Source organism: Rhodococcus sp. 66b, assembly GCF_002076325.1.
Taxonomy (GTDB): domain Bacteria; phylum Actinomycetota; class Actinomycetes; order Mycobacteriales; family Mycobacteriaceae; genus Rhodococcus_F; species Rhodococcus_F erythropolis.
On sequence record NZ_MUZB01000005.1, the window covers coordinates 170,623 to 227,450 of the forward strand.

Sequence of the window (56,828 nt, forward strand, 5' to 3'; positions counted from 1 at the left end):
CCGGGGGGCAGACCGGCTTCGGCCCAGAGTTCGGCGAGCCAGATCGCCGCGGTGGGGTCCTTCTCCGAGGGTTTGAGAATCACGGTGTTCCCGGCGGCGATGGCGACCGGGAAGAACCACATCGGGACCATCGCGGGAAAGTTGAAGGGGGAGATGATGCCTACGGGGCCGAGGGGTTGGCGGATGGAGTAGACGTCGACCTTGGTCGATGCATTCTCGGTGTATCCGCCCTTGAGGAGATGCGGTATTCCGCAGGCGAATTCGACTACTTCTTGTCCGCGGCTGATTTCGCCGAGGGCGTCGGAGAGAACCTTGCCGTGCTCGGCTGTGATGATCTCGGCGAGTTCACCTTTGCGAGCGTTGAGGAGTTCGCGGAAGCTGAACAGTATCTGTGTGCGCCGGGCCAGGGAGGTGTCACGCCAGGCGGGGAAGGCCGCCGCAGCAGCGTCGATGACGGTGCGAGCGTCCTCGAGGTTCGCCAGGGCGAGTCGGCCGGTGATCTGTCCGGTGGCGGGGTTGGTGACGGGGGCGGTGTTCTCGGATGTTCCGGCGAACGACTTGCCGTCCAACCAGTGCGCGATGACACGAGTATCAGTGCTGGTCATGGTATTTCCTAGTGGTCTGGTGGCTCAGGAGTTCGGGGAGGTGCACTTGGCGACATAGTCGTTCATCGTCTCGCGCTGGTACCGGGAAACCTCGTGTGCGTTTTCGTTCTCGGCGAAGACGCTCGACACCATCACGGTGTTGTCACGATCGTAGAAGCCGAGTTTGCCGAGGCCGCCGAAGAATTCGTCCCAGTTGACGTCTCCGTCCCCGATTTTGAGGTGTTGATGCACTCGAACGGCATTGCCTGGCGGATTGGTGATGTAGCGAAGTCCGTGGGAACGGTGATGATCCATGGTGTCTGCCACATGTACGAGACGGACCATGTCGCCGGCGGCCTCCATGATGGCGGGAAGGTCCCCACCCATGTGGAATTGGTGGCACGCCACGATCACCATGCCGAGGTTCTTGGAATTCACGCCACGGATCGTGCGGATCGCGGCAAGTCCGTCTTCGACAAAATCGTCCGGGTGCGGGTCGATCAGGACGTCGATCCCCTCGCGTTCGATGATCGGAAGCAGTTCCTCCATCGAACGATAGAACGCACGCTCGGACTCTTCGGCTTTCTCGGGGCGGCCGGAGAATTCGGTGTTCATGACGTTGACACCGAGATCGACCGTGATCTGGATGGCCCGCTTCCAGTAACGCACTGCTGCTTCGCGAGCGTCCTCGTCCGGGCCGGACCACCGAAGGACCGGGAGCACCGACGCGATGCCGACTCCCGCACTCGCGCAGGCCTTCCGGAACTCGGTGACGAGCGCGTCGTCGGCTTTCGGGTGATTGAAGAACGGGATCATGTCGACGTGCGGTGTGAGCTGCAGGTACTCGTACCCGAGATCGGCAACAACTCGGGGAAGCTCCAGCAGCGAGTAATCGTGATGGAACGGGGTGGGATCGAGTGCGACCTTCATCGCTACGCCCCGGCCACAGAGTCGCGCGCAACCATGTCCACGACGACGCGCTGACCCGTCTCCAGAGACTTCACGCCAGCGGCGCAGACAGCGGCCGCGGCGTACCCGTCCCAGGCACCAGGTCCGTCGATGTAGTTGCCGGTGCCGGCGCCCGTCTTCACTGCCTTGATCCACCGGGCGAACTCGGTGTCGTATGCCTGCCCGAAGCGTTCGCGGAATCCTGGGGTGATCTGCCCACCCCAGTTGCCGGGCTTGGTCTTTCGGATCAGTCCCACGTCGAGTCCGATCATCGCGCTTCCGAGTTCGCCGACAACTTCGGTGCGCACTTCGTAGGCAACTCCGGTGGTGACAAACACCTCGGCGTCGACGTGTCTACCGGACTCGGTCTCGAATATCGCGATCTGTGGGTCTTGAATGCCTTCGGGAGCAAGCGAATTCGCAGACGGCCGAATTATCTGCACCGAAGTGATCTCTTCGTCGAGCAGGAATCGCGTCACGTCGACCTCGTGGACGAGTGAGTCCTTGACGATCATCGCGCTGTCGAAGCCGTTCGGAACCGCAGGATTGCGGTGCGCGCAGTGCACAACGAGAGGGCGACCGAGATCGCCGCTGTCGATCAAATCCTTGAGCTGGGTGAATTCGTGGTCGAACCGGCGCATGAAACCGACCTGGATCAGTTTCTTTCCCAGCGCTGCTTCGGCTTTGACGATCGCCAGCGAACTGTCCGCGTCGGTGGTCAGCGGCTTCTCGCAGAGAACCGGCTTGCCTGCTTCGAGGCAGGCAAGTACCTGCTTCTCATGGGTCGGGCCCGGGGTTGCGAGCACAACGGCGTCGACGTCCTCGGCTGCGATGGCATCGAACGGATCGACGACGACGCGTGACCCCGGCGTCAATGCTGCGATTTCCTCGGCGCGGGCAAGAGAGTAGTCGTTGACGACAGTGACTCGGGCACCGCCGATTTTGTTGGTGATGCGGTCGACGTGATCGGCCCCCATGATGCCGACGCCGAGCACTGCGATCCGGAGATCCTGGTTGTCAGACATGCGGTGGTACTCCTCGGTTGTGTTGCTCAGCTGAAACGGACGGCGGGAACGCCACAGGTGGACAGGTATTTCTGAGTGCGCTGTGCGATGGGCAGCGGTGTGTCGGGATGGCAGGGATACATGTCCTGCTCGACGATCGCGAACACGTCGATGCCGAGCTTCTCGATGGCCTCCAGAAGCGGCGGCATGTCCGGTATTCCGCGCGGTGGTTCGATCATCGCGCCGAGTTTGACGGCTTCGCCGAACGGCAGGTCCTCCGCCTCCACCTTGGCGACGATCGCCGGATCCACCTGCTTGAGGTGCAGGTACCCGATGCGCTCCGGATGCTTGTTGATGATGGCGAGATTGTCGCCGCCGCAGTAGCTGATGTGGCCGGTATCGAGGCACAGGTTCACGAAACGCTCGTCTGTACCTTCGAGGAACTTGTAGACGTTGTCCTCGATGTCGACATGGCTGTCGGCATGAGGGTGGTACTGCGCCATGACGCCGTACTCCTCGAGCATCGCCTTGCCGAGAGCGTTCATGCCGTCGGTCTTCTTGCGCCACTGCTCGGGAGTCAGATTGCGATCCTCGAGTACCACTCCGGTGGAAGGATCGCGCCACATCTCGGGGATGACCACTACGTGCTTGCCGCCGACGGCTGCGGTCAACTTGGCGACGTCCTTGATCTGATTCCAGACGGCATCCCAGGAATCGTCCTGGTGCAGGTGTTCGAAAACGGTACCGGCCGAAAGCTTGAGGCCGCGTGCTCCGAGTTCGTCAGTCAGCTTGGCTGGTTCGGTCGGAAGGTATCCGAAGGGGCCGAGTTCGATCCATTCGTATCCCGACGCGGACACCTCGTCGAGGAATCGTGTGTACGGGGTCTGCTGAGGGTCGTCCGGAAACCACACACCCCAGGAGTCGGGGGCTGATCCGACGCGAATCGCGCTCATGTCTAGATTCCTTTCGCGGGCAAGCTTTTTGGGGTGTGGTTGTGCGGAATTTTCATTCGGATGGACGGAGGTACGGTCGCTGGATCTTCTTCCAGGACTCGTAGGTTGTTCGGGCGTTCTTGGTCGATTCCAGTTCGGAAGTAGCTGATACCGGTACGTCCCACCAGGATTCGCTGTCCGGGGCGCCGATCAGCGGATCGGTTTCGACGTGGATGACCGTGCTGGTGACGCTTGCTTTGGCGACTTTGATCGCGTCGGCGAACTCGGCGGCGGTGTTGGCGCGGATGACGTCGACACCGAGGCTGGCGGCGTTCGCGGCCAGATCGACCGGGAGAACACCTCCGTCGAGACGTCCGTCATTCGAGCGGTAGCGGTACTGCGTGCCGAAGCGCTGGGAACCCAGCGACTCGGATAGCGAACCGATGGAGGCAAATCCGTGATTCTGCACCAGGACGACGATGACCTTGAGGCGTTCCTGTACGGCGGTGACCAATTCGGTGGCCATCATCAGATAGGAACCGTCGCCGACCATCACGAACACGTCGCGATCGGGGCACGCCATGCGGACGCCTAGACCGCCGGCAACTTCGTATCCCATGCACGAGTACCCGTATTCGACGTGATACCCCTTGGGATCACGGGTTCGCCACAGCTTGTGGAGGTCACCCGGCATGGACCCGGCAGCGCACACCACGACGTCACGTGGATCGGACAGAGTGTTGACCAGGCCGATGACCTGATTCTGATTCAGTGACCCGTCGGCAGCGGGTTCGGCTGGGTTGTAGACGGATTCGACGATCGCATCCCAATCGCGAGCGAGTTCACCGATCCTGGACGCGTATTCGTCGTCCACCCGGTAGTCGTTCAGTGCAAGTGCCAGCGCGGCGAGTGCCTCACGTGCGTCGGCGACCACGCTGACTCCGCCCTGCTTCACGGAGTCCAGTGAAGCGACGTTGATGTTGACGAAGCGAACGTCGGGATTGGTGAATGCGGTGCGGGACGCGCTCGTGAAATCGCTGTACCGCGTGCCGATACCGATGACGACGTCCGCCTCGGTAGCCAGTACGTTTGCAGCCGTAGTGCCGGTGGACCCCACCGCCCCGACGGATTGTGGATGGTCGTAGACCAATGAACCCTTGCCGGCCTGGCTCTGCCCCACGGGGATTCCGGTCTGCGCGCAGAACGCTGCCAGAGAGTCGGTGGCCTGGCTGTAGATCACTCCGCCGCCGGCGACGATCAGTGGCTTGCGAGCCGAGCGGATGATCGCGGCGGCGCGTTCGATCACCGATCGTTCGGGGAGCGGGCGGGCCACGTGCCACACCCGTTCGGCGAAGAAGGACTCGGGCCAGTCGAAAGCCTCGGCCTGCACGTCCTGCGGGATGGCGATGGTCACTGCGCCGGTCTCGACGGGATCAGTGAGAACGCGCATCCCGGCGAGCAGAGCGCTCGGCAACTGCTCCGGGCGCCATACCCGATCGAAGTATCGTGAGACCGGTTTGAAAGCGTCGTTGACTGTGACGTCGCCGCTCGACGGGAGTTCGAGTTCCTGTAAGACGGGGGCACTGGCGCGGGTCGCGAAAGTGTCTGCGGGAAGCAGTAATACAGGTAGACGGTTGATGGTGGCCAGTGCCGCGCCGGTGATCATATTGGTGGCACCGGGGCCGACGCTGGACGAGACTGCCCACGTCTGCAGGCGGTCCTTCATGCGGGCGTGCGCGACAGCCGAATGCACCATCGCCTGTTCATTGCGGCCGAGCACGTAGGGGAGTGTCGGCTCACGGCCGGCATCGAGATCCTGGATCTCGGCCTGCAAGAGTGCCTGCCCCAGTCCGGCGACGTTGCCGTGCCCGAAGATTCCGAAGCAGCCGGCGAACAGCTTGGTGCGCTGGCCGTCGCGTTCGGTGTACTGGTTGGCGAGGAAGCGGACGACAGCTTGAGAAACGGTGAGGTATACGGTCGGCTCGTCGCGAGGTAGACGATTGCCGGTTGCGTTGTTGGTGGGTGCCACAGCTTTCACTTCCGTCAGTTGTGGGACTGCAACGGCAGTCGAGGGTCGATGTCCTGGTGATCCCAGCTTCCACGTAGCCAGGTGTGTTGCGGATCGTCACAGATGTTCCACGCCCGGATCTCGCCCGAACCTGCCATGACATTGAGGTAGTACATGTGGTGGCCCGGCGCTGCGATGGACGGGCCGTGATAGCCGTGCGGCACGAGGACGACGTCGCCCGAGCGGACTTCCTCGAGCACCTCGATAGGTCTCTCGGCGGTTCCGTACACGCGGTGGTAGCCGAACCCTTCGGTCCCGGTGGGGCTTCGGTCGATCTCGAAGTAGTAGATCTCTTCCAGGGCCGATTCGACGTCGCTGTTCTCGTCGTGCTTGTGGCTGGGATACGACGACCAGTTCCCGCCGGGGGTGATGACCTCACACGCGATGATTGAGTCTGCCTCGAAAGTGTCTGCGGTGGCGAAGTTGTGAACCTGTCGGCTGCAGTTACCGGCGCCGCGGAGTTCGACGGCAACTCCTGATGCGGGACCGTAGCGATGGGGGAGCTTTGCGCCGGCGCGCGCTCCGCACAGGGCGAAGCGGCCTCCACCTGCGCTGGCCACTGTGTAGTCGGAATCGCGTCCTATGTAGGCGAAGTCGCTCGGTCCGTCGAAGACCGACGCGCGGCCGGTCAGGGCGATCTCCGTCCCCTCGGCAACTATCACGGCCGAACCCGACAGTGGAACGACGACTATCTCGTTCTCGCCGGACTGCAAGCGGACGCTCGCGCCAGGGGCGAGTTCGAGTGTCCACAAGCTGGATTCGGTCCAACCCGCGGACTCCGGCGTGACCACTGTCGCGAAATCACCGTCGGCGGACGATCCGGCGGGGACGTAGTACTTGCTGAACATCTTGCTCCTGCCAGGTCGGTTCTAGTGGACGAGCTTGACTGCGGTGTCGACGGCCGCGGTCACGTCGCCGTCCGGTGGGTAGAGCAGCGCGCGCCCGACTATCAATCCGCGCACGGACGGCAGCTGAAGGGCAGCGTCCCACTTTGCGTACGTTTCTTCCGGCGCGATCTGCGGATCGCCGCCCAGGAGGAGCGTCGGGAGGGTGGTCGCATCCATGACGCGTTCCATCTCGTCGACGACCGGCAGTTTCATCCACGTATACGCCGAGGTGGAGCCGAGACCTTGGGAGATGTGGATGGACTTGATGACGGCGTCGGGGCTGAGATCGTTGACCACCTTGCCGTTGACGCGACTGGAGAGGAACGGCTCGAGCATCGCGATCAGTCCGGCCGCGGCCAGTTCGTCAACGGCCTCGGCACATGCCGTCATGGTGGGCAGGGTGCCCGCGTCGTCGAGGGCGATGCGCAGCAGCATCTTTCCGCCGTTCATTCCGAACTTCGCGGTGCCCGCCGCGGTATATCCGGTCATGCGGTCGTCGAGTTCGAAGCTCGCGCCCGCCAGGCCGCCGCGGTTCATCGACGAGAAGACGACCTTGTCCTCGAGGGCCCCGAGGAGGAGCAGATCGTCGAGAATGTCCGCGGTACCGAGAACGCCGTCGACTCCGGGATTGTCGAGCGCCGTGCGTAATCTGTCGAGCAGATCGGTACGACTGTTCATCGCTGTCGGCTTGCCGCCGACAGACAATGCCCCACGCGCTGGATGATCGGCAGCGACGATCATCAGTCGTCCGTTGCCTCGAACGGTGGCGCGAGGAGTGCGTGCTGCCCAGGCCTTTTCGATGATCTGCGGATCGCTCGCACGCAGTTCCGTCACGTCGGCGTAGGTGGTGGCGAGGGGGCGGGCGGCGAGCTTGTCAGACATTGACTGCCTCCGTGGCTGTGGCTTCGGCGAGATCGTGGACTTCTTCAGCGGTTGGCATCGCAGTGGAGCATTCGAGCCGAGATGCGACTATGGCACCGGCCGCGTTGGCATAGCGCAGTACCTTCTCCAGTGGCCACCCGGCCAACAGTCCGTGGCACAGTGACCCGCCGAAGCTGTCGCCGGCACCCAGCCCGTTGACCACGTCGACGGCGTTGGGCGGCACGGTGATCGATTGCTTTCGTGTTTTGCCGAGAACACCCTTCGGGCCCTGCTTCACGATCGCCAGTTCGACTCCGAGGTCGAGAAGCGCGTCGGCGGCCTTGTTCGGATTGGTCTCACCGACCGCGATCTCGCACTCTTCGCGGTTTCCGACGGCTACCGTCACGTGCGCGAGAGCGCGCTGCACCTGAGTGGTCGCTTCTTGGGGTGTCGACCAGAACATCGGGCGGTAGTCCAGATCGAGGACCGTCAGCGGGCGTCGTTCGCGGGCTTCCCAAGCAGCGAAGTGTGCACTGCGACTCGGTTCTTCGGACAGCCCCGTCACAGTCGACCAGTAGAGGGACGCTGTTCGAACGGCGTCGAGGTCGATATCGTCCGGGGTGATCCGAAGATCGGGCGCATGCGGCTTGCGGTAGAAGTACAGCGGGAAGTCGTCAGGGGGGAAGATCTCGCAGAACGTCACCGGTGTCGGGTACTCGGAATTGGTGACGACAAACCTGTTGTCGACGCCCAGACGTGCCAACTCGCGTGTGACGAACTTTCCGAAGGGATCGCTGCCTACGCCGGAGATCAGTGCTGCTCGCCGGCCGAGGCGTGCAGCCGCCACCGAGACGTTTGCCGCGCTGCCGCCGAGAAACTTGCCGAAGGTCTCGACGTCTTCGAGTCCGACACCGGTTTGAAGTGGGTAGATGTCCACCCCCGATCGGCCGATGGCAAGCACGTCGAATGGTGCGTCAGGGATGTGTGACCCGCTCTGGTGAGTGTTGATGCTTGTCAAGACTGACTCCCGAGAGTTCGTGGTGGGCTGCCCGCGCAGGGCACCGTTGTATGACTGAAACTGTGCGCCGCGACACAGCGATTGTCAATAGTTTGTCTGGACATTATGACTTGCGGTCAAGTGAATGTTAGTGTTCGCATACACTGCCGAGAGAAGTAGCGTCGATACGGCGCCTTCCCAAGACAGATCGGAGTTGACCGTGGTCGCAGCACTCGCCGTCGAGTTGGACCGCTCGAGCCCGGTGCCGCTGTATTTTCAGCTGGCCCAGGCAATCGAGGGCGCTATTCTCGGTGGCGAACTTGCCCCAGGTGATCGCTTCGAGAACGAACTGGCGTTGGCCAAACGGCTCAATCTCTCACGTCCGACCACTCGACGTGCGATCCAGGAACTGGTGGACAAGGGCCTACTTGTTCGTAAGCGGGGAGTCGGAACTCAGGTGGTGCAAAGTCCGGTACACCGCCCGGTCGAGCTCACCAGCCTGTTCGACGACCTTGCGAGGGCAGGCCAAGCGCCGACGACCAAGCTGCTCGAGTTCACGGTGGGAGTTCCCGCCGAGGACGTTGCCGCGGAACTCAACCTCGAACCTGACGCCGAAGTGGCCACCATCAGGCGTCTGCGAAGCACCAACGGCGAACCGCTTGCAGTGATGACCAACTACATTCCGGTGGACATCGCACCCGATCCCGAGGAGTTGGAGACGCAAGGGCTGTACCAAACCTTGCGAACTCGCGGCGTTCACATCCGTGTGGCGCGGCAGCGAATCGGTGCTCGGGCGGCGACTCGCGAAGAAGCAGGATTGCTCGACGAGAAAGTGGGTGCTGCCCTCTTGACCATGAGCCGCACTGCATTTGACGATTCAGGTAGTGCCGTCGAGTACGGCAGCCACTGCTACCGAGCGTCGCGTTACTACTTCGACACCACCGTGGTCGACCGCTAGACCTCGATCCCGGTGACACGAGTACCCGCCTGACCGAGTCAGTGGGGGTGATTTGTGATCCCAGCATTTCTGCGATCCTTCGATCATTTGACCCGAACGGAGCCTCATGACAGGCATTTCAGTAGCAGTTGCCGGATTCGGATGGATGGGCCGCGTACACACGCAGGCGTATCTGCGTCTGCGGCAACACTATCCCCAGCTTCCCGTGATCCGCCTGGCCGCCGTCGCCGACGAGGTGCCTGGCCGAGGGGAGGAAGCAGCGGACCAATTCGGTTTCGAAGCTTTCACCCAGGATTGGCGCGATATCGCAGCCGATCCGGCCATCGACGCGGTGAGCATCACGGCCCCGAACTTCTTGCACCGTGAAATCGGCGTCGCAATGGCAGAAGCCGGCAAACACATCTGGATCGAGAAGCCCGTCGGCTTGTCCACGGAAGACGCCAAAGCTGTTGCCGCAGCGGTCTCGAAGGCCGGTGTGCAGTCGACCGTCGGCTTCAACTACCGAAACGCGCCGGCTGTAGCCCTGGCAAAGAGCCTGATCGACTCAGGGGAGTTGGGCACGATCACGCACTCGAGGTTTCGTTTCCTCAGCGACTATGCGGCCCACCCTGAAGGCGCTTTGAGTTGGCGATACGAGCGTGAGCGCGGCGGCGCCGGCGTCCTGGGCGACTTGGCTTCGCACGGCATCGATCTGATTCGTCATCTTCTCGGTGACGTCGACGCTCTCGTTGCTGATACTGCGATCTTCATCCCGGAGCGTGCGCGTCCGTCCGCCGCTACCAGTGGACATGCCCGAGCCAGCGGCGGGGAGATGGGAGCTGTCGAGAACGAAGACTTCGTCAGCGCACTGCTGCGGCTCGGCTCGGGCGGCCGCTGCACCCTCGAAGCGTGCCGAGTCGCCGTGGGAGAGCAGAACAACTACGGATTCGAGATTCACGGTACGAAGGGTGCCGTGTTCTGGGATTACCGCCGGATGGGTGAACTGGGCACCAGCCTCGGCTCGAAGTACCAGGACCAATCCGTCACGACGGTTTTGGTCGGCCCCGAGTCGGGAGAGTTCGGACGCTTCCAACCCGGCGCGGCCAACGCCATGGGTTATGACGACCTGAAGGTCATCGAGGCTCGCAATTTCGTCTCTTCGATCTTGAACGGAGCGCCGCAGGGCGCGACCATCGCTGATGCTGTCGCGTCGGCGCAGGCTCTGGACGCGATGGTTGCCTCGGTCTCCTCCGGTGGCTGGATTTCTCTCGCCTGATCGAGAATCGCTCCGAAAGGCTCTGGTGCAGTGACTTTTCCCCGCGGACTGGCGTTGCTGGTGGCAGCAGCACTGTTCATGGAGATGCTCGACGCGACGATTCTCGCAACCGCACTGCCGTCGATCGCCCAATCCTTCGGAGTTGACGCCGTCGACGTCAATGTCGCCGTTTCTTCGTACCTCCTGGTGTTGGCCGTCCTGATCCCGGCGAGCGGATGGATGGCCGACAGGTTCGGAACGCGACGTGTCTTCATCTCTGCCATAGCCGTTTTCACGGTGGCGTCGGTGGGATGTGCACTGAGCACCTCCCTCCCGATGCTGGTGGGGATGCGCGCACTACAAGGGGTAGGCGGCGCCATGATGGTGCCGGTAGGGCGGCTCGCAGTATTGCGGGTGACGTCGAAGGCGGAACTCGTACGGGCTATCGCTTACTTGACGTGGCCGGCGCTCACAGCGCCGGTTCTTGCGCCCGCTGTGGGTGGAGCCATCGTGTCGATCGCTTCGTGGCGCTGGATCTTTCTGATCAACGTTCCGATCGGGATCGTCGGGTTTCTGCTGGCATTGCGCATGGTGCCCGACATTCGGCAAACACAGAAACGGAGCCTCGACTGGCTGGGATTGGTGGTGATCGGAGCAGGCGTCGCAGTGCTTGTCGTGGCGCTCGACAGCGTGCACAGTGCCGGAACCGACTGGCTACGAGTGGGCCTCGGGATCATTGCGGCTCTGATCTTGTTGAGCTTGGCCGTCATTCACCTCATCCGGTCGGATCACCCGCTCATCGCGCTCCGCGTCCTCCGACTTCGATCGTTTCGGCTCGTCGCGTCGAGCGGCTCGCTGTACCGGCTCGTGATCATGGGCGTGCCGTTTGTGCTGCCGTTGTTGTTCCAAGTGGGATTCGGAATGTCGGCGTTCAAGGCCGGTCTGCTGGTGATGGTTCTGTTCGCGGGGAATATCGCGATCAAACCGCTCACCACTCCGCTCATGCGTAGATTCGGGATCAGACGAGTTCTGGTGGGAAACGGAGTTCTGTCGGTGGTGTGCTTCGGTGCGCTGGTACTGATCTCGTCGACGACACCGGACGTCGTTATCGCTGTTGCACTGTTTGTCAGTGGCGCGTTGCGATCCATCGGGTTCACCGCGTACAACAGCTTGGCGTTCGCCGACGTCGACTCGGGTGAGCTGACCGATGCAAATACTCTGCATGCAACGCTGCAAGAGTTGGCATCCGGTCTGGGTATTGCACTGTCCGCGTTGGTGATCACGCTCTGCACACCGTTGGCGGAGTCGGAGGATCTGAGCGGCGGAGTGCCGTTTTCTCTGACGCTGGGTGTTCTCGGGGCCATGCTGGTGCCGACTGTGATCGAGAGTTGGCGGCTCCCACGCGATACAGGTGCTGTGGTGTTGGTGCGCCGATGATGAAGCGTCTTCCGCCACCTTCATCATAACGCGGGACCCGGGGCTTGCGGCAAGGCCCCGGTGATGGTGCACACTCGTCTGCTGCGAGCAAGCAAAAGCCTTGCCCGAAGGAGGGGATCGCATGAGTGACGTCATCATTGTCGGTGCTGGACCAACTGGATTGATGCTGGCAGGTGAGCTCCGGCTACAGGGCGTCGATGTCGTCGTCGTGGACAAGGACGAGGAGCCGACTCAGTTCGTCCGTGCCCTCGGCATCCATGTGCGCAGCATCGAAATCATGGAGCAGCGCGGGTTGCTGGACAAGTTCCTCGCGCACGGCCGCAAGTATCCGCTCGGTGGATTCTTCGCGGGGATCAGCAAGCCGGCACCCGCGCACCTTGATACTGCGCACGGGTACGTACTGGGCATACCTCAGCCCGAGATCGACAGGATTCTTGCCGAACATGCCACCGAAGTCGGCGCGGAAATTCAGCGAGGGAAGCGTGTCGTCGCAATCCGTCAAGACGCCGACAAGGTCACAGCGGAATTGTCTGACGGCACAACACTTCACGCGCGTTACCTCGTGGGCTGCGACGGCGGCCGCAGCACTGTGCGAAAGCTGATCGATGTCGGGTTTCCCGGCGAGCCGTCGAGTGCCGACACGTTGATCGGCGAAATGGACGTGACCATGCCGGCTGATGAACTGGCCGCCGTTGTCGCCGAAATCCGGGAAACGCACAAACGATTCGGAGTCGGTCCCGCCGGCAATGGTGCTTTTCGTGTCGTGGTTCCTGCGGCCGAAGTTGCCGACGGTCGCGCAACACCGACCACCCTCGACGACATCAAACAACAGCTACTGGCCATTGCCGGTACCGACTTCGGTGTGCACTCGCCGCGGTGGCTCTCGCGCTTCGGCGACGCCACCCGTCTGGCGGAGCACTACCGGCGCGACCGGGTGTTTCTCGCCGGCGACGCCGCACACATCCACCCACCGATGGGCGGTCAAGGTCTCAATCTCGGTGTGCAGGACGCCTTCAACCTCGGCTGGAAGCTCGCCGCCGAGATCAACGGCTGGGCACCGGAGGGCCTGCTCGACACGTACGAATCGGAACGGCGTCCGGTGGCTGCCGACGTGCTGGACAACACGCGCGCCCAGGCCGAGTTGATCTCCACCGCTGCCGGACCACAAGCGGTGCGGCGCTTGATCTCCGAGCTGATGGAATTCGAAGACGTCAAGCGCTATTTGACCGAGAAGATCACTGCGATCTCGATTCGCTACGATTTCGGCGAAGGCGACGACCTACTCGGTCGGAGGCTGCGGAACATCGCGTTGACCCGCGGCAACCTGTACGACCTGATGCGATCCGGCCGCGGACTTCTTCTCGACCAGGGTGGCCAACTGTCCGTCGATGGTTGGAGCGATCGCGCCGACCATATCGTCGACACAAGCACTGAATTGGAAGCTCCGGCCGTCCTGCTTCGGCCAGACGGTCATGTGGCATGGGTCGGGGATACACAGGCGGAGTTGGATACTCAGCTGTCCGCGTGGTTCGGCCGGCCGGCGAGGGACCGCGCGTGACCCTTCGATTTCGGTAACCGAGCACCGTGACACCTCGGGTGCACTACCGTTGCCGTTTATGGGACAAGGATTGGGGCAGATCGCGCCCGCGGCCTTGATCGCCGTCGGAGTGCTGATACTCACGGGCTGCACGACCAATGTCGATGTGCCGAAGACATTTGCTGCCACATTGACGGTGACCGGTCAGGCAGAGCAAGTCGAGGCCGGCTCTGGAGAGTGCGTGATCGACTCGATCCGTGTCGCTCCGAACGACCAGATTCAAATTTTCGGGGGCAGTGGCGCTGCGTCCGTCAGGTCGACACTCGAGGTCGAGGCAATCGATCAACTTCCTGACGGAATGAGCACGTGCTCCTACACCGCACATTTTGATGCCGTCCCCGCAAACCAGAAAAACTACGAGGTGAGCTTGGGCCGCTTTTCCCCGAAGTCGTTCAGCTCGGACGAGTTGGAAAACGGTGTCACCTATCAACTGCGCCGGCCCTGACCGAACCAGTTCTCCCTCACCCGAATTCTCGAACAGTAGCGATCCCTGTACTGCACGTCGAAAAAACCCGTACAGCATGTTGTATCCGGCGCGACTTTCAGTCAGCGTGCTTGGCGGTCCCTTCGCCTCCACGCTGTCGAGCCCTACCTGGATTGATGTGGAGCCGAACACCCTCATAGGTGACTGTGTACGGCACATCGTCATCGTTGTCCGGGTCGCCGGAGTCCGCAGGATCCGGCAGTTCCGCGATCTGTTCGACGACCGTCTGTGCTCGCGCCGCGCCGGGATCGAACATTTCCTGAAACGGCCCGACGAACGAGCCACCGAGTCCGCGGCGCTTCGCCCGAACAGCCGCCCACCCGAACGTCGCCAACGGGCCGATCATGGCGAACAGCACTAACAAGTCCCACCCCATGCTTCGAGCGTACCGACCGATCGGCATCAAGCGGCACAAGTCTCTTCAGTGCTACCGTCCCTCAGCTCATTCGTCTCTCGGACTGTGCCTTCAGTAGATCGGCCAGTCGACCAGGTGAGATCCGCTCGCGAACCGCCTCCGTCACGAGTTCGGCCTGCGTCTGAGGCGCGAGGCCGTCGATCGGTTGGTCTCGGTCCAGATTGGTCGGGAAGGCGTAGCCCTCGGCCGAGGCGGCGACGGCGCACCGAACTGCCTCGTCGGACCCCGACTCGCTGAGAGCGAGCAGTGCCGGATAGATCGCGTTGACGAGTGCCTCCCGGTCGATGGTTCCGAGGGCTCGACCGAAGGCCGACGACACCTGGAGAAGATTTGCCATACGCAGGACGTCGGCGGACTTGTTGTGGCCTGCCGCGTGGAACAGCGCTGGGTTGAAGAAGACGGCATCTCCCTTCTTCAAAGGTAATTGGACGTAGTTGGCTTCGAAGAACTCCTTGAACTCGGGACGCTCGAACGCGAGGTATCCGGATTCGAATTGCTGCGAGTACGGCAGATACTTCGTCGGCCCCGTCTCGGCCGGCATATCCACGTGGGCGACTGCACCTTGCAAGGTGAGGGCAGGGGTCAAGCGGTGCACATGCGCCCGAAACTTCGCGGCTACGTCGCTCGACATGAAACCGAGGTGGTAGTCGCGATGTGGATTCTGTGCGGCGCCACCGGGATTGACGACGTTGACGTCCGACGTCACCTGATACATGGGGCCGAGCCACGCTTCCGAAGCCAAAGCGACAATGCTGTTTGCGTAGTAGTCGACGTAAGCCTTGGGATCTTCGAGCGCCAACTTCAGTTGTGCGCCCCAGATTCGGTCATTGGCACCAGGTTTGGCGAAGTGATCTCCGGATGCTGCACCGGATTCGTGTTGGCGTGCAATGAGTTCACGGAAGACCGCGCTGGCGCGATCCAGTATCTCCGCGTCGAATGCGCCTTGAAAGACTGTGATGCCGGGGCCGGTGAGTAACGCCCGGGCGATCTCGTCTTGGATCTCGGCCCGGGTTTCAGGATTCGACGATTGCTCTACCAATGCTTCCGAGCGGTACAGAAGTACCCCGTCGGCCACTGAATGGGCGTACGGGTAATCGGCAAGGGCGGTGTCGTGCGCGACCAAAGCGGCGAAGTCGTCGATGTTGCAGTCTTCTCGGTGCAACCTACCCGCGGACGGCACGGTGTGGTTGGTCAGTGATGGAGTCATTCGGGGCCTTTCCTGCGGTGTTCAAGATGCGCTGTACCTCAAAGACTGCCAAGGAGAACCCATCGAAACTACCCCTGAAATCCATCAAAAAGACCTCAGAAACTTTCCCCCACGGGCTCGACCGAGACAGTTGTCCCCGCGGAGTGCATCGACTTGATCACGGCAGCTGCCACGAGATTTGCCCGCAGGCCGTCCGCGGCTGTGGCCAACGTCGACGGTCTTCCGGTGCTCAATGCGTCGATCCACTCTTGAAGTTGGCGGCGATACGACTCGGCAAAACGCGGAATCCAATCCGCCGCATAGCCGTACGAGTGGGATCGATCCGCGTCGGTGTGGATGACCACCGGTTCGGCGAGACGAGCGGCGCCGATTTCGCCCACGACCTCGCACCGAGTGTCGTAGCCGTACCGCGCGTTGAGAAAGACCTCGACCGTGGTGAGAACGCCGTCGGCGGTGCGCAGCATGATTATCTGCGGATCCTGGCGATCGGTCACCAGCGAACTCGAGCGCCCGCAGTGCCAGCTGGCTGCGACGACGGGAGAGTTCAAGATCCACGGCACGATGTCGAGTTCGTGAATCGCGGAGTTGGTCACCGTGGATTCCGAGCTGCCACCCGGGTAGGCGCTGACAGTGCGACTCGAGCAGTGCACGATCAGTGGGTCACCGATACGACCGGAATGTGTTTCGGCCTTCAGCGCCACGTATCCCGGATCGAAGCGGCGCATGAATCCGACGCTCACAAGGGGGCTTTCGGGGTTCTCGGCCGCAGCGACGAGTCGGCAGTCCTCTGCTGTCACTGCGAGGGGCTTTTCACACAGAACCGGTTTTCCGGCTTCGACAGCAGCAAGCGTGAGGTCGGCATGCGTTGAATCATGGGAAGCGATGACTACGGCGTCCACACCGGCGTCGTTGATCAGTTTCAACGGATCGGTCACCCACCGTGCGCCGACTGCGTACGCTACGGACTTTGCTCGCTCTTGATCGAGGTCTGCAACCACAGAGACCGTTGCCCCGGAGACCGTGGAGTGGAGATTGCGGACGTGGTCGGCGCCCATGACGCCGGTTCCGATCACACCGACACGAATCGACATGAGGTTCCTACTTCCAGAGGATTGAAACGGACAACCTAATGTCCTTACATATTTCGAGATTCGACTACAGTTCGAGGCATGACTTCTTCTACAGTTCTGGAACTCCCTCGCACCCGGGTCCCCGATCCGGTCGACGCTCCGACTTTGCGCTGGGGGATCCTCGGGCCTGGCTGGATTGCACAACGCTTCGTGGAGTCACTGCAGAGAAATACAGCGCAGGAAGTCACGGCCGTCGCTTCGCGCGGACTCACCCGCGCTCAGGCCTTCGCGGACAATTGGGGGATCCGACGCGCTCACGGTAGCTACGACGCTTTGCTTGCCTCCGAGGATGTGGACGTCGTCTATGTCGCAACACCGCACACTGCTCATTTCGATTGCGCGATGGCGGCATTGGATCACGGCAAGCATGTCGTGATCGAAAAGCCGCTGGCTTTGAACGCAGCGCAGGGACGGGCGATTCAGGAGCGGGCGACTGCGCTCGGACTGTTTTGCATGGAGGCGATGTGGACGTCGTTTCTGCCCAAGTTCGACGTGATCGACCAGATCCTCGAGGCGGGGCTGCTGGGAACCATACGTACGGTTCTGGCCGATCACGGCGAACGGTTCGAGACCGATCATCGTATCTACGATCCAGCGCTTGCGGGTGGGCCACTTCTCGACCTCGGGACCTATCCGGTCAGTCTCGCGTATCGGGTATTGGGTGTTCCTACTGCGGTTGCTGCCCTGGGCGAGCCGGCGAATGACATGGTGAACGGCCAGATCTCAGCGGTTCTGTCCTGGGCAGGCATTGCTCAGGCCAGTCTGAACACCACGATCCTTGCTGACACGCCCAACACGGCCTCGATCTGCGGCGACAAGGGGATGATCATTCTGGACTCGACGTTCTACCGGCCCGGGGCCTTCACTGTCCGGCTAGGTGACGGAAGATCTGTGCGCTACGACGATCCGGTCGACGGATACGTCGGAGGTCTCGCGTTCGAGGCGGCCGAGGCGGCGCGGCGGATCACCGCCGGGGATATCGAGTCGCCGGTCCATCCGCTCGACGCGGCCATTGCGACGCTCGACATCCTCGACGAGATCCGCCGTCAGGTGGGGATCATGTTCCCGGGTGAGGGCTAGAGCGTAAAGGCCTTCCGGAAAGCAGTGAGTGCGGTGTCACTGTCTCCCGATGCCCAGCCCTCCAAACCGATCGTGCCGGTGTAACCCTGGTCGGCGAGCACGCGTGCGATGGCGGGGTAGTTGATCTCGCCGGTTCCGGGTTCGCATCGGCCGGGTACGTCGGCCACCTGAATCTCGCCGATGTTGTCACCACAACGCCGCACGAGTTCGATGAGGTTTCCTTCGCCGATCTGTGCGTGGTAGAGGTCGAGCATCATCTTGAGGTTGGGGTGTGAGACGGATTCCACCAGTGCCAGGGTGTCTTTGGCGCGGGCCATCGGTACGCCGGGGTGATCGACGATCGTATTGAGATTCTCGAGGCAGAAGACGACTCCGGCTTCTTCGCCCAGTCTCGCGATCTTCTCGAGAGCGCGTTGGGCCGTCAGCCACATCGTTCCCGTAGTTCGATACTGCGGGCGCGCAGCCTGTCCGTCGATCAGCTCGCCGGTATGGAAGTTCAGCCGGGGAACGCCGAGTTTCGCTGCCGGAGCGAGGCATAGCGCCGCTGTACGTACCAGTTCGGCGCTGCCGGCGTCATCGAACAAATCGCCGTGGAGGTAGCCGGTCATCGAGGAGAAGCGAGCCCCGGTGGCGACCAGAGCATCGAGGCCCTTGTCTTGCCAACTCCAGATCTCGGCTGCGAACCCCGCCTCCGAGATCCGCCGAACACGCTCGACGACAGGGAGTTCGGTGAACGTCATCTCGGCGGAGACCGCCAAATCGAAGGGGCTCACTGCGGCACCGACAACAATGATACGGGCAGTCCGGTTTCCACGGATTCCTTTGCGGCCAATGCAATTTCCAGCGCATTGCGGGCATCCAGACCGTCGACCGACGGCGCGCTGCCGGAGCGGATGCAGTCTGCGAAGTGCGCCAACTGGGCGACATAGGCGTCGTGAAACAGTTCGATGTTCACCCGAGGTGTGTCGGCCAGAACGCCCGGTGAGCTGTAATGACGCATCGCGGTCCGCGTGACCTCGCCTGCACTCACCATTCCACCGGAACCGAAAACTTCGCCGCGAACGTCGTAACCGTAGGTGGCTTGGAAGTTGGCCTCGGCCGACGCGAGGGCGCCGTTGTCGAAGCGCAACTGAACCATCGACGTGTCGAGGTACCCCTGCTCCTTGTACTGCGGATGGATGAGAGCATCGGCCTGCGCGAACACCTCGACGACGCGTGCCCCGGGGTTGAGCCAGAGCAGAGCGTCGAAGTCGTGAATCAGCGTCTCGTTGAAGATGGTCCACGGCTTGACTCGGGAGGCGACGTCGGCGGTGATTCCTGGGTCGCGGGTCAGAGAACGAAGTAGCTGTGGGGTTCCGATCCCGCCGGCGGTGATCACGTCGTGGGCCGCGGTGAAGTCGGCGGCGAAGCGCCGGTTGAAACCGACTTGCAGCGCAACGTTGTTCGCGGCACACGCGCCGATCGCGCGATCGGCGTCCTCGAGTGTCAAGGCCATCGGCTTTTCGCAAAAGACATGTTTGCCGGCCTCCGCGGCGGCCACCACTAGATCGGTGTGAGTTGATGCGGGCGTACTGATGAGCACCGCTTCGACGGTCGGATCGGCAATCAGCTCAAGGGCGTCGGTGTACGCGCGGGCGTCGGGACTGACACGTTCGATCAACGACGCCGCAGCGCCGGGCGCAGGATCGGCGACGGCGACGAGACGGGTGCCGGGGATACGCAGCGCGACGGACTCGCCGTGGAAGCGGCCGATCCATCCGGCGCCGATGAGACCGACTGCAACAGAGGCAGACATGGGGGCTCCGTTCGGAGTGAGAATGAGGAACTAGATCGTTCTAGTCCATGCCAGTAAAGCGCCGGATGCGGCGCGCGTCAATGCTTCGGTGCTTATTCGCTGGAACGATCTAGTCTGTGGAGGTGAACAGTCGACGCCCCACCTTGCAAGACGTAGCAGACCTGGCCGGTGTGTCACGCGCTCTGGTGTCCATCGTCATTCGTGATGTCCCGGGTGCCAGCGATGCGACGCGGGTACGGGTCAAGGCGGCCGCGGACGAACTCGGCTATCGACCCGACAACGCGGCGCGACTGCTGCGCCAACATCGCAGCCGCCTGATCGGTGTCAGTTACGTTGCGGCGCAAACATTTCACGCGGAGCTGCTCGACGAAATCTATGTGGCCGCCGAACGGTCGCGCTACGACGTCGTCCTCAGTGCGGTCTCGGAGCGACGGCCGGATTCTCGTGCAACGCGGACCCTGCTCGACGACCGGTGTGAGGCGATCTTGCTGTTGGGTTCACAGGCGCCGGAAGCAGAGATCGTCGACCTGGCCGACAAGGTTCCCGTTGTCGTAATCGCGCGGAAGATGTCGTCAGTGCACGTGGATGTTGTCCGAACAGATGACGAGGCGGGCGCGGTGATGGCTGTGAATCACCTTGTCGAACTCGGGCACCGCTCGATCGCCCACGTCGACGGCGGGCGAGGCCCGGGCGCCCAGGAACGGCGTCAGGGCTACCGCAAGGCCATGCGAGCGGCAGGTCTGGAGCCGAGAATTCTTCCCGGCGGTCTCACGGAGGAGTTCGGCGCAGCTGCCGCCAGGTCGATGGTCGAGGGTGGGTTACCCGGGGCGGTCTTCGCTTTCAACGATCGCTGCGCGCTCGGAGTTCTCGACGTCTTCCTGCGTGCCGGGATCTCGGTGCCTGGCGACGTTTCCGTGATCGGATTCGACAACAGTGCATTGGCAGGTTTGGCGCACATCGATCTGACCAGTGTCGGGCAGGACACGGCGTTTCTGGGCGGCGCCGCGGTGGAGCGGATCTCCGAACGCCTCGACGGCGGAAGTGGGCCATTGGGCAAGGACATTGTCGCGCAGCCACAACTGGTGGTTCGAGGTTCAACTGGACCCGCAGGGCATTGACCTGCAGTTTCGACTTTAATCAGTTTGTTCGGTCTTTGATAAGCAGTCCTAATGTCAGAACAAACTATTGACATTCGACTGTGACGGGTATTACATCTTTCACATACAACCGAGCACCATCCGTTCGCGGGCCGTTGGTTGATGTCGAGAGGGAGTTCACATGTCGTTTCTCACGGGACGCAAGAGCGTTGCCGTACTGGCCGGAGCCTCAGTCGTGGTCTTGGGTCTGGCCGCCTGTTCAAGCACCGGCGGAAAGCCGGATTCTTCCGGATCCGGAATGGGCGCGGGTACGGCGGACACGCCCCGCGCCACCATTGCGATGATCACTCACGAAGTTCCCGGTGACACGTTCTGGGATCTGGTGCGCAAGGGAGCCGAAACCGCAGCGGCCAAGGACAACATCGAGCTCCGGTACTCCGCCGATCCCGAGGCGCCGAATCAGGCCAACTTGGTTCAGAGTGCGATCGACAGCAAGGTCGACGGGATTGCCGTGACGCTCGCGAAGCCCGACGCCATGGTTGCCGCGGTCCAAAGTGCCACCGCTGCGGGCATTCCGGTGGTCGCCCTCAACTCGGGCCTCGAAACCTGGAAGGACATGGGTGTCAAGGAGTACTTCGGTCAGGACGAGTCGATTGCCGGTGAAGCTGCCGGCGAGCGACTCAACACCGAAGGTGCCACCAAGGTGTTGTGCGTCATTCAGGAGCAGGGCAACGTGAGCCTCGAATCACGTTGTGCCGGAGTGAAGAAGTCGTTCAAGGGAACGACGGAGATTCTCAACGTCAACGGCAAGGACATGCCGTCGGTGGAATCGACCATCACCGCGAAACTTCAACAGGACCCGGCAATCGATCGAGTTCTCGCACTCGGTGCTCCATTTGCTTTGACGTCCGTGACGTCGGTCGGCAATGCGGGCAGCAAGGCGAAGGTCGTCACTTTCGACACCAACGCGGCGCTCGTCGACGCCATCAAATCCGGTGACGTGCAGTGGGCAGTGGACCAGCAACCCTTCCTGCAGGGCTACCTCGCCATCGATTCGCTGTGGCTTTACCTCAACAACGGCAACGTGATCGGTGGCGGCTTGCCGACCCTGACCGGACCCGCGTTCATCGACAACACCAACATCGACTCGGTCGCCGAGTACGCCAAGAACGGAACTCGCTGATCCAGGCGCACGGAGGGCTGAGAGTCCGCCCTCCGTGCGCCTGTCCAGCACGGAAGGGAAATCATGTCCACTCAGGCAGATCTCGACCTTGCCGCCCACAAAGTCGTGACCGATGAACGGGTGAAGGAGCAAAAGCGCATTCAGCGCCTACTGCTCCGCCCGGAGATGGGTTCACTTGTCGGCGCCATCGCCATCTTCATCTTCTTCTGTATCGTCGCGGCACCGTTCCGTACGCCGGAAGCGCTTGCGACAGTGCTCTACTCCAGCTCCACGATCGGCATCATGGCTTGCGCGGTCGCCCTGCTCATGATCGGCGGCGAGTTCGACCTCTCCGCCGGCGTCGCAGTCACCACGTCCTCGCTCGCCGCGTCGATGATCGCCTACAATTTGCACCTCAATCTGTGGGTGGGTGCGATTCTGGCGCTGGTCGTTTCGCTCGCAGTCGGATTCTTCAACGGCTACCTCGTCATGAAGACGAAGATTCCCAGCTTCCTCATCACCCTGAGTTCGTTCCTGATGCTGACCGGAATCAACCTGGCCGTCACCAAGCTCGTGAGTGGTCAGGTTGCCACACCCAGCGTCTCCGACATGGCCGGATTCGATTCCGCGAAAAAGGTATTCGCGTCGTCGTTCTCGGTCTTCGGGGTGTCCGTCAAGATCACGGTCGTGTGGTGGCTGCTGTTCACCGCGATTGCAACATTTGTTTTGTTCAAGACCAAGATCGGCAACTGGATCTTCGCGGTCGGCGGCAATCAGGACAGTGCCCGCGCGATCGGTGTGCCGGTGACCGCAGTCAAGATCGGTCTGTTCATGACCGTCGGCTTTGCTGCCTGGTTCGTGGGCATGCATCTGCTGTTCTCGTTCAACACCGTTCAGTCCGGTCAGGGTGTCGGTAACGAGTTCCTGTACATCATCGCCGCAGTCATCGGCGGTTGCCTGCTCACCGGTGGTTACGGAACCGCGATCGGTGCTGCGATCGGCGCATTCATCTTCGGTATGACCAACCAGGGCATCGTCTACGCAGGCTGGAACCCGGACTGGTTCAAGTTCTTCCTCGGCGCCATGCTGCTGTTCGCGGTCATCGCCAACAACGCATTCCGCAACTACGCTGCGAAAAGGTGACACATGAGTACCACAGCTGAAGTTCCGGCTCTCTCGAACTCGGGCGGCAACGTGCCACTGATCGAGCTCAAGGACGTCGGTAAGCAATACGGAAACATCATCGCGCTCAAGGGAATCAACCTGCGCGTCGGTGCGGGTGAAGTGACCGGTGTGCTCGGTGACAACGGCGCAGGCAAGTCCACGCTGATCAAGATCATCGCCGGTCTGCACCAGCAGAGCGAAGGTGAACTACTCGTCGACGGCGAACCGACAACGTTCCACTCGCCTAAAGAAGCGCTTGGCAAAGGCATCGCGACGGTCTATCAGGACCTCGCCGTTGTTGCGTTGATGCCGGTGTGGCGCAACTTCTTCCTCGGGCAGGAACTGCGCAAGGGTGGTCTGATCAAGTCGCTCGACGCCAACGCCATGCGCGCGACGACTCTTTCGGAACTGTCGAAGATGGGCATCGAACTGCCTGACGTCGACGCACCGATCGGTAGTCTCTCCGGCGGTCAGCGTCAGTGTGTTGCCATCGCCCGCGCCATCTTCTTCGGTGCCCGCGTGCTGATTCTCGACGAGCCGACAGCAGCGCTCGGCGTCAAGCAGTCGGGAATGGTGTTGCGCTACATCACCGCTGCCAAGGAACAGGGATTCGGCGTCATCTTCATCACGCACAATCCGCACCACGCGTACATGGTCGGCGATCACTTCGTGCTCCTCAACCGAGGCAGGCAGAAGCTCGACGCCAAGTACGACGACATCTCACTCGAAGAACTGACCAAGGAGATGGCGGGCGGTGACGAGCTCGAGACACTGACCCACGAGCTTCGCCGTTAGATCAAAACCTCGCGACTACAGCCTCGGTTCGAATCGAACCGAGGCTGTAGTCGTTTCGTCAGAGGATGGTCGTCGGCCGAACCCCGAGGCCGGAATGCATGTACGCCTCGTCGATCATCGTCATGTTGGCTACCGCGTCGCCCGGTCCGATCGGCAGCGCCGAGACCCCGGACAGATGATCGGCGAACGCTTCGAGTTGCCAGGTGTACGACGACTTCGTGCCCAGCTGCTCGATACTCGTGCGCCCATGGACAGTGACGGAGACACGGTCGTCGACGTCCGGCTGGAGGAAGTTGTGCACCAGGACGTCTCCGTTGGATCCGAAGACCCGGAAGGTGAAGTGGTACTGCTCGTCCAACATCGTTGTCACAACGGATGCCCGCGCTCCGCCGGGATACTCGAGTTCGATGTCGAACCACGAATCGACCCCCGGAGCGTATTCCTCGTGGCGGGTCCCGGTCACCACTGGCGCACCACCACAGACGTCACTCAGCATCCGGGAAGCATGTAACCCGTAGCAGCCCAGGTCCATCAGTGACCCGCCTGACAAGGCGAGCTCCCACCGCGGGTCGTTCTCGGATGGTTTGGGCATCCGCAGTACGGTTTCCACCCGAGTGACCGCGCCGACTGTGCCGCTCCGAACCACATCCAGCAGGCGCCGGTTCACCGGATGAAAGAGGTAGTGGAACCCCTCGAGCAGCGTCACTCCGCTCACGCGCGCTGCCTCGGCTACAGCACGCGCTTCCACCGCGTTGCTCGAAAACGGTTTCTCCGTCAGCACGTGCTTGCCGGCCTGAACGGCGGCGAGATTCCACGGTCCGTGCAGGCTGTTGGGCAGCGCGTTGTAGACGACGTCCACCTCCGGATCCGAGATCAGCTCGGCGTACGAACCGACCACCCGTTCGATCCCATGCTGGGCTGCATAGGCTCTGGCCCGCTCGGGGCTGCGTGCGGCAACGGCCACCAGGCGGTGCCCGGTGGCCGTTGCAGGTTTGATCATCGCGTTCTCGGCGATGCGTGAGGCTCCCAGAATGCCTATCCGCAGCGGGGCAGGTGTCACAGAACCGACCGCAGATACTCGACGCTCGCTCGCACATCGCGCACCGGTCCCTCGTCGGACGGAGCCTCGGCCAGAATGGTGTCCTGCTCGAGCACGTACCACCCGTCGAAACCGTGGCGCTGCAATATGGCTGTGACACCGGCGATGTCGACGTCGCCGCCACCGAGTGGACGGTACATTCCCGCCTTCACGCCGTCGGTGTAGGTGAGCTCACCACTGCGAACGCGTGATGCGAGGGCATCGTCGACGTCCTTGAGATGCACGTGGGTGATGCGCTCGGGAGCTTGACGCGCCAGGTCGACCGGATCGGTGCCGCCGATCAACAGGTGGCCGGTGTCCAGGCACAGTGGGATGGCCGAGCCGTCGAGCACTCGCAGGACCTCGTCGCGCTGCTCGATCATCGTTCCGACGTGAGGGTGGACAACTGCCCTGATTCCACGCTCGGCCGCGGCGTCGGTGAGGCGATCGAGATTGTGTAGCAGGGTTTTCCAACTCTGCTCGTCCAGTTCTGGGCGTGAATCGTAGCCGTCGGAACCCGTCGCGGCGGCCAGAACCAAAACCTCGGCACCCGAGGCGACAAAACCGTCGAGGATGGGGGAGATGCCGGGTACCGGATCATGATCGTCATCGTGCAGCAGTACTGGTGCAAACCCGCCGACTGCGCTCAGGTCGTGATCCGCGAGCACCTTGGCCATTTCGGCGGGTGCTGTCGGCAGAAAGCCCTCCGGTCCGATTTCCGTTGCCGCCAGACCGACTTCGCGCATTTCCCGGAGGACTTGCGCAGGGTCGAGTTGGTAGCCCCAGCCCGGGACTTCGCACACGCCCCAGGAGATCGGTGCGCCGGCGATGCGAGGAGTGCTCATGTGTGTGCCTCATTCTTGTCGTGAAGGAACAGATCTTTGACTTCGGTGATCGTGACGGGCCGACCCTCGCGCAGAGAGTGCGTTGCAGCTTCGGAGATCCACGCCGACTCGACCGCATCTGTGGGCGTGCACGGTGATTCCCGACGCCCGGCGACAACGCCGAGGAATGCTTCGAGTTCCGCACGGTAGGCGGACGTGAAGCGGTCCATGAAGAACGTGTACGGCTCCTTCGAGGGGAACGATGTTTCGGGGTCGAGAGAGCGGAGTGGCAAGCGGTCGTCCAGCCCGGCAACGACGGAGTCCGCCGAGCCGAGTACCTCGAGTCGGCAGTCGTAGCCGCGGCCGTTGTAGCGGGTATTTGACACGACCGCGATGGTTCCGCCTTCGAAAGTGAGAACCGTTGCGGCGGTGTCGACGTCACCGGCATCGGCGATCCCGCGATCACCCTGATTCGAGCCGGTGGCAAAAACCGTGGTGACTTCGCGGCCGCTGACCCACCTGACGATGTCGAAATCGTGGATCGAGCAGTCGCGGAAGATGCCGCCGGAGTGTGCGATGTACGAGATCGGCGGGGGAGCGGGGTCGAGGGTGGTCGATCGGAGAGTGTGGATCCAACCGAGTTCTCCAGATCGAACTGCGTCGTACGCCGCCACAAATGACGGGTCGAATCGGCGCTGAAATCCGATCTGGACTGGTACCGACGTCTGCTCGGCAGTCGCGAGGACACGAACCGAGGATTCGATCGAGTCGGCTACCGGCTTTTCGCAGAACGTCGGGATGTCTCGGCGGACAGCGGCTTCGATCAGGTCGGCGTGCGAACTCGACGACGCGGCGATCAGAACGCCGTCGATGCCTGACGCTAAAAGCGCGTCGGGATCGGCAGCGGACTCCACGTCGAGTTCGCTTGCCACGTCCGAGGTTCGACGTGCGTCGACGTCGGTGACAACCAGTGCGTCGACGCCGTCCGTCGTCAGCAGGTTTCGGGCGTGGTAGCTGCCGATTCGTCCGAGGCCGATGACTCCGATTCGAGCGCCCATCAGTCAAGCCCTCCGAAGACGTTCTGGTCCCAGTCGATGATCGAACCTGTCACGACTCCGCTGCGATCGGAGAGCAGGAAGACGACGAAGTCGGCGATTTCGTCGACCTGTCCGAGCTTGCCCATGGGGAGGGTGCTGCCCGCACGTTCCTGCCAATCGTCACCAGCGTCGTGAAAAGCTCTCTGCGTGAGGTCTTCTCCCTCGGTCTGTGTCCACCCGATGTCGAGACCGTTGATCCGGATACGATCCCAGCGATGCGCATGGGCGGCGTTGCGGGTCAGCCCCGCCAGCCCGGCCTTCGCTGCGACGTACGGCGCGAGATACGGTTGCCCGCCGAGTTCGGACGTGGAGATGATGTTGACGATGGACCCGGGGACCGCACGCTCGCGCATGTCCTTGACGGCTGCCTGCATCGTGAAGAACGGACCGCGAAGGTTCACCGCGATGTGCTGGTCGAAGAGTTCCTCGGTGGTGTCGAGCAGCGTGCCGCGCGAGGTGAGTCCGGCAGAATTGACGAGGGCATCCACGCGGCCGAAATGTGAGATCGTCTCGGCCACGCTGGCGAGCGCGGAATCGGTCTGCGCCACATCGGCTTCGATGAAGTGGGTTCCCGAAAGTTGTGCCTCGAGAGCTTTTCCGACGTCCGGGCGTCGGCCGGTGAAAGCCACCTGAGCGCCCTCACGGACTGCGGCGCGTACGACGCCGGCGCCGACGCCTTGCGAGCCGCCACTGACCAGTACGACGGTGTCGGCTAGGAGTGCGGGCCTGGTTACGCCCGGCGGAGAAGTCATGGGTTTAGTCTGGCTGTGACGAAGACCTCGAGCAACAGCGAAAAACCATCAAATATCCATCATCGTGAGGTAGTTGTGGCGCATCGATTCAAAGTACGGGAGATCGCTCAGCAGTCGGGCCTGAGTGAGGCCACCGTCGACCGGGTGCTCAACGACCGTCCTGGAGTTCGGGAGGGCACACGATCGGAGGTTCGCCAGGCGATCACGGACCTGGAACGTCAACGCTCGCAACTGAAACTGGTCGGGCGCACGTTCATCGTCGACGTCGTGTTGCAAACTCCCGCAAGGTTTTCCGACGCAGTCCGTGACGCGCTCGAGGCCGAACTGCCGACCCTTGCGCCTGCTGTTGTTCGTTCTCGGTTCCACTTTCGTGAAACCGGTTCGGTCGAAGCGATGACGTCGACGCTCGACAAGATTCGCCGACGCGGATCCCACGGAGTCATCGTCAAGGCTCCCGACACTCCGGAAGTCGTGGCGGCGATCGACCGGTTGGTGGCGGCAAAGATTCCGGTCGTCACGTTGGTGACCGATGTTCCCGGTAGCAGGCGAGCCGCCTACATCGGCATCGACAACCGAGCCGCCGGAGCCACCGCCGCGTACTTGATAGATCAGTGGCTGGGGGATCGGGACGGCAACGTGCTGGTCAGCATGAGTAGCGGATTCTTCCGTGGGGAGGAAGAACGGGAGATGGGATTTCGCTCCGCTATGCGCGTCGCGGCTCCGCATCGACGGTTGATCGACATTCCGAACAGTGACGGTCTGGATCAGACGAGTAGGAAACTGGTGCGAGCGGCACTCGAATCCGATCCGCAGATCCGTGCCGTGTATTCGATCGGTGGTGGCAACCTGGCCACGGTCGACGCGTTCGAAGAACTGAACCGGGAGTGCAGTGTCTTCATCGCTCACGATCTCGACGGTGACAATCGAAAGTTGCTGGGGGAGAGGCGAATATCAGCGGTGCTCCACCACGATCTGCGGGCGGATGTTCGCACTGCCTGTCAGGTGGTCATGAAAGAACACGGCGCCATGGGCGCTCACTTCGGCTTTACGACGTCACCGGTTCAAGTCGTGACACCGCTCAACATGCCCCCGACATAGCTGTGCGCGGTTAGGGAGTCCGGAGACTCCCTAACCGCGCACAGGGCCGAAGGCCTGACTATCGAGCGAAGAGCAGAGCTCGCTTGACTTCCTGAATTGCCTTTGTCACCTGGATGCCGCGGGGGCATGCGTCGGTGCAGTTGAACGTGGTGCGGCAACGCCACACGCCGTCCTTGTCGTTCAGGATGTCGAGACGCTCGGAAGCGGCCTCGTCACGGCTGTCGAAGATGAACCGGTGTGCGTTCACGATGGCAGCGGGACCGAAGTAGCTGCCGTCGCTCCAGTACACGGGGCACGACGTGGTGCAGCATGCGCAGAGGATGCACTTGGTGGTGTCGTCGAAACGAGCACGGTCGTGCTGGCTCTGGATGCGCTCACGCGTGGGCTCGTTGCCACTGGTGATGAGGAACGGCTTCACGGCGCGGAATGCGTCGAAGAAGGGTTCCATGTCGACAACCAGGTCCTTCTCGACGGGCAGGCCCTTGATGGGCTCGACCGTGATGGTGACCGGCTTGCCGTCCTTGGGCAGCATGTCCTTCATCAGCAGCTTGCAGGCCAGACGGTTCACACCGTTGATCCGCATGGCGTCCGATCCACAGACACCGTGTGCGCAGCTGCGACGGAACGTGAGGGTGCCGTCGAGGTAACCCTTCACGTACAGCAGCAGGTTGAGCAGACGGTCGGTGGGCAGTGCCGGGACCTGGAAACTGTCCCAGTGCTGGCCCTCGCCCGATTCGGGGTTCATCCGCGCGATCTTGAGAGTGACCATGACGGCCCCCTCGGGAACAGCGGGGAGTTTGGGTGCATCTACAGCAGGCGCAGACATCAGTACTTACGCTCCATCGGCTCGTAGCGGGTCTGGATCACCGGCTTGTAGTCCAGACGGATGTCGGAGAGCAGGCCGTCACCCTCCTTGTACGCCATCGTGTGCTTCATGTACTCGGCGTCGTTGCGATCCGGGAAGTCCTCACGAGCGTGGCCGCCGCGCGATTCCTTGCGGTTGAGGGCGCCGACGACGGTGACCTCTGCCATTTCGAGGAGGAAGCCCAGCTCGATGGCCTCGAGCAGGTCGCTGTTGTAGCGCTTGCCCTTGTCCTGGACCGTGATGTGGTTGTAGCGCTCCTTGAGAGCACGCACATCCTTGAGTGCCTGGGTGAGGCGCTCTTCGGTGCGGAAGACGGAGGCGTTGTTGTCCATCGACTGCTGCAGCTCGGTGCGGATGTCCGCAACGCGCTCGTGGCCGTGATCGGACAGGATGACGCCGACCCAGTCTTCGACCATCGCAGCCGGGGTTTCCGGCAGGTCGACGAACTCGGTGGAGTTCGCGTACTCGGCGGCAGCGATGCCGGCGCGGCGGCCGAACACGTTGATGTCGAGGAGCGAGTTGGTGCCGAGGCGGTTTGCACCGTGCACGGAAACGCAGGCACATTCGCCGGCGGCGTACAGGCCCTTGACGACCTCGTCGTTGTTGCGCAGAACCTCACCGTTGATCTTGGTGGGGATACCGCCCATGACGTAGTGGCACGTCGGGTAGACGGGCACGGGCTCCTTGACGGGGTCCACGCCGAGGTAGGTGCGCGAGAACTCCATGATGTCGGGGAGCTTCTCGTCGAGAACTTCCTCGGGGATGTGCGTCACGTCGATGTAGACGTAGTCCTTGTTCGGGCCGGCGCCGCGGCCTTCCAGAACCTCGAGGACCATCGAACGGGCCACGATGTCACGCGGAGCGAGGTCCTTGATGGTGGGGGCGTAGCGCTCCATGAAGCGCTCGCCGTCGGCATTACGGAGAATGCCACCTTCACCACGGACGGCTTCCGAGATCAGGATGCCGAGACCGGCGAGTCCTGTCGGGTGGAACTGGTGGAACTCCATGTCCTCGAGGGGCAGGCCCTTGCGGAAGATGATGCCCATGCCGTCACCGGTGAGGGTGTGCGCGTTGGACGTCGTCTTGTACATACGTCCCGAGCCGCCGGTCGCGAAGATGATCGACTTGGCGTGGAAGATGTGCAGCTCGCCGGTCGAGAGCTCATAGCAGATGACACCGGTGGCAACCGGGCCGTCCTCGGTCTCGGTGATGGCGATGTCGAGCGCGTAGAACTCGTTGAAGAACTCGACGTCGTGCTTGACGCAGTTCTGGTACAGCGTCTGCAGAATCATGTGACCGGTGCGGTCGGCTGCGTAACACGCACGGCGGACGGGTGCCTTGCCGTGGTCACGTGTGTGGCCACCGAATCGACGCTGGTCGATCTTGCCTTCGGGCGTGCGGTTGAACGGCAGACCCATCTTCTCGAGGTCGAGCACCGCGTCGATGGCCTCTTTGGCCATGATCTCGACGGCGTCCTGGTCGGCGAGGTAGTCGCCGCCCTTGACGGTGTCGAAGGTGTGCCACTCCCAGTTGTCTTCCTCCACGTTCGCCAGTGCGGCACACATGCCGCCCTGGGCCGCGCCGGTGTGGCTGCGGGTGGGGTAGAGCTTGGTCAGTACGGCCGTGCGGGCACGGGGGCCAGCTTCGATTGCCGCACGCATGCCTGCGCCGCCGGCGCCGACGATGACCACGTCATAACGATGTTCCTGCATGAAGTCTGTGCTCCCCTAGCTCGCCGAGATATTGGGGTCGAAGGTGAAGATGACGTACGTGCCCAGGCCCATGATCAGGATCATCGAGAGAACGAGGATCGTGGTCAGCCAGAAGCGCGTGGAGTCCTTGCGGGAGTAGTCCGCGATGACCGTGCGCAGGCCGTTACCGCCGTGCAGCTGTGCCAGCCACAGCATCGTCAGATCCCAGAACTGCCAGAACGGGCTGGACCAGCGACCTGCGACGAATGCGAAGTTCAGACGGTGAACGCCACCGTCGAGCATCAGCATGATGAACATGTGGCCCAGGACCAGAACGATCAGGGCGACGCCGGAGAAGCGCATGAACAGCCATGCGTACAACTCGAAGTTGTTCCGAGCCTTCGCGCGCGGGGACCGCGGGTTGTCCAGGCTTGCGGGACGGTCGTATGAGGTGCCCAGGCTCTTGGCTTCGGGTCCGTGAGTAGTCGCCATGTCAGTGCTCCGCAAACATGTTGATGAGGATGCGTCCGGCGCCTGGGATCATCACCAGGAACCAGATCGTCAGAATGGTCCAGAGCATGACGCGCTGGTACTTCGGGCCCTTCGACCAGAAGTCCACCAACATCACGCGCACGCCGTTGAGGGCGTGGTAGAGGACTACGCCGACGAGGCCGATCTCCATGAGGCCGACGAGGGGGTTCTTGTACGTGTCGATCACGGCGTCGTACGTATCGGGATTGACCCGAACGAGTGCCGTATCGAGAACGTGTACGAATAGGAAGAAGAAAGTAGCGACGCCTGTGATCCGGTGTAGAACCCAGGACCACATTCCGGGGTCGCCCCGGTAAAGCGACCTCGTGCGCTCCTTCTGAGGAGCGGCTTCAGTCGTAGTACTCATCGAGTGCTGTGCCTCCAACGTCATTGGTGGACGCGTCGAGCCTGCAGAGAGCTTCGATGTACCTCAGCCCGGGCTCGACGGGATCCTGAACCGACTTGACTCAGACTCTAAACCTATGTGAAACCGGGAACTAATCAGATGCGGGATTCGTACGCGTACCAAACTCTTTGTAAGGTTTGCCTTTCCAATCTCACCTAGCCGGTTTCGGCGTGGTTTCTGCATCCATTCAGTCGGCGTGATTGGATAACGAACCATGGGTGACATCGACTGGAAGTTGTTGCGGCACAACGCGCAAGTGGTCATGCGGCAGGCTTATGCACCGTACTCGGGCTATGCAGTGGGTGCAGCTGCCCTGGTAGACGATGGTCGGATCGTCTCAGGATGCAATGTGGAAAATGTCTCATACGGTTTGAGCCTGTGTGCCGAATGTGGACTCGTCGGTAACTTAGCCGCCACCGGGGGCGGGCGGCTGGTTGCCTTCACGTGCTGCGACGCGAAGGGCTCGATTCTGATGCCATGCGGCAGGTGCAGACAGCTTCTTCTCGAGCACGGCGGGGGGGAGATGCTTGTCGACACGAGCAGTGGGTTCAAGCCGCTGAGCGAGCTGTTGCCTGATGCTTTCGGGCCGGAACAAGCAGAGGGGCTCCGCCATGTTTGACGCAGTTTCCATCATCGGCGCCAAGCGTGACGGCCGCGAGTTGTCGGGAACCGAGATCGACTGGATAGTTCAGGCGTTCACTGAGGGGGTCGTCGGCGACGAGCAGATGTCGGCGCTCGCGATGGCGATCTATTTCCGAGGAATGTCACGAGCAGAGACCGGCCGATGGACCGAGGCAATGATCGAATCCGGCGGGAGGATGGACTTTTCGGACTTGCCGCTGCCCACTGTCGACAAGCATTCGACCGGTGGTGTTGGGGACAAGATCACCCTTCCGCTCGCGCCCCTCGTCGCGGCATGTGGTCTTGCAGTCCCGCAGTTGTCGGGACGCGGACTCGGCCACACCGGCGGAACTCTCGACAAGCTCGAGGCCATTCCAGGTTGGCGAGCCGAGCTCACGGCGACGGAGATGGTCGACATTCTCGCGGACCCGAAAATCGGCGCGGTGATCTGCGCTGCCGGAGCGAACCTGGCCCCCGCCGACAAGAAGCTCTACGCGCTGCGCGACGTGACCGGAACGGTGGAATCCATTCCGCTGATCGCAAGTTCGATCATGAGCAAGAAGATTGCCGAGGGAACCGGCGCCCTGGTGCTCGACGTCAAAGTCGGTTCCGGAGCGTTCATGAAGGACCTCGGCGACGCGCGAGAGTTGGCACGCACGATGGTCGAGTTGGGCAACGACGCCGGCGTGCGTACAAGTGCTCTCATCACCGGGATGGACACCCCGCTGGGATTGACGGCTGGCAACGCTCTCGAGGTGCGTGAATCCGTCGAGGTGCTGGCAGGCGGCGGGCCGTCCGACGTCGTCGAGCTGACCCTGGTCCTGGCTCGGGAGATGCTGTCCGCGGCTGGGATCGACGGTATCGACCCCGCAGACAGCCTGGCCGACGGCACGGCCATGGACCGGTGGCGCGCGATGATCGCCGCACAAGGTGGGGACCCACACGCGACGCTGCCGGTGGCCCGGCACAGCGACGTCGTCACCGCGGACCGAGACGGCGTGCTGACCCGACTCGACGCCATGGCGGTGGGCATCGCGGCCTGGAAGCTCGGAGCCGGACGCGAACGACAGGGCGAAGCCGTTCAGGCCGGTGCCGGCATCGAGATGCACGCGAAGCCCGGCGACGTGGTCCGCGCCGGACAGAAGCTGATGACACTGCACACCGACACTCCCGAGAGATTTGATGCTGCGCGGCGGAGCCTCGGCGGAGGCTGGTCGATCGGGGCCGATTCCGACACCGTTTCGCGACCGTTGCTCATCGAGCGAATTGTGGGTGATTCGCGTTAGCGTTGGCGAATGAACGCACCGGAGTTGACCACGATCCGCAGCGCACCCAAAGTTCTTCTCCACGATCATCTCGACGGAGGACTCCGACCCGAGACTGTCCTCGAACTGGCCGAGCAGTGTGGCTACGACGAGCTGCCGGCGACTACGGCATCCGAACTCGCGCAATGGTTCCGAACTGCCGCTGACAGTGGATCGCTCGAGCTCTACCTCGAAACGTTCGCGCACACGGTCGCGGTGATGCAGACCCCGGAAGGGCTTGCACGGGTAGCGCGTGAATGCGCCGAGGATCTGGCCGACGACAACGTCGTCTATGCCGAAATCCGTTTTGCGCCCGAGCAGCACCTGGAACAAGGCCTGAGTTTGGACGAGGTCGTCGAGCACGTTCTCGAAGGCTTCCGGGCCGGCGAATCCGCTGCCAGGGTCGCGGGACGGGAGATCCGAATCGGGTGTCTTCTCACGGCGATGAGGCATGCCGCCCGGTCACGGGAGATCGCCGAACTCGCTGTGCGATTCCGGGACCGCGGCGTCGTCGGTTTCGATATCGCCGGTGCCGAGGCCGGTAACCCGCCGAGCCGGCACCTCGACGCCTTCGAATACATGCGTGATGCGAACGCCCACTTCACGATTCACGCGGGGGAGGCGTTCGGGTTGCCGTCGATCCACGAAGCCATCGCCTTCTGCGGAGCGGATCGGTTGGGCCACGGCGTGCGGATCGTGGACGACATCGACGTAGCCGGCCAAGGTGGGGCAGAGCTGGGTCGACTCGCGAACTACGTCCGTGACATGCGCATTCCCCTGGAACTGTGCCCGAGTTCGAACGTGCAGACCGGAGCGGTAGCCGCCCTGGCGGACCATCCGTTCGGACTGTTGGCGGACTTGCGCTTCCGCGTGACCGTCAACACTGACAACAGGCTGATGAGCGACACCAGCATGAGCCGGGAAATGGCCGCGTTGGTCGAGACCTTCGGTTACGGCTGGACCGATCTGGAACGCTTCACCATCAACGCGATGAAGTCGGCCTTCATCCCGTTCGACGAGCGACTCGCGTTGATCGACGACGTCATCAAGCCGGGTTACGCCGTGCTCATCGGCTAGCTGACGTGCACCCGACTACTCAGATCGCAGCCGGGCCTCGAACTCACGCTCGAGTTCGCGCCAGGCCTCGGATTCCTTGGTGAACGGCGCACTCGGAGCCATCCGCGACGGATCGGGGTTGAGGAGGTACGAGACGTACCAACCCAGCTCGTTCGACGCGGACAGAGCCTCCTCGGTGGAGTCGTCGTCGGCGAAATCCGCTGCATCGGTGAACAATTCGACGGCAAGTTCCAGTTGCTCGGCGTCGACGACGTCCGGGCCCTGGGCGAGGTCGTCGGCGATCCCGGGCAGAACGTAGACGTTCTCGTCCGTGACCTCGATTTCGAGTGAACCGTCGACGGCAGCATTCTGAATTTCGCCGTACGTGCTGACCTGCGAGAGATCGTGTTCGTGGTTGTCGGCGAGGTAGCGAGCGAGTGCGCGCTCGCTACGGAAAACGGTGATCAGTCCGTCCTTGCCGAGGAAGATCGCCTGATCGCCCATGTAGCAGCGCAGAGTGTAGAACGTCTCGGCTGAGGTGATGATGCGGATCGGGTCGACACCGACCTCGCCCCAGAAGGTCTCGACTTCGTCTTCCTCCTCGTCGAGGTCGTCTTCGTCGAATTCCTCGTCCTCGCCCTCCTCGGCGACATCGTCGGCGTCGACGGTGTTCTCGGCGGCAGCGAGCAGTTCAGCTTCGGCGACCGCGACGGCAGCTGCATCGACCTTCGGGGAGGTGACCACCTTGTCGATGGCGTCGAGAACGGCGTCCCAGTCCTTGACGATCGCAGCGCCGACCTGGTCCCACAGCTCCAGGCCTTCGCGACCTTCGAAGGTGCCGGCGCCGGTCGCAAGCGCGCCGAGTACCGGATGGCCGCTGAAGAAGCGGATGACCGCGTCCAGTTCGCACACCTCGCCGATGTTGCGAGCCATGTTCAAGGTGTCTTCGAGTTCCGAGACCGCCAGTGCCTCAGGATCACCTGCGGCCAGTTCCGGCACGCCGACGAAGTCGAAGGTGAAATTCTCTTCCGGTTCGAGCTCGGCTGCCGACAGTCCGGAGACGACGGCCCACGCCGGATGCTCGACCAGGTCGTTGTCGGAGTCCGTTCGGATGAAGGCCGCGAGTTCTGCGACGGAGGAGAACCCGTACAGGTCTTCCTCATGGCCGAGGAACGCTTCCCACTCGTCGTCGCCCTCGCGCCAGCGGGGTGCCCACAAAGTGACGAGGTCTCCGTCGGTGAGTCCGATTTCGATAGGGACGATGTCTCCAGCCATGGGCGGAAGCCTATCCACCGCAGAGCGAAAGGCATAGCGGGGGTTCGTCACGTTTGTTTCAGTGCCACTCGGAGCTCACTGACCAGTCGCTCTCGTTCGTCGTTGGACTGTCGAACTGCCTGGTGAATTGTTGCGACAGTCAATGCGGCCACAGTGCGAGAATTCATCGTGGTGATTGCGTCGGTAATCCGTAGGTCGACCAGAGCACCCAGCCCGTCGACAGTCGCCGTGACTATCCCACCCTCGCTCGAGACGACCGCCCGCAGAGCGCCGACCCCGTCGACGGCGTCCTGCAAGAGTCCGGTCCGGTGTTTCGCCAGCTCCATGATTCGATCAATCTCGCTCATATCGAACGCATCCAGCTCGACGGAAGGATCTGGCCCTCGGCGGCATCGACATCGGCCAGTTCGTCTCGGGTCGCGAGACCGAGCCGATCGAGGATCGCTGCCGGGACTCCGGTCTCTTCGAGCTCCACACGATGGCGGGCGCCGGCCTCGATTGCTGCTTTCGAGCACAGTGTGAGTATCTGTTGCGCCAACCGTTCCCCGCCGTACCGCAGTTCCTCCTGGCTGATCCGCAGGTCCACGGGAATGGCGTGTTCCGTGGCGCGGACCGCGATGGTTCCAGCGCGGTTGACGGAGACGGCTGTGATGATCGGCGGTGATTCCCGCATGTTCTCGTTCATGTTTCCTGTCATTCCGTCGGACGGTAGAAACCGTGAAAGCCCATGCCGCTGTTCGTGGTTCGGATGGCGCTGATTTCGACTGGGTCGCCGGCTTCGATCATCTGGCCGCCGCCAATCACCATCGCGACGTGGCCGTCCCAGACCGCGAGGTCGCCCGGCATCAGATTGTTCTGATCGACCTGGTTCCCGATTCCCTGTTCCTGAGCCAACCTCGGAATATCGACTCCGGCCTGGCCGTACGCCCATTGCGTCAGACCACTGCAGTCCAGACCGACTCCGGGTGTCGTGCCTCCCCAGGCGTACGGGACACCCTGTTGAGTAAGCGCGTTGCGTACGGCAGCAGCGGCCTCGGCGTTCGGTGCGGTGGCAATCGAGCCGTCGGGAAGTTCGACCTCTACTCCACCGACGGAACCAGAACCACCGACGGAACCAGAACCACCGACGGAACCAGAACCACCGACGGAACCAGAACCACCGACGGAACCGGAACCACCCACCGAACCGGAGACTCCAGGTGCGGGATCGGGTATCGGGACGGACGGGACGAGTGCGGACATCTTGTCGGTCGACCCCGCCAGCTCACCGCGTACCCGCTCGATAACCGATACCGCGCGTCCGAGGTGCTCCAACGCGGCCGACAACAACATCAATTGGCCCGTCGGTGTCATCAGCGTCGGCCCGGCCTTGATCGCGAGTGTCAGAAAGGACTGGAGAATCTCACCGAGTTCGGTCATTCCCGCGTACACGGACGTTGTTGCTTCGTCCACGACGCCGGCGATGTCGGTCCCACGATCGGCGAGGTTTCGCGTCGACGTCTGCGTCTGCTCGGTTTTGGTCACCGCAGCGGTGAGTGCCGTGGACGAGCTCTGAGAGGACGCCAGTTCGCTCAGAGCAGCGCTTCCCAATTGGTATGCGATCTCGAGGGCGTCCGTAGCGATTCGGATGCCGACGTCGGGTCCACTTGCGCTGGGGACGCCAGTCCCGACAATGTCGACCAGATCGATGATCGGTCGTGCGAGTGCGTCGACGTCGATCATGAGCGTGCGGCTTCAGCGAGAGTCGTTCGTACCGATTCCTCGGAGTCGAGATAGACGGCGTGAGCGTCGCGGGTGGCTGACTGGACGCTGGAGATCACAGCGGACAGTCGATCGATGTCGTCGATGTGCGCTTGCTGTGCTCGGCTCGCGACATCGACGAAGTCGCCGCCGATCAGCCCCAGCACAGCGGACAGAGCCAAGTGATCGCCACCCGCCGCGTCCTGTCGAGCTTGGGCGACGTTGTCGGCAACAGTGCCCAACCGCGTGGCGAACTCCGCGATGCTTTCAGTGTCCAGATCCAGATTTGTCAACTTGTCTTCCCCCCGTTGCGCTTACTCCTTCTTGGACGCCGCGCGGGGTGCTCCGGTTCCCGAGGAACTATTCTGATGGTCATGCAAACGCACGTAGTCGACCATCCGCTCGCGGCGGCCCTCTTGACGACAATGCGTGATGCACGCAGTGAGAACGCAACTTTTCGTTCCGCACTTCGCAGGCTCACGCACATGCTGGTCTACGAGGCCATGCGTGACGCGGAGGTCGAGGAGTTTCCGGTCGACACCCCGGTAGCAGCGACGACGGGCATCCGGCTCGCGAAGCCGCCGTTGTTGGTACCCGTGCTGCGGGCCGGTCTGGGCATGGTCGAACAGGCGAGTGCGCTGATTCCGTCGGCCGGCGTCGGCTTTGTCGGAATGGCACGTGACGAAGAGACTCATCAGCCGGTTCCGTACCTCGAATCCCTGCCTGCGGATCTGTCCGGTATCCCGGTGTTCGTGCTCGATCCGATGCTCGCCACCGGTGGCTCGATGGTGCACACCATCGACTTGCTGGTTGCGCGTGGCGCGACGGATGTCACGGCAGTGTGCGTCGTGGCCGCTCCGGCCGGCGTCGACGCGCTGGCAGCGTCCGGCCACCCGGTTCGTCTGGTCATCGCGAGCATCGATGACGGACTCGACGAGAACGCTTTCATCGTCCCCGGTCTCGGTGACGCCGGCGATCGGCAGTTCGGACCCCGCTAGAGCGAAAGGGCGAAGGTTCGGAGTTCCGCCAGCCGGGCCTTCGCCTGCTCTAGTGCGTTCGCGAGGTCGTCGCGGTTCGCCACTGGGACGACAACTTCGAGATAACACTTGAGCTTGGGCTCGGTTCCGGACGGTCGAACAACCACGCGGATCGACGGCCCGTCGAATATCACTGCGTCGGTGCGCATACCACCGCGAACCAGGGACAAGTCCTCGGTCGTGACCGGCTCACCCGCGAGTTGGCCAGGAGGATCGGCGCGTAGTCGTTTCATCATTTCGGCGATGTCGCTCAAATCCTCGACGCGGCGGGATACTTGGTCCCCGCGATGCAGTCCGAATTCGACGGCATAGTCGCCTAGAACGTCCAACAGGGTTCTGTTGCTGCCCGCGAGGGTGGCAGCCAAGTCGGCCACCAGAACGGCAGCTGAGATTCCGTCCTTGTCCCGCACCACATCCGGATCGACGCAGTGCCCGATCGCTTCCTCGTAGGCGTAGACGAGTCCGTCGCCGGCGCGCGTGAGCCACTTGAATCCGGTGAGTGTCTGCGCAAACCTGGCTCCGCGAGCTTTCGCCAACTTCGAGAGCAGAGTCGAGGAGACGATCGTCGTCGCCACCAACGAATCTCCGGGCGCCGTGTGCAGTACGTGGTCGGCCAGGAGCACCCCGGTTTCGTCGCCGCGCAACATGCGCCACTGATCACCGTCGCGAACTCCGACGGCGCAGCGGTCGGCATCCGGGTCGAGTGCGATCGCCAGATCCGCGTCGACACTTCGGGCAAGGGCGAGCAGGCGGTCTGCGGCGCCAGGCTCTTCGGGATTGGGGAACTCGACGGTCGGAAACGTGGGGTCGGGATCGAACTGCTCCGCCACGACGTGCAGATCGTCGAACCCTGCTGCTCGCAGAGCCGCTGTCGCAGTCTCCCCGCCGACGCCGTGCATTGCCGTGAGCGCAATCCGGATCGAGCGGGCGTCGCCGTGCGGGAGGGTCGCGATGCGGGCGATGTACTCCTCGACCAGAGAATCGTCGGCCGGAATCACCGATGCCCGGGCGACGTCGGCGGCACCACCGATGCGGGCGATCTCGCTCTCGATTTCACGATCGGCGGGGGAGACGAGTTGCGCTCCGCCCGAGAGATACACCTTGTAACCGTTGTCGGCGGCAGGATTGTGGGAGGCGGTGATCTGGATACCTGCCGCTGCCCCGAGCCTGCGCACCGCGAACGCCACCAGCGGTGTCGGCAGTGGGCGGGGGAGCAGGGTCACCTCGAACCCGGCCGCTGCCATGACCTCGGCGGCGGCGAGAGCAAATGCCTCTGAACCGAGCCGGGCGTCGCGGCCGACCACAACGCGGGACCCGCCCTGGCAGCGAGCTGTCAGCCAGGCCGCCAGACCGGCCGTGGTCCGGATGACGACCGCGAGGTTCATGCCGTTGGGCCCGCCGCGCACCGGCCCGCGAAGCCCAGCAGTGCCGAACGTCAGTGGTGCGGAAAAGCGTTCGGCCAGTTCATGTTCGGAAAGGGCGGCTAATTCTGTGCGGGTAACTGGGTCCGGATCGGCGTCGATCCACTCGGTGACGTTCAGTGGTGTCACAGCTGCTCGACCAGTTGACGCAGCAGCACTCCCATCCGGGCGGCCGATGCTTTGCCTGCCGCCAGCACTTCCTGATGGTCGAGCGGGGCGCCCGTGATTCCGGCGGCCAGATTGGTGACCATGGAGATACCGAGAACGCGGGCGCCGAGCGCGCGGGCCGCGATGGTCTCGTGAACCGTCGACATGCCGACCAGATCGGCGCCGAGTGTACGAAGCATTCGAATCTCGGCCGGAGTCTCGTAGTGAGGACCGGGAAGCCCGGCGTAAACACCCTCGGCAAGGTCCGGGTCGATCGAGCGAGCCAGCGCACGCAGTTCCGGCGAGTAGGCGTCAACCAGGTCGACGAACTCTGCGCCGACGAGGGGAGAGCGGGCCGTCAGGTTCAGGTGGTCACTGATCAGCACCGGTTGACCGACTGTGTAGTTTTCGCGGATACCGCCGGCCGCATTGGTGAGGATGACCGTGTCGGCGCCGGCAGCAATGGCTGTCCGGACCGGGTGGACGACGGTACCGAGATCGTGGCCCTCGTATGCGTGCGCGCGCCCGAGCAGCAGCAGAACTTCGGTGTTTCCGACGCGCACCGAACGAATGGTGCCCGCATGGCCGAGGGCGGACGGTGGGGCGAAGCCAGGAAGATCCGCCATCGAGACTTCGGCTGTCACGTCCGCACCGGCGTCGCCGAACACGTCTGCGGCATCGGTCCACCCCGACCCGAGCACGATGGCGACTGACGGTGACGAAGAGCCAGTCATGGCGGACAGAGCAGCGGCGGCGGCCTCGGCGATCGTTCCCATGTGAGCAACCCTACTGAGGAGTCGGGTCGGTTCGCCGGGTGAGTTGGCGGGCGTTACTCTCCCATCCATGCCTTATCTCGAACGCGACGGCGACGTATTCATCCTGTACCTCGGCAACGAGGGCGAAACGGACAACGAGAACCGCTTCGGCCCTGAGTGGATCGACGCTGTTCACAGCAAGTTGGACGAAGTCGAAGCGCACGAGGGGCCCGCAGCCCTGGTGACGACGGCGACGGGCAAGTTCTACACGAACGGCCTGGACACGACGTGGATCTTCGGCAACCTCGACGGTCTCCCCGGCTACCTGGACAAGGTCCACACCATCTACAGCCGTTTGCTGACCTTCCCGATGGCCACGGTCGCGGCCGTGCAGGGGCACGCGTTCGGCGCCGGCGCCATGCTCGCGTCCTCGCACGATTTCCAGATCATGCGCGCGGACCGCGGCTTCTACTGCCTCCCCGAGGTCGGACTGAACATGCCGTTCACTGTCGGCATGTCAGCACTGTTGAACAGTCGTCTGCCCAAGCAGACGGCAGTCGACGCGATGACGACGGGGCGTCGATTCGGCGGCGCCGACGCACTTGCTGCCGGCATCGTGCAGGAAACGGTCGACGGCGACGGAGTGCTCGCCGCAGCAGTGGCCAAGGCATCGGCACTGACGTCGACTCACGGCAAGAACTTGGCGGGAATCAAGGCAGGCATCCACCGCGATGCGCTTGCGGACCTCGCTCAGGTGACTGACAAGAGCAACTTCTCCTTCGGGTGAGACAATGATCGCGTGAACCAGAATGTCGACAGCGCAGTCAGGTCCGTAGAGGCCGATCTGATTGCGCTGTCGCATTCGATTCACAGCGATCCGGAACTTGCCTTCGAGGAGTTCCGCAGCGCTGCCAAAGTGTCGGACCTGCTGGCGCAGCACGGTTTCGCGGTCACTCACGGGATCGTCGATCTGCCGACGGCCTTCGATGCCACCTACGGCAGTGGAGAGTTGGTCATCGCGATCTGCGCCGAGTACGACGCGCTGCCCGAGATCGGTCATGCCTGTGGGCACAACATCATTGCCGCCGCCGCGGTCGGGGCCGGCATCGCGTTGGCTACCGTGGCCGATGAACTGGGGATCACAGTCCGAGTGATCGGTACTCCCGCGGAGGAAACCGGTGGCGGCAAAGTTCTGATGCTCGAGCGTGGTGCATTCGACGGCGTCGGCGCGGCCATGATGGTTCATCCAGGACCGATCGACATCATCGGTGCCACCTCGCTGGCCCTGGCGGACATCGCCGTCAGCTATCACGGTCGCGAAGCGCACGCCTCTGCTGCGCCGGAATTCGGTCGTAATGCCGCCGATGCCGCGACGCTCGCGCAGGTGGCGGTCGGACTGTTGCGCCAGCACCTCCAGCCAGGGCAACAGATTCACGGAATCGTCAGTGATGGCGGCACTGCTCCCAACATCGTTCCGGCTCGGTCCGAACTGCTGTACTACCTGCGTGCCGAGACGGCCGCGTCGTTGGCCAATCTGTCCGAGCGTGCCGACGCCTGCTTCGCCTCGGGCGCACTCGGCACCGGATGCACCCACGAAATCCGCACGGTATCGCCCACTTACACCGAGTTGACCCCCGATCCGTGGCTGGCGGCGGCGTACCGTGAACAGATCGTCGACCTCGGGCGGGTGCCACTGGCAGCGGAATGGGAGCGCTCCCGTCCACTGGGTAGTACGGATATGGGTAATGTGACCAATGTGATTCCGGGAATTCACCCGGTCATAGGCTTGGATTCATCGGGGGCAGTGACACATCAGCCGGAGTTCGCGGCCGCGTGTATCACCACCTCCGCAGATCGAGCGGTAGTCGACGGTGCAATTGCGTTGGCCCGCACTGCTGTCCGGGTAGCGTCCGATCCAGAACAACGCACCCGTCTGTTGGAAGGGGTAGATCGCCGGTGAACGCGGCAATCGACACGTGGATTCACGCGCACACCGACGACCTCGTCGCGTGGCGTCGACACATCCATGCCAACCCGGAGTTGGCTCGCCGCGAATACGCGACCACCGAATTCGTCGCGACCCGCCTCACCGCCGCTGGGCTGTCGCCGAAGATCCTTCCCGGTGGCACCGGGCTCACGTGCGACATCGGACCTGAGGGGCCGCGAATCGCACTTCGCGCCGACATGGACGCTTTGCCGATGCAGGAGGCGACCGGGGCGACGTACTCGTCCACGGTCCCCGGTGTGTCTCATGCATGCGGGCACGACGCCCACACCACCATCCTGCTCGGCGCCGGATTGGCTCTGGCCACGCTGCCCGAACTTCCCGTCGGGGTTCGGCTGATCTTCCAGCCCGCCGAGGAAGTCATGCCTGGTGGTGCACTCGACGTCATCGCTGCCGGCGCGCTCGACGGCGTGTCCAGAATCTTTGCTCTGCACTGCGATCCGCGACTCGAGGCGGGCCAGGTCGGAATGCGTCTTGGCGCGATCACCTCTGCTGCAGACACGATCGAGGTCGTTCTCGACTCTCCGGGTGGGCACACGTCGAGGCCGCACCTGACCACGGACCTCATCTACGCACTCGGCACAGTCGTGACCGGGCTGCCGGGAATGCTCAGCCGTCGTATCGATCCGCGTACCGGCACCGTGATGGTGTGGGGTGCGGTCAGTGCAGGTCAGGCACCCAACGCGATTCCGCAGACCGGCATGATGACGGGCACGGTACGTACCGGCGATCACGACACGTGGGAGTTGCTCGAACCGCTCGTGGAAGAAATCGTCCACGGACTGCTCGCGCCCACCGGAGTTCGCTACCAACTCAACTATCGTCGCGGAGTGCCACCGGTCGTCAACGACGAGGTGTCCACTCGGATGTTCGAGGACGCCATCGCGACCGTCGGACAAGATGCTTTGGCGGACACCCCGCAATCCGGTGGTGGCGAAGACTTTTCGTGGTACCTCGAAACCGTGCCGGGTGCCATGGCGCGGCTCGGCGTGTGGTCGGGTGAAGGCGATCAGCTCGACATCCACCAACCCACTTTCGATCTCGACGAGCGTGCACTCGGCGTCGGTGTGAAGGTTCTGACGAGCCTGGTTCTGGGATAGTTCCGGTTCCCGTCGGGGGTACCGTTTTTCGTGTCGTTCGAGTGAAGGTACGGGCATGTCCATAGGTGTGGGAGTGCGAATCGGCACATTGGTGTCGACGGCTGTAGTTGCGTCCAACGATCCGGGTTCGGCCGATCCGGTGGTGTTGGTCAGGGACACGATTCTCAATCAACGCAAGGACGGAACGACCGTGCTCGGCGGTACCGAGCAATTGGGTGCCGGCCGTGAATTCTCGGAATCATGGTCAGGTTTTGTCGGCCGTGTGGGGGACCCGAGTGGCGTCTCCGGAACGGCCGATACCCGTTACCGCGCCGAGGATTTGGTGGCGACGTCGATTCGCTGCCTATTGCAGGAATGCGAGCCGCTGCCCGATCGTGGTGGTCGAAGTGGGGGAGCGCCCGACATCGTCGCGACCTACCCGTCGCGCTGGGACTCGTCCACAGCGGCCCTCATGCAGGATTCACTGGTCTATGCAGGCCTCGAGCGGGTCACTCTCGTCTCGGACGCCGAGGCGGTCTCGGCGTGGTTCGAGTCGGAAATCGCGGCACTCGCCGGCACGCTCATCGGCATCTATCACGTCGACGACACCGGGGCAGCGGTCACGCTGGTGCGTTCGGGCGTCGCCGCCGGCCGCGCATTCGGCTTCGCCGGCGACGGGAGTTCACCGAGTTCACGCCTCGCGACGGCACTGGGTGCGTTCGGTTGGATGCCGGAGAACCTGGACGCCGTAGTCGTCACCGGTGACGGAGAACCGGCGACAGACAAAGCAGCCATGATGTCCATAGCGGCCGGAATCGCCGAAAAGCTCGGTGTCAGATGTGAACTCGGGCCCGGACCGGAGCAGTCGGCCGCGCTGGGAGCCGCAATTCTGGCTGCCGGTTTCACCTCGACGTCGCACACGATCGTTCCGATCGGTTTGCCGCCTTCACACGACGTGACGGAGGTGTTCGACACTCTCGGACGTGAGAAGGTGGCGGCTGAAACTGCAACCGGGGTGGCAACAGTCGAGCCGGAAACTGCAGTTGCCGCAGGCGAATCGGAGTCACGCGGTTCCAAGCGTGTGCTCATCGGCCTGACGATTGTGGTGGTACTCGCAGCACTTGCAGTGCTCGCGTATTTCCTGCTGCTTTGAGCAGGACAGCTATCTAATCGGTAACACCGTTACCCGGACCCACGTTGCGGCTGTTTCTCGTCCGCAACTCTCGCACGTACTCGGCCGGCGCTCCGGCAATCTCGGCGGCGTCGGCCATCACGCCGATGTAGCGGGCCGACGGCAGTCCGCCTTCGTACGCATCCATGACGTAGAGCCAAGCGAGCACCGCATCGCCTGCGGTGTCGACCCGCACGCGGATCTTGCGGTGCAGACCGAGTTCGGCACCTTCCCAGCGGTCCAGACTCACTTCGTCCTCTTCCGGGACGTCGTAGAGGACCACGAAAACACTGGAATCGGGGTCTTCGACCACGGTGGCGAGAGCCCCCTCCCAGCCGAGGTCCTCGCCGCTGAAGGTCAGGCGCCAGCCTCGCAGCCACCCTGTCCCGGACATGGGCGAGTGTGGGCAGCGCAACAACATCTGCTCGGGATGCATGTTGGAACCGTAGGCGGCATAAATCGACACGGGCGCAAGCCTAAACCGTGGTCCGAGGGTGTGGCGAAGCGGACCACCGGACGCAAGTAATCTGGTACAAGCACTGCGCGACACGTGGTGCTCGAATAGCGTGACACTGGTCGACGGGAGACCCCTGCCGGCCACGCGAGGACTTGGAGGACACATGACCCGGATCGTGATCATCGGTGGCGGACCCGCCGGCTACGAGGCGGCACTGGTAGCCGCGCAGCACGGGGCCACGGTCACCCTGGTCGATTCGGACGGCGTCGGCGGCGCGTGTGTGCTGTTCGACTGTGTCCCGTCGAAGACGTTCATCGCGTCCACCGGAATCCGCACCGACATGCGTCGTGCATCCGACCTCGGCATCACTCTGGATCCGGAGCAGGCTTCGGTGTCACTGCCGAAGATCCACTCCCGAGTCAAGAGTCTCGCGTTGTCCCAGTCCTCGGACATTCGCGCACGGTTGCAGACGGTCGGCGTCGAGGTTCTCTCCGGCACCGCCGAACTGACCGATCCGCTCCTCGGTATGGCAGCACACCAGGTTCGCGCGACGCTCGGAAGCGGCGAGCAGAAGACCATCGACGCAGACGTCGTGTTGATCGCCACCGGCGCCAGCCCCCGCATCATCCCGGGAGCCGAGCCCGACGGTGAGCGAATCATGACGTGGCGTCAGCTCTACGACTTGGACGAGCTGCCCGAGCACCTGGTCGTGGTCGGTTCCGGTGTCACCGGTGCCGAGTTCGTCTCCGCCTACACCGAGATGGGCGTCAAGGTCACACTCGTGTCCAGTCGTGACCGTGTTCTGCCCGGCGAGGATGCCGATGCGGCGCTCGTGCTCGAGGACGCCCTCGCCGAGCGCGGTGTCACCCTCGTCAAGCACGCCCGCGCAGACGCCGTCGAGCGCACCGAGAAGGGCATCATCGTCAAGCTCTCCGACGGCCGCACGGTCGAAGGAAGCCACGCACTGATGACCGTCGGTTCCGTCCCCAACACCAACGGTCTCGGCCTGGAGCGGGTCGGCATCGAGTTGGACAAGGGCGGCTACCTGCGTGTCGACCGGGTCTCGCGCACCACGGTTTCCGGTATCTACGCCGCCGGTGACTGCACCGGACTGCTCCCGCTCGCGTCGGTGGCTGCGATGCAGGGACGTATCGCGATGTACCACGCACTCGGTGAAGGCGTCAGCCCGATCAAGTTGAAGACCGTCGCATCGGCCGTCTTCACGCGCCCCGAAATTGCAACGGTGGGTGTTTCGCAGGCCGCGATCGACAACGGAGAGGTGCCTGCTCGCACCGTCATGTTGCCGCTCAACACCAACCCGCGAGCCAAGATGTCCGGTTTGCGCCGCGGCTTCGTGAAAATCTTCTGCCGCCCGGCTACCGGCGTGGTCATCGGCGGTGTTGTGGTCGCACCCACCGCTTCGGAACTCATCCTGCCGATTGCGATCGCCGTGCAGAACAACCTGACGGTCAACGACCTGGCTCAGACGTTCTCGGTGTACCCGTCGCTGACCGGATCGATCACCGAGGCAGCTCGTCAGCTCATGCGTCACGACGACCTGGACTGAGAACGGACCAGAGTCTTCTTACAATGTGAGAAGTCTGTTTCACATACTGAAGTATTGGTGAGATAGTCGAGATACCGACCGAATCAAGGGTCGGTATCTCGGCGCTCTCCCGCCCCGTTGACCCAGGACGGCTCAGGGTGTTTTCCTCTGACCTTCATTCTGCGTGCCTGGGAGCTTCACATGACACACGCCGCGCTGTCCGCTCGTATGGACGGACTCCGTAGTTCTGCAATTCGCGATCTGCTCACCTTGACTGCCCGACCCGACGTCATCAGCTTGGCCGGCGGACTACCCGATCCTGATTTCATTCCGCGGGAACGAATCTCGAAGGCAGCCCACGACGCACTCGGTGACCCCTCGTCCGTTCAATACGGCGAGACGTCAGGCCTGCGGCGCCTCCGTGAGGTGATCGCCGAGCGCGAATCCTCCAAGATCGGGCGGGCACTCGACGTGTCCGAAGTTGTGATCACACACGGTTCTCAGCAAGGTTTGAGCCTGCTCGCGCAGGTCCTCCTCGACGCCGGTGACGTTGTGGTCGTGGAGGAACCGGCATATACCGGTGCGCTGCAGGTCTTTCGGACGGCGCAGGCTCGTCTCGTTCCCGTCCAGCTGGACGAGGACGGAATGGACACCGACGCGCTCGAGACGAAACTCGCCGCCGGTCTTCGGCCCAAAGTCGTGCACACCGTGAGCAATTTCCACAACCCGCGGGGCGCGGTGCTTTCGGCGCAGCGGCGAGCGCACTTGGCGGCGCTGGCGGACCGATACGGGTTCTGGGTTCTCGAGGACGACCCGTACGGCGAACTGTACTTCGGCGAGAAACCGCCCGCACCGCTGGCGGCGTTGTCGGACAGGGTGATTCGGCTGTCCAGTGCTTCCAAAGTGTTGGCACCGGCGCTGCGCGTCGGCTGGCTGCACGGCGACCGAAAGGTCTGCGAGGCGGTCGAACTGATCAAGCAAGGCGCTGACCTGTGCGGGTCTTCGCTCACCCAGCAGATCGCCGCAGACCTCTTCTCCGACGTCGAATGGTTCGAAACGCACCTCGACAAGCTCCGGGAGGGTTACGGCGCCAGAGCGAAGGCGTTGGTCACCGCCGCCGAGACGGAATTGAGTGGGCGTGCACGCTTTTCCGAGGTCCGCGGCGGGATGTTCTGTTGGATGGATTTCGTCGACGACGTCGACACCACCGAACTCCTGGGTGCCGCGCTCGAGCACGGCGTGGCATTTGTCCCAGGTTCGGCCTTCGCGGTCGAAGCTGACCTCGGTCGAAGCGCTCGACTGTGTTTCGCGACGTATCCCGAAGCCGTGCTGGTCGATGCCGTCGGCAGGCTCCGGAAGAGTGTTACCGCAGGTACAGCCTGACCTTGTCGATAGTGTTGCGGAGCAGATCGATCTCCGTGCTCGATGGTGGGGTGGTGATGGTGACGTGCTCGGCGACGGCGAGGTCCCATCCCGTCGACTCTCGGACTTGATCGACCGAGATTCCCTCGTGGACGCTGGTCAACTCCAAGTCGCCGCCGGGGCCCTGGTGTGTCAGGACGCCGAGGTTGGTGAATACCTTGGTCACTCCTGCACCTGCCGGCATGATGCCCTTACCGCTGGCGTGGGCGCGGGCGGGGCTGGGTGAGGTGCAGAAGTCGAGCTCGGCCGGAAAGGAACTGAGATCGTGGCGACGCATCACGACGAAGATCTCGGCGGCGTTCGCGATGATCTCGACGGCCCCGCCCGCTCCGGGCAGTCTGACCGTCGGGTTCTTCCAGTCACCGATGAAACTTGTGTTCAGACTGCCCGTTCGATCGATTTGAGCGGCCCCGAGAAATCCGACGTCGACGTTGCCACCTTGCAGGACGTAACCGAAGAGCGCGGCCATGCTCAGCACGGATTCGGCACCGGAGACAACCACGGAGTCCGCGATACCCTCGGCCATTGCCGACGGATGTGCACCGCACACTCCGGATTCGTAGATCAGCTCGACGTCCGGATTCGACGTGTGCCGCGCGAGATCGACTGCGAGCGTGGGTAGCCCAACTCCGGCGAAGACCCGGCGCTTACCCGCCAATTCGCGTGCCGCGACGGCGACGATCGTTTCGGTGGAGGTGGTGTTACCGGTGTCGATCGTGGTGGTCATAGTCTGCTCCCGTAGTCGACTGGTGTGGAGAGTTTTGGTCCGACCTCGAGATCCGACCAGTAGTCGGCTCCGAGTTTGGCGAGATACTCGCCGTGACTGTCGAGTGCGTACACCCATTCGTCGAGCCAATTTCTCAGCCGTGAAGGGTCTTTGGAGATTTCGGTCCAGCGCCGGTAGAAGCCGCAATCGCGGTCGTAGTATCCCTGCGCGTACGACGGGTGTGCGCCGCGCGGGCAGACGACAACCGCGTCGACTGCATGCGAGGGAATCAGAGTTCGGCTCGGGTCTGACCTGATGACCTCGTCGTCGACCAGTTCTTCGACAACGACGATTGCCTTCTTCGCGGCGTACACGGCCTCTTGCTGCACCCCGGCGATGCCCCAGATCTGCGCGTTCCCGGACGAGTCCGCTCGCTGTGCGCCGATGATCGTGACATCCGGATTCAATGGCGGCACAACGTAGACGCTCCCGCCGCCGTACGGGTCCTCGACGAGTCTCAGTTGTGGGTTGAGTGCGGGTAGATCACTACCGGCGTACGACCGTAGCGGGAAGAAGGGAAGCCTGGCGGCTCCCGCCTGATACCGGCACACCATGCCGTAATGGCTGTATTCCTCGACTTCGAGGGGGAGCGGGTCCTGGTTCTCGATGCGTCTGCGTAACTCGTACAGAGAACCTGCGGAGCCGCTGGCGAAGAACGAAGCGACCAGCTTTCGGACGCAGCCGGCGGCGACGAGTTGATCGGAAACGATGTCCGGCGTCATCCGGCACAGCGTGAGGTCCTTCCTGCCCTGCCGGATGATCTCGTGTGCCGCGGCAAATGGAATGAGATGCGAAAAGCCCTCCAACGCAACAGTCATTCCGTCGCCGACGTATCGACCGATGGCCTCTTTCATCGAGAGCGTCTTGTCCACGTGTGTACCTCTTCTTACGTTCTCGCGCACTTGGTCGGTTTCGGAAACTTGACATGGTCGGCCGGTGTGGCGCAACAATGTCGGGTGGAAATTCATCAGATCAACGCATTTCTCGCGGTGGCTGAGGAGCTACATTTCGGCCGTGCGGCTCAGCGCCTTCGGATTGCGCAACCGCCGCTGAGTCGAACGATCAGGCAATTCGAGAAACAGCTCGGTTCGCCGTTGTTCGATCGAAGTACTCGAACTGTGCGGTTGACTGCTGCCGGTGAAGCACTGCTGCTTCCGGCGCGCGAAATTCTGGACGCGTGCCGGATGGCCGAGATCGCGGTATCCGCGGCAGGCCAGGGAACGACAGGTCGCGTTCGCCTGGGCTTCGCGGGAACCTCGTCGCACCTACTCGTCGGGCGGTGGGCGAAATTGGTGAGAAAGACGAATCCCGGTATCGAATTTGTGCTCGACAGTTCCGCTTTCGCGAACGAGGCGTTGTTGATGTTGCTCGATCGACGCCTCGACATCGGGATGGTCCGGTGGACCGTCCCGCCGCTCGGGATCACGTCGAGATTGATCGCCGAGGAGAACTTTCTGGTTGCCATGTCGAAAGACCATCCGTTGGCGTCGAGGGAATCGGTTCGGTTGATCGAATTGGAGTCCGAGAATTGGGTGACGCTTCCGGCGGAGCCGGGTTCGATTCTGCGGGAGTCTCTGCTCACTGCGTCGAAGAACGCAGGGTTCCTGGCTCGAATCGTGCAGACGGCACCGGATTCGATGTCGTTGATCGCGCTGGTGTCCGCGGAAATCGGATGCTCGTTGACTATTTCGTCGGTGGCCCAAAGCATCGTGAACCCTGATGTTGTCTTTGTTCCCGTCATGGATCCACCTCCTCCCCTTCAACTGCGTATCGCCTGGCGAGATGGAGACGACAGACCTGCGCTTCTCGAAGTGTTGAAATTGTCCGAGCAGGCGCTGCCGTCCCTGGCTTAGACGGTTGCCCGACCGGTAGGAATTTCACCCGCTTCGGACGTCGGCGAGTTTGCAGTATCGGCAAGAGCGTTCTCGAGTTCGAGCTCGTCGTAATCCGCTTGCTCGGCCGTCGAGAGTTCGCTTGCGTTGTAGCCGGTACGTCGGAGCAGGAGAAGGGTGCAGATCAGCGAGACAAGTGCGTACAGTCCGGACACGATCGCGACCCCGACGATGTTGCCTGACGTGTTGAGCATCCACTGCGCCAGTACCGGAGTTCCGCCGCCGACGACAAGGGAACACAGTTGATACGCCGTCGACAGACCCGTGTAACGGATGTTCGCAGGGAAGGCGCGAGCGAGAACGCCGGCGATGGCGCCGTAGAACATCGAGTGCGGGATCGTGGCGAGACACATCGCAACGACTGCGATGGTGAAGTTCCCGGTTCTGATGGCAAAGAACATCGCGGGCATGAGAACGAACTCCGGTATCACCATCAGGCACATGGCCTTCCGCATGTCTATCTTGGAAACCAGAACGGCCCCGAACGGTTGGACGATGAACTGCACGACAAGTGCGATCGCGATAGCGGCGAGGAATGTGCCGCGGTCGTATCCGAGTTCTTTTGTAGCCCAAGACAATGCGAAGGTGTTCTTGAAATAGGTGACCTGGGCGAGGGGGAGTGCGCCGGCGCCGAGGAGAACCAGCACCCAGTGCTTGCGTAATACTTCGGCGAGCGGAAGTTTGACGACCTTCTTGCGGGCGAGAACGGCCTTCATCTCGTCGGACTCTTCGAGTTTCAGGCGAATGATCATGCCGAGGATGACCAGGCCTGCCGAAACGAGAAAAGGGATTCGCCAGCCGTAGAGAAGGAATGACGGCGTCGGCATCGAGGACAGCAGGAAGAATGCGATGGTAGCCAACAGATTTCCCGCGGGCGAGCCCTGCTGAGCGAACGCGGAGTAGAGGATGCTCTTGCCCTTCGGTGCGTTCTCGCTGGCGATGAGTACCGCGCCACCCCACTCACCACCGACCGCAATTCCTTGGATCACGCGAAGGGTGACCAGACCGATCGGGGCCCACATGCCGACCTGCGCGTAGGTGGGGAGGAGTCCGATCCCGACAGTGGCGACGCCCATCATCATCAAGGTGATGACCAGGGTGTTCTTGCGCCCGATCCGGTCGCCGAGATGGCCGAAGATGATCCCGCCGATCGGCCTGGCGAGGAAGCCTGCCCACAGGGTGATGAAGGCGAGGAGCGTGCCGACTCCGTTCGGCAGTGTGTCGGAGAAGAAGATCTCGCCGAATACCAGGGCAGCCGCGGTGCCGTAGATATAGAAGTCGTACCACTCGATGGTGGTTCCGATGAATGAAGCGATACCGGCTCTTCGTGCCTTGGCGTTGATCTCCTCGGAACTGCGAGTGGGTGAACTCATGCGTGGCGACCTTTCTCTGCAACATTCGCGGCGCCGAAACGTGGCGCGCCTGAATGAGATTCGCAGAGTGGTGTAGGTCACGTCCAATACCAACTTGGTCGCCTATTGATACCTCAGGAGTATCAATAGGCGACCATGATCAGCTCTTCCGGTATGGAAGGATCGGGGTGATTACTCGGACCAGTTGTACGTCCGCTCGACGGCCTTGTTCCACTCCGCGTACAGCCGTGACCTTTCGGACTCGTCCATCGCCGGTTCCCAGGTTTGGCCGACGGCCCAGTTGTTGCGGATGTCTTCGGTGTCGGCCCAGTAACCGATGGCGAGGCCCGCTGCATACGCAGCGCCGAGTGCTGTCGTTTCGTTGACCACCGGGCGGATGACGGGAACTCCGAGGATGTCCGACTGGAACTGCATCAGGGTTTCGTTGACCACCATGCCGCCGTCGACCTTCAGCGCGGACAGTTCGACTCCCGAATCCGCACGCATGGCGTCGATGACCTCACGGGTTTGGTATGCCGTCGCCTCGAGCGCCGCGCGAGCCAGGTGTCCCTTGTTGACGAACCGCGTCAGGCCGACGATGACACCCCGTGCATCCGGTCGCCACCGGGGTGCGAACAGTCCGGAGAACGCGGGTACGAAGTAGGCGCCGCCGTTGTCGTCGACACTTGCGGCGAGTGGCTCGATGTCCTTGGCGTTCTGAATGATTCCGAGATTGTCCCGAAGCCACTGGACCAAGGAGCCGGTCACCGCGACGGAACCTTCGAGTGCGTAGACGGCGGGGGCTTCGCCGAGTTTGTAGCAGACGGTCGTCAGCAGTCCGTGCTTGCTGTGCACCGGCTTCGTTCCGGTGTTGAGAAGCATGAAATTGCCGGTGCCGTAGGTGTTCTTGGCTTCACCCTCGGAGAGGCAGGCCTGGCCGAATGTGGCTGCCTGCTGGTCACCGAGGATTCCGGCGACCGGCACACCGGCGAGATTGCCGCGAGGACGGCCGGTGCCGTAGACCTCGGACGAACTACGGATTTCCGGGAGCATCGACATCGGGATTCCGAAGTCCGCGCAGATCGATTCGTCCCACTGAAGGGTCTCGAGATCCATCAGCATCGTGCGTGACGCATTGGTGACATCTGTCACGTGAACACCGTCGGTCAGGTTCCATACGATCCACGTGTCGACGGTGCCGAAGCACAATTCTCCGGCCTCCGCTTTGGCTCTCGCGCCGTCCACGTTGTCGAGAATCCACCGGATCTTCGGCCCGGCGAAGTAGGTCGAGAGCGGCAGCCCGGTCTTGTCTCGGTACTTGTCCGGACCCTCGTCGCCGCCCAGTTCGACACACAGTTGATCCGTGCGCGTGTCCTGCCACACGATCGCGTTGTAGATCGGCTTGCCCGTCGAACGCTCCCAAACGACGGTCGTCTCACGCTGATTCGTGATTCCGACGGCCGCGATGTCGGCCCGCGTGAGGTCGACCTTCGCGAGAGCGCCGGCCACCACCTCCCGGGTGTTGATCCACAGCGCAACCGGGTCGTGCTCGACCCAACCGGCACGCGGGAAAATCTGCTCGTGTTCTTTCTGCGCAACGCTCACCACGGCGCCGTCGTGATCGAAGATCATGCAGCGGCTCGACGTCGTGCCTTGGTCGATGGCGGCGATGTATTGATTCACTGTGCTCCTATGTTCGGGCGCGTTCGCAGTTATCCGTGCGCTGTCGCAGTATGTGGATCAAGCTACTAGCCTGTAAACGGATTCGTCGTCGACTTACAGGAGACCGGGTTGAGTAAGCAGCAAGGTGCGCAGTTTCTCGGCCCGCAGCAGCGTGAAGCTGCTTGGGAACAGCTTCAGACCGAGCAATTCGACGTCGTCGTTGTCGGCGGCGGTGTTGTCGGTGTCGGAGCTGCGCTCGATGCGGCCACCCGCGGACTCAAGGTTGCGTTGGTCGAGGCCCGTGACTACGCATCCGGCACGTCCAGTCGCTCGTCGAAGATGTTCCACGGCGGTCTCCGCTACCTAGAGCAACTCGAATTCGGCCTCGTTCGTGAAGCATTGCGTGAGCGCGAACTCTCGCTGACCACGCTCGCTCCGCACCTGGTCAAGCCGCTGAAGTTCCTGTTCCCTCTGGCTCACCGAGTGTGGGAGCGCCCGTACATGGCGGCGGGAATCTTCCTCTACGACCGAATGGGCGGCGCAAAGTCGGTCCCCTCCCAGAAGCACTTGACGCGGGCGGGCGCGCTACGCATGTCGCCGAGCCTCAAGCGCAGTTCGCTGACCGGTGGCATCCAGTACTACGACACCGTCGTCGACGACGCTCGGCACACCATGACCGTCGCACGGACCGCTGCACACTACGGCGCGGTCGTCCGAACGTCGACGCAGGTCGTCGGCTTTCTGCGGGAAGCGGATCGGGTCTCGGGAGTTCGTGTTCGGGACTGCGAAGACGGCCGTACCGCCGAGGTCAAGGGTCACGTCGTCATCAATGCGACCGGTGTCTGGACGGACGAGATCCAAGCGCTCTCACGTCAGCGCGGACGGTTCCGGGTGCGAGCGTCGAAGGGCGTACACATCGTCGTCCCGCGCGATCGCATCGTCAGTGAAGCCGCCATCATCCTGCGTACCGAGAAGTCGGTGCTGTTCGTCATTCCGTGGGGCAGTCACTGGATCATCGGCACCACTGATACCGACTGGAACCTGGATCTCGCACATCCGGCGGCAACCAAAGCAGATATCGACTACATCCTCGGCCACGTGAACTCCGTCCTGGTCACGCCGTTGACGCACGCCGACATCGACGGTGTGTACGCCGGCCTGCGCCCGCTGCTTGCCGGTGAAAGCGACGAGACGTCGAAGCTCTCGCGCGAGCACGCCGTTGCCCGTGTGGCTCCAGGTCTGGTCGCCATCGCCGGCGGAAAGTACACGACGTATCGGGTCATGGCGGAAGACGCCGTCGACGTCGCAGCAGAAGACATTCCGGCGCGGGTTGCGTCGTCGATCACGGAGAAGGTACCGCTCGTCGGCGCCGACGGATACTTCGCGTTGATCAACCAGACCGTGCAACTGGGCGAGCAGTACGGCTTGCATCCGTATCGCGTCAAGCACCTGCTCGACCGCTACGGTTCGCTCATCACCGAGGTCCTCGAACTCGGCCGGCAGACACCGGAGTTGTTGCAGCCCATCACGGACGCGCCCGATTACCTTCAGGTCGAAGCTGTGTACGCCGCCGCGGCCGAGGGGGCACTGCACCTCGACGACATTCTGGCCCGCCGTACGCGTATCGCAATCGAATATCCGCATCGTGGTGTCAACTGCGCACAGCAGGTCGCCGGATTGGTCGCCCCGATTCTCGGTTGGGATGCCGCCACCGTCGAACGCGAAGTCGACACGTACCGAGCGCGTGTCGAAGCCGAAATCGAGTCTCAGACCCAGCCGGACGACGAGTCGGCGGACGCATTGCGCGCCGCAGCGCCGGAGTCGCGGGCCGAGATCCTCGAGCCCGTCGTCGTGGTGCCGGATCGGGTCTGAGTCGCCTGTCGTTTGTTCTCGGTCTGTCGCGGGTAGGCGGATGGCGAATCACCACCCGTGTCAGCACAGA

At 62.8% G+C, this 56,828-nt stretch carries 56 protein-coding genes (1 of these 56 running past the window's edge); 23 read left to right on the forward strand and 33 right to left on the reverse strand.

Annotated features, from left to right (window positions below):
• The 8 genes in view from B0E55_RS11050 to iolC are tightly spaced (at most 52 nt apart) and all read right to left on the reverse strand, a layout consistent with a single transcriptional unit that may run on beyond the window.
• Window positions 1–605, reverse strand: partial view of a CoA-acylating methylmalonate-semialdehyde dehydrogenase gene (locus tag B0E55_RS11050; RefSeq protein WP_080909705.1) — the 5' portion only. Its footprint begins 901 nt before the window's first position; 605 of the gene's 1,506 nt are visible here — the first part of the coding sequence; it begins with the start codon at window positions 603–605; the stop codon falls past the left edge of the window.
• 24 nt (window positions 606–629) lie between these two features.
• Window positions 630–1,514, reverse strand: coding sequence for a sugar phosphate isomerase/epimerase family protein (locus B0E55_RS11055; protein ID WP_080909706.1), 885 nt, complete (start codon window positions 1,512–1,514; stop codon window positions 630–632).
• A 2-nt stretch (window positions 1,515–1,516) separates the two neighbouring features.
• The gene (locus B0E55_RS11060; RefSeq protein WP_020969135.1) at window positions 1,517–2,557 is read right to left on the reverse strand and encodes a Gfo/Idh/MocA family protein; all 1,041 of its coding nucleotides are present in this window, start codon (window positions 2,555–2,557) and stop codon (window positions 1,517–1,519) included.
• Window positions 2,558–2,583: 26 nt separating this feature from the next.
• Window positions 2,584–3,489 (reverse strand): sugar phosphate isomerase/epimerase family protein, encoded by a 906-nt coding sequence (locus tag B0E55_RS11065; RefSeq protein ID WP_080909707.1) that lies wholly within the window; start codon window positions 3,487–3,489, stop codon window positions 2,584–2,586.
• Between the two features lie 52 nt (window positions 3,490–3,541).
• Window positions 3,542–5,497 carry a 3D-(3,5/4)-trihydroxycyclohexane-1,2-dione acylhydrolase (decyclizing) gene (gene iolD, locus B0E55_RS11070; RefSeq protein WP_080909783.1) on the reverse strand — a complete coding sequence of 652 codons (1,956 nt, stop codon included), beginning with the start codon at window positions 5,495–5,497 and terminating at the stop codon, window positions 3,542–3,544.
• Between the two features lie 14 nt (window positions 5,498–5,511).
• Window positions 5,512–6,384: a 5-deoxy-glucuronate isomerase gene (iolB, locus tag B0E55_RS11075; protein ID WP_080909708.1), complete on the reverse strand. Its 873-nt coding sequence runs from the start codon at window positions 6,382–6,384 to the stop codon at window positions 5,512–5,514.
• Window positions 6,385–6,405: 21 nt separating this feature from the next.
• Window positions 6,406–7,305 (reverse strand): Cgl0159 family (beta/alpha)8-fold protein, encoded by a 900-nt coding sequence (locus B0E55_RS11080; RefSeq protein WP_020969139.1) that lies wholly within the window; start codon window positions 7,303–7,305, stop codon window positions 6,406–6,408.
• Entirely contained in the window at window positions 7,298–8,302 is a 1,005-nt protein-coding gene (gene iolC / locus B0E55_RS11085; RefSeq protein ID WP_174531769.1) for a 5-dehydro-2-deoxygluconokinase, read from the reverse strand. Before iolC ends, B0E55_RS11080 begins: the two co-directional genes overlap by 8 nt.
• A 199-nt stretch (window positions 8,303–8,501) precedes the next feature.
• Between iolC and B0E55_RS11090 the strand changes: the two genes are divergently transcribed.
• From B0E55_RS11090 to B0E55_RS11110, 5 genes are all read left to right on the forward strand, one after another.
• Window positions 8,502–9,239, forward strand: coding sequence for a GntR family transcriptional regulator (locus tag B0E55_RS11090; RefSeq protein WP_003941006.1), 738 nt, complete (start codon window positions 8,502–8,504; stop codon window positions 9,237–9,239).
• A gap of 106 nt (window positions 9,240–9,345) precedes the next feature.
• A complete protein-coding gene (locus B0E55_RS11095; protein WP_080909709.1) occupies window positions 9,346–10,494 on the forward strand; it encodes a Gfo/Idh/MocA family protein in 1,149 nt (382 codons plus the stop codon).
• Window positions 10,495–10,524: 30 nt separating this feature from the next.
• Window positions 10,525–11,910, forward strand: a complete 1,386-nt coding sequence (locus B0E55_RS11100) for an MFS transporter (protein ID WP_080909710.1) — start codon at window positions 10,525–10,527, stop codon at window positions 11,908–11,910.
• A gap of 121 nt (window positions 11,911–12,031) precedes the next feature.
• Window positions 12,032–13,468 (forward strand): rifampin monooxygenase Iri, encoded by a 1,437-nt coding sequence (gene iri, locus B0E55_RS11105; RefSeq protein ID WP_080909711.1) that lies wholly within the window; start codon window positions 12,032–12,034, stop codon window positions 13,466–13,468.
• Window positions 13,469–13,526: 58 nt separating this feature from the next.
• Complete coding sequence (locus B0E55_RS11110; protein WP_029254990.1) at window positions 13,527–13,952, forward strand: hypothetical protein; 426 nt, start codon at window positions 13,527–13,529, stop codon at window positions 13,950–13,952.
• 97 nt (window positions 13,953–14,049) lie between these two features.
• Here the strand turns inward: B0E55_RS11110 and B0E55_RS11115 are convergent, their stop codons facing one another.
• From B0E55_RS11115 to B0E55_RS11125, 3 genes are all read right to left on the reverse strand, one after another.
• Entirely contained in the window at window positions 14,050–14,367 is a 318-nt protein-coding gene (locus B0E55_RS11115) for a hypothetical protein (RefSeq protein ID WP_241896053.1), read from the reverse strand.
• A gap of 61 nt (window positions 14,368–14,428) precedes the next feature.
• On the reverse strand, window positions 14,429–15,613 hold the full coding sequence (locus tag B0E55_RS11120; RefSeq protein WP_080909713.1) for a phytanoyl-CoA dioxygenase family protein: 1,185 nt from the start codon (window positions 15,611–15,613) through the stop codon (window positions 14,429–14,431).
• 95 nt (window positions 15,614–15,708) lie between these two features.
• A complete protein-coding gene (locus B0E55_RS11125) occupies window positions 15,709–16,704 on the reverse strand; it encodes a Gfo/Idh/MocA family oxidoreductase (RefSeq protein ID WP_080909714.1) in 996 nt (331 codons plus the stop codon).
• A gap of 78 nt (window positions 16,705–16,782) precedes the next feature.
• Here B0E55_RS11125 and B0E55_RS11130 point away from each other — a divergent pair, with 78 nt between their 5' ends.
• A complete protein-coding gene (locus tag B0E55_RS11130; RefSeq protein ID WP_080909715.1) occupies window positions 16,783–17,823 on the forward strand; it encodes a Gfo/Idh/MocA family protein in 1,041 nt (346 codons plus the stop codon).
• On the opposite strand, the gene B0E55_RS11135 is transcribed toward B0E55_RS11130, so the two are convergent.
• Both B0E55_RS11135 and B0E55_RS11140 read right to left on the reverse strand, forming a co-directional pair.
• Window positions 17,820–18,596, reverse strand: coding sequence for a TIM barrel protein (locus tag B0E55_RS11135; protein WP_080909716.1), 777 nt, complete (start codon window positions 18,594–18,596; stop codon window positions 17,820–17,822). The genes B0E55_RS11130 and B0E55_RS11135 overlap by 4 nt on opposite strands.
• Window positions 18,593–19,618, reverse strand: a complete 1,026-nt coding sequence (locus B0E55_RS11140) for a Gfo/Idh/MocA family oxidoreductase (RefSeq protein ID WP_046378302.1) — start codon at window positions 19,616–19,618, stop codon at window positions 18,593–18,595. Before B0E55_RS11140 ends, B0E55_RS11135 begins: the two co-directional genes overlap by 4 nt.
• 116 nt (window positions 19,619–19,734) lie before the next feature.
• Between B0E55_RS11140 and B0E55_RS11145 the strand changes: the two genes are divergently transcribed.
• From B0E55_RS11145 to B0E55_RS11160, 4 genes are all read left to right on the forward strand, one after another.
• Window positions 19,735–20,736: a LacI family DNA-binding transcriptional regulator gene (locus tag B0E55_RS11145; protein ID WP_019747686.1), complete on the forward strand. Its 1,002-nt coding sequence runs from the start codon at window positions 19,735–19,737 to the stop codon at window positions 20,734–20,736.
• A gap of 160 nt (window positions 20,737–20,896) precedes the next feature.
• Complete coding sequence (locus tag B0E55_RS11150; RefSeq protein ID WP_007727338.1) at window positions 20,897–21,898, forward strand: substrate-binding domain-containing protein; 1,002 nt, start codon at window positions 20,897–20,899, stop codon at window positions 21,896–21,898.
• Between the two features lie 63 nt (window positions 21,899–21,961).
• Window positions 21,962–23,020, forward strand: coding sequence for an ABC transporter permease (locus B0E55_RS11155; RefSeq protein ID WP_003940759.1), 1,059 nt, complete (start codon window positions 21,962–21,964; stop codon window positions 23,018–23,020).
• A 3-nt stretch (window positions 23,021–23,023) separates the two neighbouring features.
• Window positions 23,024–23,836 carry an ATP-binding cassette domain-containing protein gene (locus tag B0E55_RS11160; protein WP_007727336.1) on the forward strand — a complete coding sequence of 271 codons (813 nt, stop codon included), beginning with the start codon at window positions 23,024–23,026 and terminating at the stop codon, window positions 23,834–23,836.
• Window positions 23,837–23,894: 58 nt separating this feature from the next.
• Here the strand turns inward: B0E55_RS11160 and B0E55_RS11165 are convergent, their stop codons facing one another.
• The 4 genes from B0E55_RS11165 to B0E55_RS11180 are packed head-to-tail and all read right to left on the reverse strand — an operon-like array spanning window position 23,895 to window position 27,587.
• Window positions 23,895–24,896, reverse strand: coding sequence for a Gfo/Idh/MocA family protein (locus B0E55_RS11165; protein WP_080909717.1), 1,002 nt, complete (start codon window positions 24,894–24,896; stop codon window positions 23,895–23,897).
• Window positions 24,893–25,759 carry a TIM barrel protein gene (locus tag B0E55_RS11170; protein WP_020969151.1) on the reverse strand — a complete coding sequence of 289 codons (867 nt, stop codon included), beginning with the start codon at window positions 25,757–25,759 and terminating at the stop codon, window positions 24,893–24,895. Before B0E55_RS11170 ends, B0E55_RS11165 begins: the two co-directional genes overlap by 4 nt.
• Window positions 25,756–26,796 (reverse strand): Gfo/Idh/MocA family protein, encoded by a 1,041-nt coding sequence (locus B0E55_RS11175; protein WP_080909718.1) that lies wholly within the window; start codon window positions 26,794–26,796, stop codon window positions 25,756–25,758. Before B0E55_RS11175 ends, B0E55_RS11170 begins: the two co-directional genes overlap by 4 nt.
• Complete coding sequence (locus B0E55_RS11180; RefSeq protein WP_021332520.1) at window positions 26,796–27,587, reverse strand: SDR family oxidoreductase; 792 nt, start codon at window positions 27,585–27,587, stop codon at window positions 26,796–26,798. The genes B0E55_RS11175 and B0E55_RS11180 overlap by 1 nt, the downstream gene beginning before the upstream one ends.
• A gap of 75 nt (window positions 27,588–27,662) precedes the next feature.
• Here B0E55_RS11180 and B0E55_RS11185 point away from each other — a divergent pair, with 75 nt between their 5' ends.
• Window positions 27,663–28,685: a LacI family DNA-binding transcriptional regulator gene (locus B0E55_RS11185; RefSeq protein WP_020969154.1), complete on the forward strand. Its 1,023-nt coding sequence runs from the start codon at window positions 27,663–27,665 to the stop codon at window positions 28,683–28,685.
• Between the two features lie 58 nt (window positions 28,686–28,743).
• Here the strand turns inward: B0E55_RS11185 and B0E55_RS11190 are convergent, their stop codons facing one another.
• From B0E55_RS11190 to sdhC, 4 genes are read right to left on the reverse strand one after another with little or no spacing between them, the layout of a single operon-like run.
• Complete coding sequence (locus tag B0E55_RS11190; protein WP_003940925.1) at window positions 28,744–29,511, reverse strand: succinate dehydrogenase iron-sulfur subunit; 768 nt, start codon at window positions 29,509–29,511, stop codon at window positions 28,744–28,746.
• Window positions 29,511–31,262, reverse strand: a complete 1,752-nt coding sequence (gene sdhA, locus B0E55_RS11195; RefSeq protein ID WP_019747692.1) for a succinate dehydrogenase flavoprotein subunit — start codon at window positions 31,260–31,262, stop codon at window positions 29,511–29,513. The genes B0E55_RS11190 and sdhA overlap by 1 nt, the downstream gene beginning before the upstream one ends.
• Window positions 31,263–31,277: 15 nt before the next feature.
• Entirely contained in the window at window positions 31,278–31,733 is a 456-nt protein-coding gene (locus B0E55_RS11200; protein ID WP_003940699.1) for a succinate dehydrogenase hydrophobic membrane anchor subunit, read from the reverse strand.
• Between the two features lies 1 nt (window position 31,734).
• Entirely contained in the window at window positions 31,735–32,139 is a 405-nt protein-coding gene (gene sdhC, locus B0E55_RS11205) for a succinate dehydrogenase, cytochrome b556 subunit (protein ID WP_020969155.1), read from the reverse strand.
• Window positions 32,140–32,392: 253 nt separating this feature from the next.
• Here sdhC and B0E55_RS11210 point away from each other — a divergent pair, with 253 nt between their 5' ends.
• The 3 genes from B0E55_RS11210 to B0E55_RS11220 are packed head-to-tail and all read left to right on the forward strand — an operon-like array spanning window position 32,393 to window position 35,180.
• Entirely contained in the window at window positions 32,393–32,797 is a 405-nt protein-coding gene (locus tag B0E55_RS11210) for a cytidine deaminase (RefSeq protein WP_019747693.1), read from the forward strand.
• Window positions 32,790–34,085: a thymidine phosphorylase gene (locus B0E55_RS11215; protein ID WP_080909719.1), complete on the forward strand. Its 1,296-nt coding sequence runs from the start codon at window positions 32,790–32,792 to the stop codon at window positions 34,083–34,085. The genes B0E55_RS11210 and B0E55_RS11215 overlap by 8 nt, the downstream gene beginning before the upstream one ends.
• A gap of 9 nt (window positions 34,086–34,094) precedes the next feature.
• Window positions 34,095–35,180 (forward strand): adenosine deaminase, encoded by a 1,086-nt coding sequence (locus B0E55_RS11220; RefSeq protein ID WP_020969157.1) that lies wholly within the window; start codon window positions 34,095–34,097, stop codon window positions 35,178–35,180.
• Between the two features lie 15 nt (window positions 35,181–35,195).
• On the opposite strand, the gene B0E55_RS11225 is transcribed toward B0E55_RS11220, so the two are convergent.
• From B0E55_RS11225 to B0E55_RS11245, 5 genes are read right to left on the reverse strand one after another with little or no spacing between them, the layout of a single operon-like run.
• Complete coding sequence (locus B0E55_RS11225; protein WP_020969158.1) at window positions 35,196–36,434, reverse strand: hypothetical protein; 1,239 nt, start codon at window positions 36,432–36,434, stop codon at window positions 35,196–35,198.
• Window positions 36,435–36,481: 47 nt separating this feature from the next.
• Window positions 36,482–36,781 (reverse strand): YbaB/EbfC family nucleoid-associated protein, encoded by a 300-nt coding sequence (locus B0E55_RS11230; RefSeq protein WP_021332523.1) that lies wholly within the window; start codon window positions 36,779–36,781, stop codon window positions 36,482–36,484.
• On the reverse strand, window positions 36,778–37,131 hold the full coding sequence (locus B0E55_RS11235; RefSeq protein WP_021332524.1) for a hypothetical protein: 354 nt from the start codon (window positions 37,129–37,131) through the stop codon (window positions 36,778–36,780). The genes B0E55_RS11230 and B0E55_RS11235 overlap by 4 nt, the downstream gene beginning before the upstream one ends.
• The gene (locus B0E55_RS11240; protein ID WP_080909720.1) at window positions 37,128–38,156 is read right to left on the reverse strand and encodes a C40 family peptidase; all 1,029 of its coding nucleotides are present in this window, start codon (window positions 38,154–38,156) and stop codon (window positions 37,128–37,130) included. Before B0E55_RS11240 ends, B0E55_RS11235 begins: the two co-directional genes overlap by 4 nt.
• Window positions 38,153–38,467, reverse strand: coding sequence for a type VII secretion target (locus tag B0E55_RS11245; protein ID WP_029255007.1), 315 nt, complete (start codon window positions 38,465–38,467; stop codon window positions 38,153–38,155). The genes B0E55_RS11240 and B0E55_RS11245 overlap by 4 nt, the downstream gene beginning before the upstream one ends.
• Window positions 38,468–38,548: 81 nt before the next feature.
• Between B0E55_RS11245 and upp the strand changes: the two genes are divergently transcribed.
• Complete coding sequence (gene upp / locus B0E55_RS11250) at window positions 38,549–39,172, forward strand: uracil phosphoribosyltransferase (protein ID WP_007727319.1); 624 nt, start codon at window positions 38,549–38,551, stop codon at window positions 39,170–39,172.
• On the opposite strand, the gene B0E55_RS11255 is transcribed toward upp, so the two are convergent.
• Both B0E55_RS11255 and B0E55_RS11260 read right to left on the reverse strand, forming a co-directional pair.
• Window positions 39,169–40,761 (reverse strand): phospho-sugar mutase, encoded by a 1,593-nt coding sequence (locus B0E55_RS11255; protein WP_080909721.1) that lies wholly within the window; start codon window positions 40,759–40,761, stop codon window positions 39,169–39,171. The genes upp and B0E55_RS11255 overlap by 4 nt on opposite strands.
• Complete coding sequence (locus tag B0E55_RS11260) at window positions 40,758–41,555, reverse strand: purine-nucleoside phosphorylase (protein ID WP_020907041.1); 798 nt, start codon at window positions 41,553–41,555, stop codon at window positions 40,758–40,760. Before B0E55_RS11260 ends, B0E55_RS11255 begins: the two co-directional genes overlap by 4 nt.
• A 67-nt stretch (window positions 41,556–41,622) precedes the next feature.
• Between B0E55_RS11260 and B0E55_RS11265 the strand changes: the two genes are divergently transcribed.
• The 4 genes from B0E55_RS11265 to B0E55_RS11280 are packed head-to-tail and all read left to right on the forward strand — an operon-like array spanning window position 41,623 to window position 45,771.
• Window positions 41,623–42,321: an enoyl-CoA hydratase-related protein gene (locus B0E55_RS11265; protein WP_003940710.1), complete on the forward strand. Its 699-nt coding sequence runs from the start codon at window positions 41,623–41,625 to the stop codon at window positions 42,319–42,321.
• A gap of 12 nt (window positions 42,322–42,333) precedes the next feature.
• The gene (locus B0E55_RS11270; protein WP_020969164.1) at window positions 42,334–43,494 is read left to right on the forward strand and encodes a M20 family metallopeptidase; all 1,161 of its coding nucleotides are present in this window, start codon (window positions 42,334–42,336) and stop codon (window positions 43,492–43,494) included.
• Window positions 43,491–44,639, forward strand: a complete 1,149-nt coding sequence (locus tag B0E55_RS11275) for a M20 family metallopeptidase (RefSeq protein WP_003940741.1) — start codon at window positions 43,491–43,493, stop codon at window positions 44,637–44,639. Before B0E55_RS11270 ends, B0E55_RS11275 begins: the two co-directional genes overlap by 4 nt.
• A 55-nt stretch (window positions 44,640–44,694) precedes the next feature.
• Window positions 44,695–45,771, forward strand: a complete 1,077-nt coding sequence (locus tag B0E55_RS11280; protein ID WP_020907043.1) for a hypothetical protein — start codon at window positions 44,695–44,697, stop codon at window positions 45,769–45,771.
• A gap of 13 nt (window positions 45,772–45,784) precedes the next feature.
• Here the strand turns inward: B0E55_RS11280 and B0E55_RS11285 are convergent, their stop codons facing one another.
• Window positions 45,785–46,255 (reverse strand): gamma-glutamylcyclotransferase, encoded by a 471-nt coding sequence (locus B0E55_RS11285; protein WP_003940753.1) that lies wholly within the window; start codon window positions 46,253–46,255, stop codon window positions 45,785–45,787.
• Between the two features lie 154 nt (window positions 46,256–46,409).
• Between B0E55_RS11285 and B0E55_RS11290 the strand changes: the two genes are divergently transcribed.
• Window positions 46,410–47,813, forward strand: coding sequence for an NAD(P)H-quinone dehydrogenase (locus tag B0E55_RS11290; protein WP_020969166.1), 1,404 nt, complete (start codon window positions 46,410–46,412; stop codon window positions 47,811–47,813).
• A 180-nt stretch (window positions 47,814–47,993) separates the two neighbouring features.
• Complete coding sequence (locus B0E55_RS11295) at window positions 47,994–49,175, forward strand: aminotransferase-like domain-containing protein (RefSeq protein ID WP_060938877.1); 1,182 nt, start codon at window positions 47,994–47,996, stop codon at window positions 49,173–49,175.
• Here B0E55_RS11295 and B0E55_RS11300 read toward each other — a convergent pair.
• Together B0E55_RS11300 and B0E55_RS11305 are read right to left on the reverse strand one after the other, a co-directional pair.
• Entirely contained in the window at window positions 49,156–49,941 is a 786-nt protein-coding gene (locus B0E55_RS11300) for a CoA-transferase subunit beta (RefSeq protein WP_080909722.1), read from the reverse strand. The genes B0E55_RS11295 and B0E55_RS11300 overlap by 20 nt on opposite strands.
• Window positions 49,938–50,852, reverse strand: coding sequence for a CoA transferase subunit A (locus B0E55_RS11305; RefSeq protein ID WP_019747708.1), 915 nt, complete (start codon window positions 50,850–50,852; stop codon window positions 49,938–49,940). The genes B0E55_RS11300 and B0E55_RS11305 overlap by 4 nt, the downstream gene beginning before the upstream one ends.
• An 84-nt stretch (window positions 50,853–50,936) precedes the next feature.
• Here B0E55_RS11305 and B0E55_RS11310 point away from each other — a divergent pair, with 84 nt between their 5' ends.
• Entirely contained in the window at window positions 50,937–51,833 is an 897-nt protein-coding gene (locus B0E55_RS11310) for a LysR substrate-binding domain-containing protein (protein WP_020907047.1), read from the forward strand.
• Here B0E55_RS11310 and B0E55_RS11315 read toward each other — a convergent pair.
• The gene (locus B0E55_RS11315; protein WP_080909723.1) at window positions 51,830–53,245 is read right to left on the reverse strand and encodes an MFS transporter; all 1,416 of its coding nucleotides are present in this window, start codon (window positions 53,243–53,245) and stop codon (window positions 51,830–51,832) included. The two genes, B0E55_RS11310 and B0E55_RS11315, sit on opposite strands and share 4 nt — an antisense overlap.
• A gap of 171 nt (window positions 53,246–53,416) precedes the next feature.
• Window positions 53,417–54,907 (reverse strand): glycerol kinase GlpK, encoded by a 1,491-nt coding sequence (gene glpK, locus B0E55_RS11320; protein WP_019747711.1) that lies wholly within the window; start codon window positions 54,905–54,907, stop codon window positions 53,417–53,419.
• Window positions 54,908–55,015: 108 nt separating this feature from the next.
• Between glpK and B0E55_RS11325 the strand changes: the two genes are divergently transcribed.
• Window positions 55,016–56,758, forward strand: coding sequence for a glycerol-3-phosphate dehydrogenase/oxidase (locus B0E55_RS11325; protein WP_047890264.1), 1,743 nt, complete (start codon window positions 55,016–55,018; stop codon window positions 56,756–56,758).
• The last annotated feature ends 70 nt before the right edge of the window (window positions 56,759–56,828 follow it).

Coding starts and splice junctions, on each gene's coding strand:
- B0E55_RS11065 (WP_080909707.1), bottom strand. CDS start 3,489: ATGAGCGCGATTCGCGTCGGATCAGCCCCCGACTCCTGGGGTGTGTGG.
- B0E55_RS11240 (WP_080909720.1), bottom strand. CDS start 38,156: ATGATCGACGTCGACGCACTCGCACGACCGATCATCGATCTGGTCGAC.
- B0E55_RS11210 (WP_019747693.1), top strand. CDS start 32,393: ATGGGTGACATCGACTGGAAGTTGTTGCGGCACAACGCGCAAGTGGTC.
- B0E55_RS11120 (WP_080909713.1), bottom strand. CDS start 15,613: ATGACTCCATCACTGACCAACCACACCGTGCCGTCCGCGGGTAGGTTG.
- iri (WP_080909711.1), top strand. CDS start 12,032: ATGAGTGACGTCATCATTGTCGGTGCTGGACCAACTGGATTGATGCTG.
- B0E55_RS11140 (WP_046378302.1), bottom strand. CDS start 19,618: ATGTCTGCCTCTGTTGCAGTCGGTCTCATCGGCGCCGGATGGATCGGC.
- B0E55_RS11315 (WP_080909723.1), bottom strand. CDS start 53,245: ATGAGTTCACCCACTCGCAGTTCCGAGGAGATCAACGCCAAGGCACGA.
- sdhA (WP_019747692.1), bottom strand. CDS start 31,262: ATGCAGGAACATCGTTATGACGTGGTCATCGTCGGCGCCGGCGGCGCA.
- B0E55_RS11290 (WP_020969166.1), top strand. CDS start 46,410: ATGACCCGGATCGTGATCATCGGTGGCGGACCCGCCGGCTACGAGGCG.
- B0E55_RS11175 (WP_080909718.1), bottom strand. CDS start 26,796: ATGGGCGCTCGAATCGGAGTCATCGGCCTCGGACGAATCGGCAGCTAC.
- B0E55_RS11215 (WP_080909719.1), top strand. CDS start 32,790: ATGTTTGACGCAGTTTCCATCATCGGCGCCAAGCGTGACGGCCGCGAG.
- B0E55_RS11260 (WP_020907041.1), bottom strand. CDS start 41,555: ATGGGAACGATCGCCGAGGCCGCCGCCGCTGCTCTGTCCGCCATGACT.
- B0E55_RS11110 (WP_029254990.1), top strand. CDS start 13,527: ATGGGACAAGGATTGGGGCAGATCGCGCCCGCGGCCTTGATCGCCGTC.
- B0E55_RS11180 (WP_021332520.1), bottom strand. CDS start 27,587: ATGACTTCTCCGCCGGGCGTAACCAGGCCCGCACTCCTAGCCGACACC.
- sdhC (WP_020969155.1), bottom strand. CDS start 32,139: ATGAGTACTACGACTGAAGCCGCTCCTCAGAAGGAGCGCACGAGGTCG.
- B0E55_RS11190 (WP_003940925.1), bottom strand. CDS start 29,511: ATGTCTGCGCCTGCTGTAGATGCACCCAAACTCCCCGCTGTTCCCGAG.
- B0E55_RS11155 (WP_003940759.1), top strand. CDS start 21,962: ATGTCCACTCAGGCAGATCTCGACCTTGCCGCCCACAAAGTCGTGACC.
- B0E55_RS11170 (WP_020969151.1), bottom strand. CDS start 25,759: ATGAGCACTCCTCGCATCGCCGGCGCACCGATCTCCTGGGGCGTGTGC.
- B0E55_RS11235 (WP_021332524.1), bottom strand. CDS start 37,131: ATGACAGGAAACATGAACGAGAACATGCGGGAATCACCGCCGATCATC.
- B0E55_RS11130 (WP_080909715.1), top strand. CDS start 16,783: ATGACTTCTTCTACAGTTCTGGAACTCCCTCGCACCCGGGTCCCCGAT.
- B0E55_RS11150 (WP_007727338.1), top strand. CDS start 20,897: ATGTCGTTTCTCACGGGACGCAAGAGCGTTGCCGTACTGGCCGGAGCC.
- iolB (WP_080909708.1), bottom strand. CDS start 6,384: ATGTTCAGCAAGTACTACGTCCCCGCCGGATCGTCCGCCGACGGTGAT.
- B0E55_RS11200 (WP_003940699.1), bottom strand. CDS start 31,733: ATGGCGACTACTCACGGACCCGAAGCCAAGAGCCTGGGCACCTCATAC.
- B0E55_RS11230 (WP_021332523.1), bottom strand. CDS start 36,781: ATGAGCGAGATTGATCGAATCATGGAGCTGGCGAAACACCGGACCGGA.
- B0E55_RS11265 (WP_003940710.1), top strand. CDS start 41,623: ATGCCTTATCTCGAACGCGACGGCGACGTATTCATCCTGTACCTCGGC.
- B0E55_RS11280 (WP_020907043.1), top strand. CDS start 44,695: ATGTCCATAGGTGTGGGAGTGCGAATCGGCACATTGGTGTCGACGGCT.
- B0E55_RS11125 (WP_080909714.1), bottom strand. CDS start 16,704: ATGTCGATTCGTGTCGGTGTGATCGGAACCGGCGTCATGGGCGCCGAC.
- B0E55_RS11115 (WP_241896053.1), bottom strand. CDS start 14,367: ATGGGGTGGGACTTGTTAGTGCTGTTCGCCATGATCGGCCCGTTGGCG.
- B0E55_RS11300 (WP_080909722.1), bottom strand. CDS start 49,941: ATGACCACCACGATCGACACCGGTAACACCACCTCCACCGAAACGATC.
- B0E55_RS11095 (WP_080909709.1), top strand. CDS start 9,346: ATGACAGGCATTTCAGTAGCAGTTGCCGGATTCGGATGGATGGGCCGC.
- B0E55_RS11295 (WP_060938877.1), top strand. CDS start 47,994: ATGACACACGCCGCGCTGTCCGCTCGTATGGACGGACTCCGTAGTTCT.
- B0E55_RS11220 (WP_020969157.1), top strand. CDS start 34,095: ATGAACGCACCGGAGTTGACCACGATCCGCAGCGCACCCAAAGTTCTT.
- B0E55_RS11225 (WP_020969158.1), bottom strand. CDS start 36,434: ATGGCTGGAGACATCGTCCCTATCGAAATCGGACTCACCGACGGAGAC.
- upp (WP_007727319.1), top strand. CDS start 38,549: ATGCAAACGCACGTAGTCGACCATCCGCTCGCGGCGGCCCTCTTGACG.
- B0E55_RS11160 (WP_007727336.1), top strand. CDS start 23,024: ATGAGTACCACAGCTGAAGTTCCGGCTCTCTCGAACTCGGGCGGCAAC.
- B0E55_RS11080 (WP_020969139.1), bottom strand. CDS start 7,305: ATGTCTGACAAGCTCGCCGCCCGCCCCCTCGCCACCACCTACGCCGAC.
- B0E55_RS11060 (WP_020969135.1), bottom strand. CDS start 2,557: ATGTCTGACAACCAGGATCTCCGGATCGCAGTGCTCGGCGTCGGCATC.
- B0E55_RS11055 (WP_080909706.1), bottom strand. CDS start 1,514: ATGAAGGTCGCACTCGATCCCACCCCGTTCCATCACGATTACTCGCTG.